Genomic DNA, 40,658 nt, shown 5'->3' on the forward strand with positions numbered 1-40,658 from the left:
CGTGGTGTCGGGCGCAACGCGCACGGGGGGTTGATGGGGGCCGTGATGTCGGGCGCAACGCGGACGGGGGGGTTGATGGGGGGCGTGATGTCGGGCGCAACGCGGACGGGGGGTTGATGGGGGGGCGTGGTGTCGGGCGCAACGCGCACGGGGGGTTGATGGGGGGGCGTCCCGCCCCCCCATCCTTCAAATGAAAGTCATCCCGCTGGGCGCCGACTCGCTGGGCGTGCGCTCGATGGCGACCTTCGTGGAAGTCGGGCGCACCGGGATCCTGCTGGATCCCGGGGCGACGCTGGCCCCGGCCCGGTTCGGCCTTCCCCCCACCGACGAGGAATGGGACGCGCTCCGCCGCGTGAACGACCGGATCTCCGCCTACGCGACGCGGGCCCAGCTCGTCTTCGTGAGCCACTACCACGAGGACCACTTTCGCTCGGACCCGGCGTCCTACCGGGGCCGCCTGGTGATGGCCAAGGACCCGCGCCGGCTCATGCAGGCCCAACAGGCGCGACGCGGCATCGAGCTCTGGCGCGCCCTTGACGGTCACGCGCGGGTGGAGGCGGCGGACGCCGCCGTCCGCCGGGAGGCCGACCTGACGCTGGAGGTGTCGCCACCGCTGGCCCACGGAGTGGAGGGCACTGCGCTCGGCTACGTGGTGGCCCTCACCGTCGTCGATCACGCTGAGCGCGAGCGGTTCGTGTTCGCCTCGGACGTCCAGGGCCCGCTCTCTCCGGTGGCCGCGGCGTATCTGGCCCGCCAGCGGCCGACCCTCCTCTACCTGTCGGGTCCCCCGTCGTACCTCGAGCACGCGCTCGGGGCGGCGGTCATCGATCGCGCCGTCGAGCACCTGCTCCGCATCATGGAGGCGACCGGCTGCCGCGTCATCCTCGATCACCATGCGGTGCGGGAGGCCCGCTGGCGCCAGCGGCTCGGACGCCTGCTGGAGACGGGCAGGGTCACCACCGCCGCCGGGCACGTCGGCGTGGCCGAGACGCTGCTGGAGGCCGGTCGTCGCGAGCGCTGGAGCGTTCTGCGCCGACCCCCGGCGAGGGTTCCCGGCGAGCGTGCTATGATCACTCGACGCGGCGTCAACCGCCGCACGGCGAAGGGAGGAAGGCCAGAGTGAGCACTGCCAGTGAGACAGCGCTCAAGGTGGGCGATCCGGCTCCCGAGTTCACGGTCAAGTCCGTCGGCCTCAAGGACATCAGCCTGCGCGACTACCGCGGCAAGCACGTCGTGCTGCTCTTCTATCCCTTGGACTGGACGCCGGGGTGAAGCACCTGCATGCCCGCCTTCGATAAGCGCGTGCGCGACTTCGAGGCGGCGAATGCTCAGGTGCTGGGCATGAGCACGGACAGCCCCTTCAGCCACGACGCCTGGGCCAAGGCGGTCGGCATCAGCCACTACCCGCTCCTGTCCGACGTCCACCGGAGCGTGGCCCGGGCCTACGGCGTGTACTGGCCCGACTGGAACGCCAACGTTCGGGCCACCTTCATCATCGATCGACAGGGCGTGGTGCGCTTCACCGAGCGCTACGGTAAGGGCCAGTTGCCCGACCCCGACAAGATCCTGGCCGAGGTGAAGAAGCTCGGCTGACCATACCCTCGAATCGCGTGTCTGGTTGGGTCGGCCGCGCGCCGAGGTGTTCAGCTTCTTCGCCGACCCGGCGAACCTGGCGCGCCTGACGCCATCCTGGCTCGGCTTCCGGCTCCTGGGCCCGGCGCCCCCGATGGCCGCGTTCGCCGTGTTCGACTACCGCATTCGCTGGCTCGGACTGCCGCTGCACTGGCGCGCCTTCATACGGGAATACGATCCGCCGGCGCGCTTCGTCGACGTCCAGGTGCGTGGGCCCTATCACAAGTGGGAGCATCGGCACCTGTTCTGGGAGGAGCAGGGGGGCACATGGGTCGAAGACTACGTGCGTTACCAACTGCGTCTGGGACCGCTCGGCCGTGCGGTCCAGGCCCTGGTCGTCGGCCGGCAGCTCGCGGCGATCTGGGCCTACCGCCGCCGCCGCCTGACCGAGCTGGTGGCTCCCGCGCTGGATCGGCCGCCGTGAAGCGTGACGAGCTCGGCGCCCACATGTCGGTCGCCGGGGGGCTCTGGCGGGCGCTGGAGCGCGGGCACGCCCTCGGCTGCGGCGCCGTGCAGATCTTCCTCAAGAACCAGCGGCAGTGGGCAGCGCCGCCGCTCACCGCCGATGACATCCGGGACTTCGCCGCGGCCCGTCGCCGTACCCGCATCCCCGCCGTCTTCGCGCACGCCAGCTATCTCATCAACCTGGCCGCCCCCGCCTCCCCCGAGTGGGCTCGCGCCGTCGACGCGTTTACCGACGAGCTGGAGCGCGGCGAGGCGCTGGGCCTGGCCTGCCTCGTGGTGCATCCCGGCTCCCACTTGGGCCAGGGCCTGGAGGCCGGGCTGGCCCGCGTGGCGGCGGCGCTCGACGAGGCGATCCGCCGAACGTCCGGCTATCGCATCCGGGTCGCCCTCGAGAACACCGCGGGGGGCGGCGGCACCGTGGGTCGGCGCCCGTCCGAGCTGGGGGCCATCCTGGGCCGCATCGCGCGACCCGAGCGCGCCGGCGTGTGCGTCGATACCTGCCACCTGTTCGCCGCCGGCTACGACATCCGCAAGCCAGGCGGCTGGGAGGCCGTCGTGGCCGAATGCGCAGTCGAAGTCGGGCTCGAGCGGGTTTTGGCCTTCCATCTCAACGACGCGAGGGCCGGACTGGGCTCCGGGCTCGATCGCCACGAGCACATCGGCCAGGGGCATCTCGGTCGCCCGGCGTTCCGCCGGCTTCTCCGGGACCCCCGGTTCGCCCGCGTCCCCAAGGTCCTGGAGACACCGAAGGCCCCGGAGCCGGTGGCCGACCGGCGCAACCTCGCCCGGCTGCGCGCGCTGCGGGTCGGGCCGGCGACGGGGGTCCGCCGGCCCGGCTGACGCCGCTCAGCGGGACGAGGTCACCCCGACCCGCCGACACAACGCGCGCACCGGACAGCGCGAGCAGTGCGGGGAGATCGGCGTACAGACGTTCTGCCCGAAGCTGACGAGGAGATCGTTGTACCCGATCCAGTACCGGCGGGGAAGCCGCTGGCGCAGGGCGGCTTCCGTCTTCTCGGGCGTCCGCGTGCGCACGTAGCCCAGCCGGTTCGAGATGCGGTGCACGTGGGTGTCCACGCAGATCCCCGGCTTGCCGTAGCCCATGGTCACCACCAGGTTCGCGGTCTTACGCCCCACCCCGGTGAGGGTCAGCAGCTCGTCGATCGTCTCGGGGACGCGGCCGGCGAACCGCTCGATGAGGGCCCGACAGATCGCGCGAATGGCGCGGGCCTTCGTGCGATAGAAGCCGACCGGGTAGATGGCGCGTTCGATCTGACGGGGCGTGAGCCGGAGCATGGCCGGCGGCCGGTCGGCCAGGGCGAAGAGCCGGGCTGCCGCCGGGCCCGTGGTGGTGTCCTGCGTGCGCAGGGAGAGGATGCAGGCGATCAAGACCCGAAACGGATCGCGCGACTCGGTCGCGACCACGGCGAGCGCGGTGGGGCTCCACGCCGGCCGCGTGCGCTCCAGCCGCCGGATGATCTCCCCGATCTTCAGGGCTTGCCCTTGAGCGAGTCGAGCAGCGCGCGGGCGCGCGGCACGTCTCTGGCAGTCCAGTCGGCGATGCTGGTCGGCGCGCGCTCGTTGATCACCCGGGTGAGCTCGCGCCGGGCCTCGTCGTGGCGGCCCGCGCTGATCAGGAGCCGGGCGAGGTCGACCCGAACCACCGTGAAGCGCGGGTCGATCTGCAGGGCTTTGCGGTAGTGCTCCTCGGCTTTCTTGCGGTCCCCTCCGAGCAGTTCGGGCACCTCGAACAGGACGTTGCCGGCCAGCGCGTGCCCGCGCGCCGACTTCGGATTCAGCATGAAGATGGTGTCGAGCTCCCGGCGCACGGTTGGCAGGAGAAAGAGCGAGCGCACCACTCCCCGGGCCTGCCCCCAGCGCCCGGTATTGATGGCGTACCACAGGTGCGCCTCCTCGGTGCGGGGCGCCAGCTCGACGGCACGCTGCCCGAGCTCCCGGCCGCGGTCGTAGGCGGCCAGCTTCGCATCCGGCGTGGTCGCCCGCACCTCGCCCAGGAGGAAGTAGACGTGGGACAAGAGAATGAGACTTTCCACGCGACGCTCCCGCGCGATGGCCGCTTCCAGGACATCGCGGGCCCGGTCGAGCCGGGTGAGATCCTCGTGGTAGCGCGCGATCAACCGGCGAGCTTGCTCCTCGGCCGACGAAGCGGCGCCCGCGGTGGGTGTGAGCACGGCCAGGGCGAGCGCGACGGCGACCAGCGCCAGACGGCTCCACATCGGCGGGCACTCTAGCGTCCGCTGCGGCGGAGTGTCAAATCGGAAACGGTTGACATCGGGCTCGCCGTTGCCGATGCTCGCTCGGGGCGGAGCGCCGGTGAGCGAGAGCGGAGCGCGGAGAATCCAGTGGAAGCGCTGAAGGCGCTGGCCCTGGCCGGCATGGCGTGCTGGGCCGGCATCACCGCCTTCTTCTCGTTCGTGGCCGCGCCCGGCCTCTTTCGAGCTCTGGAGCGCCGAGAGGCCGGCGAGCTGGTCGCGACCTTGCTACCGGCCTACTACCAGTGGGGGATCGCGCTGGCTGGAGTCGCCGTCGGCGCGCTGGTCGTGCTCGCCGCACGGGCGAGCGCGGGTCGTCTGCGGCACCTGGTTGGAGCCGCGCTCGGCGCGGTGATGGTGGCCTGCCTGGCCTGGGCGCTCGGCGTGAACCTGCCCGAGGCGAACCGCGCGCGTCGGACGGGTGACGACGCCGGCTTCGCCGTCGCCCATCGCCAGGCGGTGCGGCTGAATGGCCTCGTGCTCCTCTGCGGAGTGGGCGTCGTCGTCCTCGAGGCATTCACTCCCGTGTCCCGGCGCTTGCGCTGACGCGATGCTGCTGGCCCTGGTGCCAGTGGCCGGCGCGGAAGACGTTACCGGGGTCGACGGCCAGCCGATCATGCTCCAAACGCTGCAGCCCGGGACGCGGGTGGTGATTCGCGGGGCGGAGCCTGTCATGCTCCGTGACGGCAGATACGTGGTGATCGCCGAGCCCGGGTCCACGGTCTCCGACCCCGCGGCGCTTCCTCGGGCAACGGTCGTGACGGCCCCAGCGGTGATCAGCGAGCCCATCGTCCGGGGCAGGGTGGTGCGCTTCGATGAGCGTGACGGGCTCGTGGTGCTGGACAACGGTCGCTCCGTGCAGACGCGGGCCGACACGGTCGCGTTGGTCGACGGTCGCCCGGTCGAGGTGTTCGAGCTGCGCCCCGGAATGGATGTCGTGCTCACCGCCATCGATCCGGTGGTGGACCGGAACGGCCGCTACGTGCTCTTGAACGAGGGCCTCGGCGACGACAACGGCTTTCCGCTGGCCCTGGAAGCCGACTTCGAGGGATACGAGGCCGACATCGGCCACGGGGGCACGCAGGTGCAGGCACCCTGACGTCTCTCGGCTGGAGGGGGCGTCACGCCCCCTCCAGCTATTCGTAGCGGAGCGCTTCGATCGGATCGAGCCGCGCGGCCTTGCGCGCGGGATAGAAGCCGAAGAAGATGCCGATGGCCGCGGCGAAGCCGAAGGCCAGCGCGATGGCTTCGGGCGCGACCAGGGTCCGCCACTCCGCCAGATAGCTGATACCCCGGGAGGCGCCCAGGCCGAGGACCACCCCGATCAGGCCGCCGATGAGCGACAGCGTCGTCGCCTCGACCAGGAACTGCAGGAGAATGTCGCGCCCGCGGGCGCCCACGGCCATGCGCAGTCCGATCTCCCGCGTCCGCTCCGTCACCGAGACGAGCATGATGTTCATGATTCCGATACCGCCGACGAGGAGCGACACGGAGGCGATGGCGGCGAGCAGATAGGTCATCACCTTCGAGGATTCCTCCTGGGTCTGGAGGACGTCCGCGATGTTCCGGATCCAGAAATCGTCGTCCTGAAAAGCCTGCAGCCGATGCCGCTGGCGCAGCAGAGCCCGCACCTGCTCCTCGGCCTCGGCCATGTCGTGGCCGGGACGGATCTTGATGGAAATCGTTCCGACGGCGCGGGGGCTGGCCTGGTTCACCCCCTGGATCTTCTTTTCGGTCGTCAGCGGAATCAGGATCACGTCGTCCTGGTCCTGCCCCCAGGAGCTCTGGCCCTTGCGATCGAGCACCCCGACGACGGTGAAGGGGACCTTCTTGATCCGGATGACCTGCTCCAGCGGGTCGCCATCGCCGAAGAGGTTCTGCGCCGTGGTCTGGCCAACGAGGGCGACCTTGGCGGTGCCTTCGAGGTCTTCGAGGCCGAGGGGGCGGCCGGCGGAGACGACCCAATCGCGGGCCTCCAGATAGCCCGGGGTGATGCCCTGAACGCCGGTGGACCAGTTCAAGTTGCCGAAGACGACCTGGGCGTTGGCCCGCCTGGACGGTGCCGCGACCTGAACGGCCGGGATCTCCAGGGCGATGGCCCGGGCGTCGTCCTCGGTGATTCGGGGCAGGGTGCCGTGGCCGAGGCGTAGCCCCCCGGCGCTGACGCTGCCCGGCAGCACGATGATCAGGTTCGAGCCCAGGCTCTGGATCTGCTCGGCGACCCGGACCTGGGCGCCGGCGCCCACGGCCACCATGGCGATGACGGCGCCCACGCCGATGATGATGCCGAGCATGGTCAGCGCGCTGCGCAGCTTGTTGACCCGGAGGGCGCCGAGCGCGATCCGCACCGACTGCAGCAGCGTCACGCCAGCGCCTCCTCGGGCAGCTCGGCCAGGGCCTGGGCCGCGTCGCGGCAGACGCCGGTTCGCTCGTCACGGAGCAGCCGTCCGTCCCGAAAGGCGAGCACCCGCCGCGCGTAGGCCGCGATTTCGGCCTCGTGCGTCACCAGCACGATCGTGAGCCCGGCCTGGTTCAGGCGCTGGAGCAAGGCCATGATCTCCACGCTGGTCCGGGAATCGAGGTTGCCGGTAGGCTCGTCGGCCAGCAACACGACCGGGTCGTTGACCAGCGCACGAGCGATCGCCACGCGTTGCTGCTGACCGCCGGAGAGCTGGCTGGGGTGGTGGGTCTCGCGGTCGGCCAGACCGACGGCGGTCAGACGCTCCCGGGCCCGCTCCCGCCGCGCCCGAACCGGGAGCTCGGCATAGAGCAGCGGCAGCTCGACGTTTTCCAGCGCGCTGGTGCGGGGCAGCAAGTGGAACTGCTGGAAGACGAACCCCACCTTGGCGTTCCGGATGCGGGCCAGGTCGTCTCGCGGCAGCTGGCCCACGTCGACGCCGTCCAGCCAGTAGTGCCCGCCGGTCGGCCTGTCGAGGCAGCCGAGGATGTTCATGAACGTCGATTTGCCGGAACCGGACGGTCCCATCACCGCCACGAACTCGCCCCGCTCGACGCCGACCGTGACACCCCGGAGGGCGTGCACGGTGTGCGGCCCGAGGCGGTAGTCCTTGGTGATCCCTTCCGTCGCGATCAGGACCATGTCAGAGTCTGAGTCGCGGCGCGCCGCCCGGCCGGCCCGGAGCGCCGGCGCCGCCGGACGCCCCGACGACGACGTCCTGGCCCTCCTGCAGATCGCCGCTCACCACCTCGGTGGAGGCCCCGTCGGTGATGCCCAGGCGGATGCTCACCGCCTTCGGCTTGCCGTCGGGACCGAGGATGAACACACGACCGGTCGACGCGCGTCGGGCGGTTCCCAGGGCGTCATAGCGCGCCTGCTGCTCGGGAGTGAGGATTTCGCGGATGCGAGCCCGCGTCGTGGCACGAAGGCGCTGGGTACGCCAGCGCTCCGCCCACGGGCTCCGGATCTCCTTCCGGAGCTCGAGCATTCGCTGACGGCCCTCCTCGAGAATCGGGTCCAGCCGCGCCTGCTGCTCGGCCGAGAGGTCGAGGCCCTTCACCAGGCGCTCCCGGATCTCGGCCACGGACGGCTCACTCCCCGCGGCATCACCGCTGTCGCCGGCGGGCCGGAAGCGAAGCGCGGCGTTGGGCACCTTCAGCGCCTCGGCCTTCTCGGCCACGACCAGCCTGGCGTTCGCCGTCATGCCGGGGAGCAGTCGGCCACGGGGGTTGTCCACGGCCACCACGACGATGTAGGTGACGACGTTCTGGACGACCTGCGGGGCTTTGCGGATCTGTGTCACGCGGCCGGCGAACGTCTCGCCGGGGAAGGCGTCCACCGTGAAGGTCGCCGGTCCGTCGAGCGTCACGCGGCCGATGTCGGCCTCGTCCACGCTGGTGTCGACCTGCATCTTGGTGAGGTCCTGAGCGATGGTGAAGAGCACGGGCGCCTGCAGGCTCGCCGCCACGGTCTGTCCGACGTCGACCTGCCGGGAGACGACCACGCCGTCGACGGGTGCCCGGATGATCGTATGCGCGAGGTCGGCCTGGGCCTGCTGCAACGCCGCCTGCTTTTGCCGGACCTGGGCCTCGGCCGTCTTGAGCTGGGCATCGGCCACGCGCCGCTGGGCCTGGGCCGAGCTGATGGAAGCCAGGCCGGCCTGCTCTTTGGCGTGCGCGGCCTCCAGGGCGGCCTCCGCCGAATCGAAGGTGGCCTGGGCCGTGTCCTGCTCGCTCCTGGCGATGAGCTCGCGCCGGAAGAGCTCGGTCTTGCGCTCGAGGTCCCGGCGGGCGTCGGCCAGGGCCACCTGGGCGCGCGCCGTCTGGGCCCGGGATTCGGCGTGCGCCGCCCGGACGTTCTCGACCTCGGCGCGGGCGCGCTCCACCTGGGCCTGCTGATTGAGGACGGCGGCATGGGCGCCTTCGACCTCGGCCCGGGCCTGGTTGACCTTGGCCTCGAAGGTCACGGGATCCAGGCGGGCGATGATTTGACCCTGTCGGACCACCGAGTTGAAGTCGGCGAGGAGCTCCTTGATCTGCCCGGAGACCTGGCTGCCGACCTGGACCGTCTTCACCGCGTTGAGCGTCCCGGTGGCCGACACGGCGGCGGTGAGGGGCCCGCGCTCCACGCGGCCGAGGCGGTACTGGGGAGCGTTGCCCCCGCTCTGCACATAGAAGTAACCCCAGACACCGGCGGCCACCGCCAGCGTGACTAGACCGAGTGATACATACCGCTTCATCGCCTGTTTAGACGCCCCCGGAGGTCGGTCTCATTTACCCGTACCAGCTTACTGCGGGCAGGCGTTATCGCCTACCGCGCGCGCGATCGAGCCGATAGAGGGCGATCCGGTAGTCGGCCAGCGCCTGGGCCTCGACGTTCTGGGCCTGGGTGAGCGCCAGCTGCGCGTCCGTGAGCTCCAGGATCGTGCCGACGCCGGCGTCGAAACGGCCCTGGGCCAGGCGAAAGTTCTCCTGGGCGGACGCCACCGCGGTCTGAGCGGCCTGCAGCCGCTCCTGAGTCTCTTCGATCGTGATCTGGGCCTGCTCCACCTCTCGCAGCAGATCCAGCTCCAGCGCCCGCACCCGGGAGCGAGCCGCGTCGACGTTGGCCCGCGCCTCGCGGTAGCGGCCGATGCGGCTGCCGCCATCGAATATCGGCCACGTCAGCGAGAGCGTCAGGCTCCACACCTCCTCCAGCTCGTCACGGACGGCGCCGTACGTGCCGCTGCCCGTGATATCGGGGAAGAAGTCGCGGAAGGCCTGGCGCGCCACGGCCTCGGCCGCCTGGACCTGGAGGTTGACCTGCCGGTACTCGGGCCGCTGGCGAAGCGCCTCGGCGCGGATCTGGGCCCGCTCGAGCGCCACGGGCTCGTACACGAGGTTGTCCTGGATCTGGGTCGGCGTGTCGATTCCGATTCCCATCGCCGTATTGAGGGCGACCCGGGCCAGCCGCTCGGCATTGCGGGCGCGGATCAGATCGACGCGGGCGTTGGCCACGTCGACTTCGGCGCGGGCCACGTCCGACCGGGGCCGGGTCCCCACGTCGAAGAATCCCCGGGCGGACTTTAGATTGAGCTCGGCACGCTCCACCGCCTGCTCTTGCACGCGGATCAGCCGCCGGGCGAACAGGGTGTTCGTGTAGGCTTCCTTGACCGCCAGCGCGATGAGCTGCCGCTGCAGCTCCACATCTTCCAGCGCCACTGCCGCCAGCTTCTTGGCCGCCTCGGTCGCCGCCAGGTTCTTGCCGAAATCGAAGAGGAGCTGGGAGAGCGCGACCTGGGCCACCAGCGTGTCCTCGGGGTGGCGCTGCACGATGAACGAGGTGGCGCCGGCCGCCGTAGGCAGGACCGAGCTCTGGCTGCGGCTGGTGCTGATCGAGCTGCTGAACTGGGGCAGGAGCGGGGCCATCGCCTGATCCACGCGGAACCGCGCCGCCGCGTAGTCGTTGAGCCGCGCCTGGATCTGCGGCTGGGTCTCCAGCGCGATGCCCACGGCCTCGTCCATGGAGAGCTGCCGGCCGGCCACCGGGGCCGGCGTGGGCCGCTCGGCCGGCGCCTGAGCTGCCGCCGGCGACGTCGCGGCGGGGAACGTCAGCCAGGCGGCCAGCAACAATGATGTGATTCCTGTTCGTGCGCGCGTCATGCGCGGCTCCTCCGCTCGATTGGCGCCGTGAGGATACCACGACGCTCTGCGCCACGCGGGCGACGCCCGGGCGCGGTGATTGGGGACGGCCGGTGGACGAATAGTGGATGGATGGTGGATAGGTTTTTTCTTGACGACCGCGATATTCTGCGTGCTAGAGTCCCCACGCCACAAGATATAGTGATTTTCAGGGGGGCCGCCCCGGCGGCCGTACCCCCGCGGGCCGGCGGCCAGGCCACCTTGGCGACGGCCTCGTCGAGGCGCTTCAGAGGAGGTCACAGGATGCTATCGGAGAGCCGCCCGGCCAAAGTCGGCAAATGGACCGAACCCGCCCTCCGGGTCTTGCGGGAGCGCTACCTCACGCGCCAGGACGGCAAGGTGGTGGAGACGCCGGAGGAGATGTGCTGGCGGGTGGCGCAGTCCATCGCGGCCGGCGAGGCGCGCTACGGGCGCAGCGCGGCCGCCGTGCGCGAGGTGGCCGAAGCGTTCTACGACATGATGGTGGGCAGCTACTTCCTGCCCAACTCCCCGACCCTCATGAACGCCGGCAAGCGCAACGGGCTGCAATACTCGGCCTGCTACGTCCTGCCCGTGGGCGACTCCATGGAGGAGATCTTCGATTCGGTGAAAGCGGCGGCGATAATCCACAAGAGCGGGGGCGGAACGGGTTTTGCATTCTCGCGCCTTCGTCCCAAGGACGATCTGGTCGCCTCGACCGGCGGGCGCGCCTCGGGTCCCGTATCGTTTCTCCGCGTCTTCAACAGCGCCACGGAGGCCGTGAAACAGGGGGGATGCGTTACTCCGGACACCCGAGTTTCAACGAGCCGCGGCATCGTCGAGATTCGCGCGCTCGGTCCCGCCGAGGCTCCCGCGGATACCTGGCATCGCCACGCCGATCGGCTGCTGGTTGCGACCGACGAGGGTGCCAAGGAATCCGACGAGTTCTACAACCATGGTGTTGCGCTGATCCGTCGCGTTCGGACGCGGCATGGCTACACGGTCGCCGGTACGCTCGAGCATCGCCTGCGCGTGATCGACGAGGAAGGGCGGTACGTCTGGAAAGCGCTCGAAGACCTCAAGGTGGGCGACTGGGTCGCCCTGCAGAAGGGCGGCTACCTTCCGATCGAGGGGTTCCGGTTCCCCGCCTTCACCGCGAGGCAACACCCCAACGCGACGGCGATTCGCATTCCCCAAGCGCCGACGAGAGCCTTGGGAGAGTTCATCGGATACTGCCTGGGAGATGGAGCCATCTCGGTCAACGCCCGGGGCACTGGCCGGTTGATTCTGACTGTCGGCCAGACCGAACCCGATGTCGCGACCTGGCTCCTGCAGATTGCCGACCAGCTGTTTGGTCTTCATCCGATCCGGCAGAGCAAGCCCGATGACGCCTCCGACAACTATTTCTTCAACTCGACGACCCTGGTGAGTTGGCTCAAGGTCATGGGGGTCGAGAAGCCCTCGGCGAGCGAGGTGCGGTTGCCAGAGATTGCCTTCACCGCCGGCCCGGAGTTTGCCCGTGGCGTATTGCGTGGCCTCTTCACAGCCGATGGCACGATCTCGATTGACGGTTATTCCTCGTTGAGCAGCACTTCGCAGGCGCTCGTCGAGGATGTCCAGCAACTCCTCCTCGCCCTGGGCATTCCGTCCAGCGTCTCGGTCGTGGAGCGCCGGGCTGGCGCCTTCGGTGGCAAGCCCCTGCATCGGCTCCGGATCATCACTTGCGACGGTCTTCAGCGATTCGCCGACACGGTCGGCTTCTTTTCGGCCAAGAAGACGGAGCGGCTCGCGCGAGGCTTGAAGAAGGCTTGGGAGCGTAACGATGTCCTTCCCTTCCAGGGAGCGCTGCTCCGCTCGCTCTATGGGGGGCCGGGACGAGGCAGCGGCCCCGGGCGGGGATCGCGGGGGGCCGATCCTCGGCTCTATCGCGCGCTGCAACACTACTTGCCAGGCGTGAGCGCGCCCCGTCATCTGACTCGGTCTCGCTTGGAAAGACTCGCCGAGAAGTATGCTGCCCTTCGTGAGCATCCCACCGTCACTTGGCTCCTCACGAACAATCAGTTCTACGATCAGGTGACCAAGATCGAGGAGGGTGAGTCCCTCACGCTGGATCTCTCCGTGCCTGCCAACAACACCTACGTCGCCAACGGCTTCGTGAGCCACAACACGCGTCGCGGCGCCAACATGGGGATCCTCAAGGTGGATCACCCCGACATCCTGGAGTTCATCGAATGCAAGCTGGACGGGGGGATCACCAACTTCAACATCTCCGTGGCCGCCACCGACGTGTTCATGGACGCGCTGGAGAAGGGCGAGGACTACGACCTGATCAACCCGCACACGGGCAAGGTGGTGGGACGCCTGTCGGCCCAGGAGGTGTTCAGCCGCATCGTGCGCGCGGCCTGGCGTACGGGCGATCCGGGAATGGTGTTCATCGATCGGATCAACGCCAGCCCGGCCAACCCCACCCCCGAGATCGGGCAGATCGAGGCGACAAACCCCTGTGGAGAGCAACCGTTGTTGCCCAACGAGGCCTGTAACCTGGGATCGCTCAACGTCTCCAAGTTCGCCCGGCGCAGCCCGGCCGGCGAGTGGACGATCGACTGGGAGGAGATGGAGCGGGTCATCCGCCTGGCCGTGCGCTTCCTCGACGATGTGATCGAGATGAACCCGTACCCGTTGCCGGAGATCGACGCCACCGTGAAGGCCAACCGGCGGATCGGCCTGGGCATCATGGGGTGGGCGGACCTGCTGTTCCTGCTGGGCATTCCCTACGACAGCCAGGAGGCCATCGAGCTGGCCGAGCGGCTGATGGCCTTCGTCAAGGACGCGGCGCACGATCAGGCGGCGAAGCTCGCCGAGGAGCGGGGGCCGTTCCCGAACTGGAGCCGCTCCATCTACCGGCACGGCCGACCCATGCGCAACTCCACCGTCACCACCATCGCGCCCACCGGCACCATCTCGATGATCGCCGGCTGCTCGTCCGGAATCGAGCCCATCTTCGCGCTGGCCTTCGAGCACCGGGTCAAGCAGCCGGACGGCGAGCGCGTGCTCACCTTCGTCAACGAGACCTTCGAGGCGATCGCCCGCGAGCAGGGGTGGTTCTCCGACGCGCTGATGCAGGAGATCGCCCGCCGCGGCTCGCTACACGGCATCCCCGGCATGCCGGACGCGGCCCAGCGGGTGTTCAAGACCTCGCACGAGATCGGGTACGAGTGGCACGTCCAGCACCAGGCCGCGTTCCAGCGGTCGACGGACAACGGCGTGTCCAAGACGATCAACCTGCCCAACGCCGCCGGCGAAGAGGACGTCGCCAGCGCATATCGTCTCGCCTGGCAGCTGGGCTGCCTGGGCATCACGGTGTTCCGCGATGGCTGCAAGGGCGAACAGGTCCTCAATGTGGGCATCGGCGCCCCCAAGAAGGACGCGCTGGCCGCGGCTCCGGCGGCCACGGGGCCGGTGACGATCAAGCCCCGACCGCACAGCCTCCAGGGCACGACGTACCGGATGGAGACCCCGATCGGGACGGCCTTCATCACGGTCAACGAGACGCAGGACAAGGAGCCGTTCGAGGTCTTCGTCCAGGTCGGCAAGGGCGGCTCCGACACCATGGCGGTGGCGGAGGCGCTGGGGCGCCTGATTTCGCTCATCCTCAGGCTGCCTTCACCGTTCTCGGCGCAGCGCCGACTCGAAGAGGTCATCAGCCAGCTGAGCCGGATCGGTGGAGGCCAGCCGACGGGCTTCGGGCCGGCCAAGATCCTCTCGCTGCCCGACGCCGTCGCGCGGACCCTGGCCGAGCACATCGGGGAGCTGAAGCCCGCCCAGCTAACGGCGGTCTTCGCCAGCAGCAAGAAGAACATCGGGGACCTCTGCAAAGAGTGCGGCCAGGCGACCTTCATCTACGAGGAAGGCTGCAAGAAGTGCCTGAGCTGCGGGTACAACGAGTGCTGATTTCGTCGGAGGGGGCCATTCACAGGCGCGCCCTTTGGGGGGCGACGGCTCCCTCCGAAGCCTCCTCCGAAGCCTCCCCCAAGAGGCTTCGCGGGCAAAGCCCGCGCTCGAACAGCAGAACGTCCGCGAGCCGGTGCTACAATTCCGACGGCATGTCGTTCTCCGGTGGCTCGTACGAGGAGGTCGCGCGGTGGCTCAAGAACTTCCTCATCTCGCACGCCAAACGTGATGATCCGCGCGTAGAAATCGTGTTCGATTCCGGCGACGGACGCGAGGGCCGCTCGTACGGAGCACGTCTGCGACTGGGCGAGCGGCTCTCGGCGCCGTGGGAGCTGGACTACAAGGACGTCGCCGACAATCGCGGGAGCCTGGCCTGGTGCCGCGGCCTGGCCGAGCAGGTCCGGGCGGGGGCCCGGGCCCTCGTCCAGGCGAGGGAACCGGGGGCACGGTAGCGACGACCGCCACGTCCGCTCCCCCCACCCCCGCCGCTGCCCGTCCCGGCCGATGGATCGGCAGCGGCGACCTCAACGGCCTGCTGGGTCTCGCGCTCGACAACACCACCAACCTCGTCATCCTGGCCAGCCTGCTGATCGGCGTCTTCGGGTTTCCATCCGAGCTCGTGCTCACGCGGATGGTGCCGGGCACCGCGCTCGGCGTGCTGATCGGCGATCTCTCCTACACGTGGCTGGCGCTCCGGCTCATGCGACGGACGGGCCGCGACGACGTCACGGCGATGCCGTTCGGAATCGATACGCCGACGCTGTTTGCGATGGTATTCGGCGTCCTGGGGCCAGTGAAGCTCGCGACGGGGGATCCGGACCTGGCCTGGAAGGTCGGCATGGCGATGACGATCGCGATCGGACTGGTCAAGACGGGCCTGGCCTTCACTGGAGAGTGGACCCGGCGTGCCGTGCCACGGGCCGCGCTGCTCGGCTCCATCGCCGGCGTGGGGATCCTCATGATCGCCTTCCTGCCCGCGCTCAAGGTGTTCCGCGATCCCGTCGTGGGCCTGGTGGCGCTGGCCGTGCTGTGCCTGGCGCTCTTCGGGGGCGTTCGCATGCCGTTCGGCATGCCCGGAGCCCTGGCCGCCGTCACGGCGGGCGCAGGGATCTTTTGGCTACGCGCGGGTCTCGGCGGGCCCCCGCCGGCCCATGCGCTGCCCGTGGCGGGACTGGGCCTGGCGCTGCCGTGGCCGTCGCTGGCCTGGATGGCCGCGCTGCCGGCCGCGCTGCCGTACCTGTCGATCGCGCTGCCCTTCGCGCTGGTGACCGTGATCGGCGGGATCGACAACACCGAGTCGGCGGCGGCGGCCGGCGACGAGTACCGCACCCGCGACATCCTCATGACCGAAGCGCTGGCTACCATCGCCGCCGGCGTGGCCGGCGGTGTGGTGCAGAACACGCCCTACATAGGGCATCCGGCCTACAAGGCCATGGGCGCCCGGGCCGGGTACACGCTGGCGACCGGCCTGGTGATCGGCGTGGGCGCGGCGCTGGGCGCGCTGTCGGCGCTGATGACGGTCCTGCCGGAGGCCGCCGTGGCCCCGATCCTGATCTTCATCGGGCTCGAGATCACCGCCCAGGCCTTCCAGGCCTCGCCGGCCCGGCACGGTCCGGCCGTGGCCCTGGCGTTCCTGCCCGTCGCCGCGGCTGTCGTGCTCATCGTCGGCGGGAGCCTGCTCGGCGCTCTCGGCAAGACGCCGGCCGATCTGTCTGGCGACGCCGGCGCCACCTGGGCCGCGCTGGTCGTGCTGGGGAACGGCTTCATTGTCACCGCGGTGCTATGGGCGTGGGCCCTGGTCGCCATGCTCGAGCGCCAGGCGGGGATCGCGTGCGCCGTCCTGGCCGCCGCTAGCCTGGCCACGCTCTGCGGCGTCATCCACTCGCCGCTGCCGAACGGGGCGCTGTTCTGGCCCTGGGCAGCGCCCGACCCCGTCAGCGCCCACATCGCCGGCGCCTACGGCATGGCTGCCACGCTTTGTTGGCTGGCAGTCGGGCGGCGCGCCCGATAAGATGAAGGTATTCCGCGCACCCATCGTGAAGACTCTGCACACGCTCTCGAAGCAGCGGCGCGCGAGCGCAGCGTGACGGCACGCCCGGGAACCCCGGAGCGTCCGCTCCGCGTCGCGATCGTCGGCGCCGGGCCGGCCGGCTACTATGCGGCCGACGCCCTCCTGCGCCAGGATGGGGTCGTCGTCGACGTGGACATGTTCGACCGTCTGCCCACGCCGTACGGGCTGGTCCGCCTCGGGGTGGCGCCGGACCATCAGAAGATCAAAAACGTCACCACCACCTTCGACAAGATCGCCGCCCATCCCCGATTCCGTTTCTTCGGCTGCGTCGAGCTGGGCCGCGACATCAGCGTGGACGATCTCCGGCGGCACTACCACCAGATCGTCTACTGCACGGGAGCTCAGACGGACCGGCGGATGGGCATTCCCGGCGAGGATTTCAAGAACAGTCACCCGGCCACCGAGTTCGTCGCCTGGTACAACGGGCACCCCGACTACCGCGACTGCCAGTTCGATCTGACGCAGGAACGCGTGGCCATCGTCGGCGTGGGCAACGTGGCCGTCGACGTGGCGCGGATCCTCTGTCGTTCGACGGAGGAGCTGGCGCGCACCGACATCGCCGAGGATGCCCTGGAGGCGCTCGCCCAGAGCCAGGTCAAGGAGGTCTACCTGCTGGGGCGTCGGGGACCGGCCCAGGCGGCCTTCACCAATCCGGAGATCAAGGAGCTCGGCGAGCTGCCCAACGCCGACCTGGTGGTCCGGGCCGACGAAGTCGAGCTCGATCCTGTCAGCCGGGCGGCCCTCGAGCGCGATCCGGACCGCGCGACCCGCAAGAAGATGGAGATCCTGCAAGAGTTCGCCCGCCGGCCGGCCACGGGGAAGCCCCGCCGGCTGATCGTGCGCTTTCTCGTGTCGCCGGTGGCCCTGCTCGGCGACGAGGTCGGGAGCGTCAGGGCGATCCGGCTGGTGAAGAACCGGCTGTATGCAACGGACACGGGGAGCCTGGTGGCCAAGCCCACCGACGAGTTCGAGGACCTGCCGGCCGGCCTGGTCTTCCGCTCGGTCGGTTACCGGGGCCTGCCGCTCGCGGACGTGCCGTTCCAGGACGCGACCGGCGTCGTCCCCAACGTGCGAGGCCGCGTCGTGGACCCGACCACGCGCCAGCCCCGGGTCGGGGAATACGTCGCCGGTTGGATCAAGCGCGGCCCCACCGGCGTGATCGGCACTAACAAACCGGACGCCGTGGAGACGGTCGCCTGCATGATGGAGGACCTCGGCCTGGGCCGGGTCCAGGCGCCCGCGGCGCCAGGCGCCGAGGCAGTGGAGCAGCTGGTGCGGGAACGGCAGATCGAGTGCGTGTCGTACGGCGACTGGCGACGGCTCGACGGGCTCGAGATCGCGCGGGGTCGGCCGCTCAGGCGCCCGCGCGTGAAGTTCACGCGCATCAAAGACATGCTCGCCGCGCTGGGCCGCTGAATAGCGCCTTGACCGCTTCCGTCCTAGGTGGTAAATGGGCTCGACGTTGTGAACGCCGTCACGAACTCGAGAGGAGGCAGCATGACGAGGCTCGGAAGGGTGTTGGCCATGGTGGCGGCGGTCACCGTGGTGACCGGCGCGGGCGTCGGCGGCGCCTTGGCCCAGGGCGAGTGGAAGGCCCCGGCATCGGCGAAGGCCATGAAGAACCCGGTCAAGGGTGTAGGAAGCGCCAAGAAGAACATCGACACGAACTGTGTGCCCTGTCACGGGCCAGGCGGCAAGGGCAACGGCCCGGCCGCGGCCGCGTTGCCGCCCCCCAAGCCCGCGGACTGGACGTCGCAGAAGGTCCAGAGCGAGGCCGACGGTGAGCTCTTCTGGAAGATCTCCAATGGCCGCGGAGCCATGCCGCCCTGGAAGCACCTGCCCGAGAAAGACCGCTGGGAGATCGTCAACTACATCCGGACGCTCAAGGGTAAGTAACCCACCGGCTCCGGCTGTCTGCCGCGCCCCGGGGCTGCCATCCTCACGGTCTGGCGGTTCCGGGGCGTTCGTTTGTCGGTGAGCGGTGACGGTTGCGGGGTGGCGGCTGGCCAGTATCGACCTCGGCACGAACACCGTGCGCCTGCTCGTCGTGGAAGCCGAACGGGCGGGAGCCTGGCGGGTGCTCGACCAGGACCAGACGGTCACCCGGCTCGGCGAGGGGCTGGCGAGCCGCGGATGCCTGGGCGGGGAGCCGATGGCGCGGACGCGCGCGGTGGTCTCCGCGTACCTGGCGCGCGCCCGACGCGCGGGCGCCGGAGACGTTCGCATCGTGGCGACCAGCGCCGTTCGCGAGGCGGCCAACGGGCCGGACTTCTGTGCCGCGCTCGAGGCGATCGGCGCGGCGGTCCAGGTCGTGAGCGGCGAGGATGAAGCACGGCTCACCCTGCTCGGAATCGTGCGGGGCCTCGGTTGGCCGGGCGGGCCGCTGCTGGCCTTCGACATCGGGGGCGGGAGCACCGAGTTCGTGCTGGCCGCCGACGGCCGCGTCGTGGCGTCGGCCAGCCTCCGGCTCGGCGTGGTCGGGCTGGCCGAGCAATACCAGTTTCCCCGCGCCGTGGACTGGCCACGCTACCGCGAGTTGGAGCAGCTCGTCCGTGGGCGCCTGGTCGCGGAGCTGCCGCCGGCCATCCGCCGGGCCGGGGCGCGCGAGCTCGTCGGTACCGCCGGGACCGTGACGGCGCTGGCCGCGCTCGACCTCGACCTCACTCGATACGATGCCGGCCGTGTTCACGGCCACCGGCTCCCGCGCGCCGTCGTGGAGCGGCTGCGGGACCGCCTGGGCGCCCTCACCGTCGAGGAGCGAGCCGCCTTGCCGTGCCTGGAGCCGGGGCGGGCCGACCTCATCGTCCCCGGGGTCGCCATCACGCTGACCGCGCTCGACGTGATCGGGGCCGACGCCGTCGTGGTCAGCGACTGGGGACTGCGGGAAGGCATTCTGGCCGAGGCCCTGGAGGGCCACCGATGAGCCTGCGCACGCTCTTGCTGGCGCTGGCGACCCGGCCGCGGATCGGCGACTGGATGGATCGACTGCCCGCCACGCGGCGCTTCGTCCGCCGCTTCGTCGCGGGCACGACGGCCGAAGAGGCGCTGGCCGTCGTGGCCGATCTGAACCGCCGCGGCCTGTGGGGCGCCGTCACCTGTCTGGGCGAGAACGTGCGGGCCACCGCCGACGCCGAGCATGCGGCGACCCGGTACGTAGACCTGCTGGCCGAAATCAAGCGTCGGGAGCTGGTCGCGCTGCCCTCGCTGAAGCTGACCCATCTCGGGCTCGACCTTGGCGAGGCGGTCTGTGTGGCGAACCTCACCCGCGTGCTGGAGCAGGGGCGAGCGACCGGCACTCGCGTGTGGATCGACATGGAGTCGTCGTCCTACACCGACCGTACGCTCGCCCTCTACGCCCGATTGCGCCCGCGATACGAAAACGCGGCCTGCGTCGTCCAGGCGTACCTGCGTCGCACGCCGAACGACGTCGAGCGTTTGATTCCGCTGGGCTCCACCATCCGGCTGTGCAAGGGCGCCTACCGCGAGCCGGCGGCGATCGCGTTTCCCGACCGGCGGGACGTCGACCGTGCCTTCGCGCACCTGACCGACCGCCTGCTCGCCCCCGACGCCCTGGCCCAGGGCGTGTACACGGGGTTCGCCACCCACGACGAGCGGCTCATCGCTCATGCCGAGGGCCTCGCCGGCGAGCGTGGCGTCGGCGCCGATCGCTTCGAGATCCAGATGCTGTACGGCATCCGTCCCGAGCTGGCCGGCGCCTTGCGCGCTCGCGGGCTGTCCGTGCGGGTGCTGGTGCCGTTCGGAGAGGACTGGTACGGGTACTTCATGCGGCGCCTGGCCGAGCGTCCCGCTAACCTCGTGTTTCTCCTGCGTAATCTCTGGCGCCGCTGACGGGCTGATTTGACACCACCGGCAGCCCCGAATATGCTGAGAGCCACTGTGATGGACGATGTCGCGGTCCTGGTGCTGAACACCACCTTCGAGCCGCTGCATTTCACGAACGCCCGCCGCGCGATCACGCTCTTGCTGGCCGGCAAGGCCGAAGCCGTGGAGGCGTCTCCCCGCGTCGTGCGCTCACCGTCCGTCATCTTCGCGCTGCCCGCCGTGATCCGGCTCGCCATCTACATCCGCAAGCCGTTCGTCGATCGGGTGGCCTTCAACAAGAAGAACATCCTGCGCCGCGATGGCTACACCTGCCAGTACTGCAACCGACGCGGCGAGCGCCTGACCGTGGACCACGTCCTGCCCCGCTCGCGAGGCGGCGAGACGTCGTGGACCAACGTGGTGGCGGCCTGCCTGCGCTGCAACCTCAAGAAGGGCAACCGCCTGCTGGAGGACGCCGGGATGCGGCTCCTGCGCGAGCCGGTGCATCCGAAGTTCGTGTTCTCCACCCACATGCTGAAGCACCCTCACGCGACTTCGCTGCTCGACTCCTGGCGCAAGTACCTGGTGGCCGTCTCGGCGCCGCTCTGAACAGGGCCCGGGCAGGGCTGTCGCCACGCCCGTGCCCCGCCGGAATCACCCGTGGCTACCGCTCGTTCGCGTGAGGAGAGTCGTGAACCCGGCCCCCTCTTCCGGCTGACCTCGGACTTTCCCCCGCGGGGGGACCAGCCCCAGGCCATCGCCCGGCTGACCGACTACCTGCGCGAAGGCCGCCGCCACGTCGCCCTGCGCGGGGTCACCGGCTCGGGGAAGACGTACACCATGGCCAACGTCATCGCCCGGATGGGCCGGCCCACGCTGGTGCTCTCGCCCAACAAGACGCTGGCCGCCCAGCTCTTCAGCGAGTTCAAGGCCTTTTTCCCCCACAATGCGGTGGAGTACTTCGTCTCCTATTACGACTACTATCAGCCGGAAGCCTACATTCCCCAGTCCGACACGTACATCGAGAAGGACGCGCTCATCAATGACGAGATCGACCGCATGCGCCACTCGGCCACGCGCTCGCTGATGGAACGCCGCGACGTGGTGGTGGTGGCCTCGGTGTCGTGCATCTACGGCATCGGCGCGCCCGAGACCTACCAGGAGATGCACGTGGGCCTGCGGACCGGCGAGCGGATGGACCGGGACGAGATCATCCGCCGCCTCATCGCCGTGCAGTACGAGCGCAACGACTATGATTTCCACCGGGGAACGTTCCGGGTGCGCGGCGACGTCGTCGAGATCTTCCCGGCCAACGAGGAGAGCCTGGCCTTGCGGGTCGAGCTGTTCGGCGACGTGGTGGACGCCATCCGCCAGATCGATCCCCTCCGGGGCGCCGTCACCCAGGAGCTCGACAGCGTCCGGATCTATCCGGCCAGCCACTACGTCACCCCGGCCGCCCAGCTGGAGCGGGCGCTCCAGACGATTCACGAAGAGCTGCAGGAGCGTCTGGGGTTTCTGCGGTCGCGTAACCGGCTGCTGGAGGCCCAGCGGCTGGAGCAGCGGACGCTCTTCGACATGGAGATGTTGCGGGAGCTCGGCTACTGCCACGGCATCGAGAACTATTCCCGGCACCTCACCGGGCGCCGGCCGGGGGAGCCGCCGCCGGTGCTCATCGAGTACCTGCCCACCGACGCGCTGGTCATCATCGACGAGAGCCACGTGGCCGTGCCCCAGCTGCGCGGGATGTACTACGGCGATCGGTCCCGCAAGGAAGCCCTCGTGGAGTACGGCTTCCGCCTGCCCTCGGCCTTCGACAACCGACCCCTCACGTTCGAGGAGTTCACCCGACTCACCGGTCAGACGGTCTACGTGTCGGCGACGCCCGGCCCTTACGAGCTCGAGATGGCCGGGGGGGCCGTGGGGGAGCAGGTGATCCGGCCCACCGGCCTGATGGATCCCGGGATCACCGTGCGACCGGCAACCTCCCAGGTGGACGATCTCCTTCACGAGGTCCGGGTCCGGGCCGAACGGGAGGAACGGGTCCTGGTGACCACGCTGACCAAGCGCATGGCCGAGGACCTCACCGAGTACTACCAGCAGGCCGGGTTGCGTGTTCGTTACCTGCACTCCGACATCGACACGCTCGACCGCGTGGCCGTCATCCGCGACCTCCGCCTGGGCAAGTTCGACTGCCTCATCGGAATCAACCTGCTGCGCGAAGGCCTCGACATCCCCGAAGTCTCGCTGGTGGCCATTCTCGACGCCGACAAGGAAGGGTATCTGCGCTCGGGCACCTCGCTGATCCAGACGGCCGGCCGGGCCGCCCGGAACGTCAACGGCGAGGTCATCATGTACGCCGACCACATCACCGAGTCGATGGCGGCCACCATCCAGGAGACCGAGCGGCGGCGGGCCTTGCAGGCCGAGTACAACGCCGCCCACGGCATCACCCCCGAGTCGATCCGGAGCTCCATCCGGGAGCTCCTGCAGACGGTCTACGAGCGCGACTACTACACCGTCGAGGTCGCGGCGCCCGCCGAGGAGCGTTTCGCCACGCCGGCCGAGCTGGCCCAGCGCATCGCCGAGATGGAGACCCGGATGCGCGAAGCCGCCCGCCGGCTGGACTTCGAGCAGGCCGCCGAGCTGCGCGACCGTGTCCGCGCCCTGAAGAAGCTGCAGACTGCTTGAACAGGGCACGGGCACCCGGGCTATCGCCCGCCCGTGCCCCGCCGGAATCACCGCTGGCGGACGATCACCGGCGTGATGAGAGTTGCTGACATCGGTGCCGCTCTACCCTCGCCGGGGCCCCTTCCAGTACATACCGCCCGTGCCCGGTACAATAGCCCTGTGGCGCTCGAGGAGAAGCTGGCCGGGCTGCCCGATCGGCCCGGGGTTTACTTGTACCGGGACGTCAAGGGACAGGTGCTCTACGTCGGCAAGGCGGCCTCGCTGCGGAGCCGCGTCCGTTCGTACTTCCACGAAGCCCGGCCTCGCGACGCCAAGACCGACGCCCTGGTGCGTCACATCCACGACCTCGAGTACATCGTCACCGACAACGAGCTGGAAGCGCTGATGCTCGAGGCCAATCTGGTGCGCAAGCACCGGCCCCGCTACAACATCATCCTGCGGGACGACAAGCACTATCCGTTCCTCAAGCTGACCACCAACGAGGAGTTCCCCCGGCTCGTGGTCGCTCGTCGCGTCGCCAACGACGGCGCCCAGTACTACGGCCCCTTCTATCCGGCGACCGCGATGCGGGAGACCCTGCGGCTGGTCCGCCAGCTCTTCCCCCTGCGCACCTGCGCGATCAAGATCGACGGGCGGCTGGAACGGCCCTGCGTGCAGTACTATATCCAGCGCTGCAACGCGCCCTGCACCGGCTGGGAGACGCGGGAAGGGTACGCGCGCACGGTGCGCGCCGTACAGGACTTCCTCGAGGGCAAGGAGGATGACTTGGCCGTCCGCCTGACCCGGGAGATGGAGGCGGCGGCCGTCGAGGAGAAGTTCGAGCGTGCCGGCGTGCTCCGCGACCAGATCCAGGCGCTCAACAAGGTTCGGGAGCGCCAGAAGATCATCTCGACCGAGCCGGTGGACCAGGATGTGATCGGGGTGGTCCGGCAAGGCCAGGATGCCTGCCTCGAGGTGTTCTTCGTGCGCAAGGGACGCCTGATGGGCCAGGAGGCGTTCTTCGTCGACCGGGTGGCGGGGTGGAGCGACGGCGAGATCCTCTCGGCGTTCCTGCGGCAGTTCTACGGCAAGCAGGTGACGCCGGCGCCCGAGCTCCTGCTCTCGGAGGCGGTGCCCGAGCCCGATCTGCTCGGGCAGTGGCTGAGCGGGTTGGCCCGCCGTCGCGTGCAGCTGGTGGTGCCCCAGCGCGGGGCCCGGCGCGAGTTCGTGGCCATGGCCGAGGCCAACGCGGCCATCGCGCTGCAGAACCATCTGCTCTCGAGAGAGAACCGGCAGCAGCTCGTGCTCGAGGAGCTGCAGCGGGCCCTGAATCTTCCGGGGCTGCCCAACCGGATCGAGGGCTACGACATCTCCTCCATCCACGGCGCCGAGCAGGTGGGGGCGATGGTGGTGTGGGAGAACGGGGGGCTGAAGAAGGACGACTACAAGCGCTTCCGGATCAAGACGGTGGCGGGCGCCGACGACTTCGCCTCGCTCGCCGAGATGCTGCGGCGGCGGTACGCGCGCTCCCTGGAGCAGGGCGATCCCCTGCCAGACCTCGTGCTGATCGACGGCGGCCGCGGCCAGCTCAACGTCGGGCTGGCGGTCCTGCAGGAGCTCGGGCTGGACTGGATTCCCGTGGTGGCGCTGGCCAAGCAGCGGGAGGAGGTGTACCGTAACGAGGCGCTCGAGCCCCTGGTCCTGGACCCGACCTCTCCGGCGCTGCACACGCTGCAGAAGATCCGCGACGAGGCGCATCGGTTCGCAGTGACGTATCACAAGACGCTCCGGACCAGACGAACCATTCAATCGGTGTTGGATGCCATTCCCGGGGTGGGCCCCACCATCCGGACGAGCCTCCTCAAGACGCTCGGCTCGGCGCGGCGGGTGCGCGAAGCGAGCGTGGCCGAGCTGGCCGCGGTGCCCAAAGTGACGCCGAAACTGGCCCAGCGCATCTACGACCACTTCCACGGCGTGGCCGCCTCCGCCGGAGTGGCCGGGGAACCGGGGAAGCTCCGTCAGGATTACACCGTCGAGCGCCAGCCTGGCTCGAGGGGAGGTGAGGACGAATGAAGAAGATGCTGGCAGTGTTCGCCGTCGTGGTGGCCAGCGCGTTCCTGGGGGGCACCGTGGCCGAGGCCAATCAGTGCCCAACTCTGATCAAGCAGCTCAGAGACGCGGCGGCCAAGGAGAAGGACCCGAAGAAGAAGGCCACGATCCAGAAGCTGACCGCGGAGGCCCAGAAGCTGCACGACACCGGCAAGCATGCCGACTCGGTGAAGAAGGCCGACGAGGCCGCCAAGGCGGCGGGAATCATGCTGCAAAAGAAGATGTAGGTCCTTCCGACCTACCGGCCCCTCCGCCCGGTGTGCGGAGGGGCCGTTTCTTGCCTCTGCTCCCCCAGTCTGGTAGAACACAAGCCTGATCATGCCGACCGAGCGGTATCCCCACCAGGAGATCGAGGCCAAGTGGCAGCGTATCTGGGAGGAGCGGAAGCAGTTCCGCGTCACCGAGGATCCCAGCCGACCGAAGTTCTACTGCCTGGAGATGTTCCCGTACCCCTCGGGACGCATCCACATGGGCCACGTCCGCAACTACGCCATCGGCGATCTCCTGGCCCGCTACAAGTGGCTGCGCGGCTACAACGTCCTCCACCCGATGGGCTGGGACGCCTTCGGCCTGCCCGCCGAGAACGCCGCCATCGAGCACGGGGTGCACCCGGCGATCTGGACCTACGAGAACATCGACTATATGCGCCGGCAGCTCCAGACGCTCGGGATCGCCTATGATTGGGACCGCGAAGTCACCACGTGTGATCCCGCGTACTACCGGTGGGAACAGCTCATCTTCATCAAGATGTTCGAGCGCGGCCTGGCCTATCGCCGCCGCTCGACCGTCAACTGGTGTCCCTCCTGCGCCACCGTCCTGGCCAACGAGCAGGTGGAGGACGGGCGCTGCTGGCGCTGCGATTCCCCGGTCACCCCCCGGGAGATCGAGGGCTGGTTCTTCAAGATCACCGACTACGCCGACGAGCTGCTCGCCTGGTGCGACCGCCTGCCGGGCTGGCCCGAGCGCGTGATGACGATGCAGCGGAACTGGATCGGGCGCAGCGAGGGCGTGGAGTTCGATCTGCCGGTGGCCGGCCGGCCCGGGGTGACGGTCCGTGTCTTCACCACGCGTCCCGACACCGTCTTCGGTATGACCTACGCGGTGCTGGCCCCCGAGCATCCCCTGGTCGACGTCCTCATCGCCTCCGAGACCGAGCGAGCGGCCGTGGAGGCGTTTCGCCGCGACGTGGCCCGGCAGAGCGAGATCGAGCGGCTGGCCACCGACCGCCCCAAGCGCGGGCTCCGCCTGACCGCCCGTGTCGTCAACCCGTTCACCGAAGCCGAGATCCCGCTGTTCATCGCGGACTACGTCCTGATGGGATACGGCACCGGGGCCATCATGGCCGTTCCCGGCGAGGACCAGCGGGACTGGGATTTCGCCCGGCAGCACGGCCTGCCCATCGTCGAGACGGTTCGCCGACCTGCGGGCTGGGTCGGCGAGGCCTACAGCGGGGACGGCATCAAGATCAACTCCGGGTTCCTGGACGGGCTGTCGGTGGCCGAGGCCAAGCGCAGGGTCATCGACTGGCTCGTGACGCGGGGGCTGGGCGAGGCCAAGATCAACTATCGCCTCCGCGACTGGGGGATCAGCCGCCAGCGCTACTGGGGAGCCCCGATCCCGGTGCTCTACTGCGACGGCTGTGGCACCGTCCCCGAGAAGGAGGAGAACCTGCCGGTCGTCCTGCCCCGCGACGTCCAGATCCGCGGCAAGGGGGGCTCACCGCTCGCCGACGTCGCCTCCTTCGTGAACGCCCGGTGTCCGCGCTGCGGGGGCCCGGCCCGCCGCGAAACCGACACGATGGACACCTTCGTGGAGTCGTCGTGGTATTTCCTCCGCTACTGCTCCCCGCACTACGACCGCGGCATGGTCGACGCCGCGGCGGCCGCGTACTGGATGCCGGTGGACCAGTACATCGGCGGTATCGAGCATGCCGTCCTGCACCTGCTCTACGCCCGCTTCTACACCAAGGTGCTCCGCGATCTCGGCCTGGTGAAGGTCGACGAACCGTTCATGGCGCTGCTGAGCCAGGGCATGGTCATCAAGGATGGCGCCAAAATGTCCAAGTCCAAGGGCAACGTCGTCGATCCCGACGAGCTGATCCGCAAGTACGGCGCGGACACCGCGCGGCTGTTCTCGCTGTTCGCCGCCCCGCCCGAGAAGGATCTGGACTGGAACGACCACGGCGTGGAGGGCGCGTTCCGGTTCTTGAACCGGGTGTGGCGGTTCGTCACCGAGCGGGTGGAGGCGATTCGTGATGCGATCGTTGATGTCGGGGGGGGCGAGACGCCACCCCCGACTGCCCCCCCGGTTCGCGCGAGGGCAACGGCCCGCTCCGGAGAGGCGGCGGCGGTTCTTACGGGCGAGGGGCGGGCGTTGCGGCGGACGATCCACGAGACGATCGCGCGGGTCACCGAGGATATCGAGCGCGACATGCATTTCAACACGGCGGTGAGCGCCATCATGGAGCTGGTCAACGCGCTCCACGCCTACGAGGCCGCCGGCCCGGAGCCGGGCGCTCGGGAGGAGCGCCGAGCGCTGCTGCGCGAAGCGGTGGACACGCTGCTGATCCTGCTCGCTCCGTTCTGCCCTCACATCGCCGAGGAGTTGTGGTCGCAACTCGGCCACCGGGAGAGCGTGTTCCGCGCGGGATGGCCGCGCGTCGACCCGGCCGCGCTGCAGCGCGACGAGGTGACGGTCGTGGTGCAGGTCGATGGCAAAGTGCGCAGTCGTCTCACCGTCGGCGCCGGCGCCGCCGATGCCGATGTGGAGCGTCAGGCCCTCGCCGACGCTCGGGTCCGCCCGTGGCTGACCTCGCGGCAGGTCGAGCGGGTCGTGGTCGTCCCCAACCGACTGGTCAACATCGTGACCCGCTCGTGAGGCTGGGCCGTGGCCCCATCGGCGCCGGCGTGGTGATCGCCGCCGTCGTCCTCACCGCGGCCGGCTGCGGATACTCGTTCCGGGGGACGCTGCCCACCCATATCCAGACCATCGCGGTGCCCATCTTCACGAATCACACCAGCGAGCCGGCCGTCGAAAACGTCATCACCCGGGCCGTGGTCGAGGCGTTCTCGACGAACGGCCGCCTCCGCGTGGTCGGTCGTGAGCGGGCCGATTCTCTCCTGGAGGGCGAGATCACGGGCTACGAGCTGGTGTCGCTGGCCTTCGATCCCTCGGCCGCCGTACGGCGCTATCGGCTCGTCGTCACCATGAACCTGCGCTACCGGGACCTCCGGGAGCGGACGCTCCTGTTCGACCAGAGCGGGTTCCAGGAGCGTGCCGACTTCCAGGTGGGGGCCGCCGTCTCTCAGACCCTGGTCCAGGAAGACGCCGCGTTGCGCGCGGCCGCCGTGGAGATCGCGCGGGCTGTGGTCGCGCTCACGCTCGACCGGTTCTAGCCTCTCGCCCCGTGGATTACGTCGCCTTCCTGCGGAGCGCCGAGCGGGGTCAGCTGCCGCCGGTCGCCCTGCTGCACGGGGGTGACGCCCAGCTCCTCGACGACGCCTTGCGGGCGGCGACCCGGGCCATGGCGGTGGAGCCTTCCCTGGCGGTGTTCGACCGCGACGTCTTCGACGGGCGCGAAGTCGACGTCGACGCCATGGTCAACGCTGCGCTCACCGTGCCCGTGCAGGCCGCCTTCCGGCTGGTGGTGGTGCGGCGGTCCCAGGCGCTGGCTGCCCGGGGCGCAGAGGCGCTCAAGCGGTACGTGGCCAAGCCGAACCCGGCAGCCTGTCTCCTGCTGCTGGCCGATGAGCCGCTCGGCGCCTCGCGCGATCGCAAGCATCCCCATTGGCTGCTGGATGCCGTGCCGGCCGCCGCGGTGGTCGAACTGCTGGCGCGCCGGGGCCGGGCCCTCGAGGAATGGCTGCGGCAGCGCGCGGCCGCCGAGGGCCTCACGGTCAGCGAAGAGGCGGCGCGGCTCCTGGTGCAGTGGGTGGGCGACGACAGCGCCACGCTGCTCGGCGAGGTCCGCAAAGCCGCGCTGGCCGGCGGTTCGAGCAATGCCACTGTCGGGGTGAACGAGGTCACGGCGGTGGTGGGCGAGCATCGCCTGAGCGGCATCTTCGACCTCACCCGGGCCATCGAGCGCCGTGAGCTCGGCCTGGCCCTGCGCACGCTGGAGCGGCTTCTGGCGGTGGAAGACGCGATGCTCGTGCTGGCCACGCTCGGCCGTGAGGTCCGAACGGCCCTGCTGGTTCAGGAGTGGCGCTCGCGCGGCCAGTCGGTCGAGCAGATCGCGCGCGTGCTCCGGCGCCCGCCGGGCGCCGTCGAGGCGGTCGTCGCGGCGACCACGGGACGCTCCGTCCAGAGCCTCACGGAGCGGCTGGAGCGGTGCTGGCGAGCCGAGTGGCGGCTGAAGTCGGGGGGAGAGCCCAGGGCGGAGCTGGCCGCGCTGGTCACGGAGCTGGCGAGCGCTCCGTGACCCTAGCTGGGGAGACTGGCCAGCCTGCGGGCGAGCGCCGACTTCTTGCGGGCCGCGGTATTGCGGTGGACCACGCCCTTGCTCACGGCCTTGTCCAGGGCCCGGATGGCGGCCAGGGCGGTGGCGCGCGCGTCGGCGCTGCCCTCGCTGACCGCGGTCCGGGCCGTCTTCACCGCGGTCCGCACCCGCGAGCGTTCCGTCCGGTTACGCGCCCGCAGCTTCTCGTTCTGGCGGATCCGTTTCAGCGCCGATTTCGTGTTGGCCAACGACCTCTGCCTCCTTGGATGATCGCTGCTGGATTCTCCCGCAACCACCCGCCGATTGCCAGCGGATTGTCGCGTCGTGCCACACCGCCCCACGGCGCGGGGACGAGGTCATGAGCGTCGAGCGGCAAGTGGTGCGGGCGCTGGGAAGCATCAGCGCCGCCACGCTGGCCAGCCGGGTCCTGGGCTTTGTCCGCGACATGGTCGTGGCCCTGGCGTTCGGCGCGGGTCCCGTCACCGACGCTTTCTTCGTCGCCTTCCGCATTCCGAACATGCTGCGCCGGTTGCTGGGCGAAGGGGCCCTGTCCACGGCGCTGGTTCCCGTCTTTACGGAGTATGCGACCACCCGCGCCCGTCAGGATTTCCTGCAGATGTTGCGCGCCGTGCTGGGCGCCTCGCTGGCGGCCTTGACCGTGACCACGCTGCTGGGCATCGCCGCCGCCCCGTGGATTCTGCGGGTGATCGCCCCGGGGTTCGCCCAGGATCCAGGCCAGATGACCCTGGCGGTGCTGCTCACGCGCGTGATGTTCCCCTATCTGTTCCTCGTCGGCCTGGCCGCCCTCGCCATGGGCGCCCTGCACGCCCATGGCCGATTCTTCGCGGCGGCGCTGGGGCCGGCCGTGCTGAACGTGGCGATCATCGTGGCGGTCCTGTTCCTGGCGTCCCGGATGGAGCCGCCGATTCTGTCCCTGGCCGTGGGCGTGCTGGCCGGCGGCGCTGGACAGCTGCTGGTGCAGGTCCCCAGCCTGCGCCGGGCGGGGCTGCTGGTGGGGCCCTCGACCGAGCGCCATCCCGCGCTCACCCGCGTCGGGCGCTTGTTGATTCCCGCCGTCTTCGGGCTGGCCGCGGTGCAGGTGACCGTGCTCGTCAACACCCTGCTGGCCTCGCTGCTGCGGGGCGGCAGCATCTCGTTCCTGTACTACGCCGACCGGGTGATGGAATTCCCCCTCGGGATGTTCGGCATCGCGCTGGCCTCCGCCTCGCTGCCGGCCATGTCCCGGCAAGCGGCCGTGGGCGACCGGCAGGGCCTGGCCGAGACGCTGAACTTCACGCTGCGCCTGGCCTTGTACGTGGCCCTGCCGGCCACGGCAGGCCTGGTGGCGTTGCGGCTGCCGATCACGCGCGTGCTGTTCGAGCGCGGCCGCTTCGGCCCGGAGGACACCGTAGCCACTGCCCAGGCCCTGGCCTGGTACGCCGTGGGTCTCGTCGGCTTCTCCATGGCGCGCATCCTGGCCCAGGCCTTCTACGCCCTCGGCGAGCCGGGCACCGCGGTGAAGCTCGGACTGCTCTCGGTGGCAGCGAACGTCGTCGCCGCGGTGGCGCTCATGGAGCCGCTGGGGCACGGCGGGCTGGCCCTGGCCTCGTCGCTGGGCGGATACGTCAACGTGGTCCTGCTTCTATGGGTGGCCCGCCGGCGGCTGGGCCGGCTCGGTGGTCGCCAGCTGGCGGTGAGCCTGGGCCGGACGCTGGTGGCGTGTGCGCCTCTCGTGGCCTGGTGCGCGCTGTGCCTCTGGGCGTGGCCGTCCGCCAACACACGCTGGCTCGAGGCCGGATGGCTGGCGCTGGCGATCGCGGGCGGGGCCGCCGCCTTCTGGAGCACCAGCCGGCTATTGGCGGCCCCGGAGTCGACGGCGCTCCGCGCCGTCTTGCCGGTGGGAGAACGACGTTGATATAATCGCGCGTGCCCACTCCGCTCAGGCCCGAGTCGCGGCCGCGCGGGCGCTGCGGGCCCGCCGGCCCACGCCGCCTTCCGATCGGTAGTGATCCCGTCGCTGATTTCCTCGCCGCTCTCGGAGCCGAGCGTGGCGTCTCGGCCCACACGCTGGCCGCCTACCGCGCCGACATCCGACATTTCACGGCCTTCCTCGCTGCGATCGGCAGCAGCCTTGAGCGCGTTCGTCCGGAGCAGATCCTGGCCTACCTCGAGCGGCTCCAGCGTGATGGAATGAAGCCGGCCAGCATCGCGCGCCGACTGTCGGCGCTGCGGGGGCTGAGCCGGTACCTCGTGCGCGAGGGCCGCCTCGCCCATGACCCGACCCAGCACCTGGAGCGTCCACGAGGCTCGCGCGCCTTGCCCCGCACCTTGCCGGCCAGGACGGCGGCGGCGGTGGTCGAGAGCCCCGACCCCACGACCGCACGCGGCCTGCGTGATCGCGCGCTGCTGGAACTGTTGTACGCGACCGGCATGCGCGCGTCCGAGTGCCTGGGCCTCTCGTTGGAGGACGTCAACCTCGCCGCCGGCTACGTCATCTGTACGGGCAAGGGGCGCAAGCAGCGGCTGGTGCCCCTGGGCCAGGAGGCGGCGGCGTGGGTCAAACGCTATGTGACCGAGGCGCGCCCCGCAGCGACGCGGCGGCGAGATTCGGGCCGACTGTTCGTGAACTGGCGCGGCGGCCCTCTCTCGCGCCAGTCGCTGTGGTCGGTGGTGGCCCGGGCCGGCCGGGCCGCCGGCGTGCGGCGGCGCGTGTCCCCGCACGTCCTGCGTCACTCGTTCGCCAGCCACTTGCTGGAGAACGGCGCCGACCTGCGGTCGGTGCAGGCGATGCTGGGCCACAGCGACATCGCCACCACGCAGATCTACACGCATCTGCCGTCGGCGACGCTGCGTCGGATGTACGACGAATTCCATCCCCGGGCCAGGGCGTGATGGCCAAACGGGCCCATGTCTATCCGCAGGCCGCGCCGGCCGCGAGTGACCTGGTGAATGCCAGGGTGGTGCGCGTACCGGCCCGCGCGCGGGTCGCCGAGGCACTGGCCCGGGCCCGGCGGCGGGACGCCGCGCTGGTCGCGACGGCCGCCGGGGATGTCGCATTGCGACAGGATCTGAGCCGCGCGGTGGGCCTCGGCCTCGAGGGGCTCGCTGCCGAGGAGCTGGTCCGGTCGCTGCCCGTAGTGTCCGTGAGCGAGTCCGAGGTGAGGGTGCGTCGCCTTCTCGCCGCTGGCGCTCCGGCGGTCGTCGTTCGCGATCGCCGCGAGATCCTCGGAGCGGTGATGCCGGGACCGGGACGCCTGACGATCGGTACGCCGGTGGGTCGGTGGTTCCGCGACCGGCTGCCGCAGGCGGCGGGGCCCGCGCTGGACACCCTGGCCGGCCTCGCCGCCGAAGCGGGAGTCCGCGTCTTCCTGGTCGGTGGCACCGTGCGGGACGCCTTGCTGGGACGAAGCGGAGCCGGCGATCTGGACATCGTCGTCGAGGGCGACGCGCTCGCCCTGGCGCGCGCCTTCGCAGCCGCGCACGGCGTGCCGTCGGCGGCCACCGTCGAACACCTGCGCTTTCTGACCGCCTCGGTGCCAGTGAGCGCCCTCGGCAGGGTGGACTTCGCCACGGCGCGCTCGGAGCGCTACGAGCGCCCGGGGGCCTTGCCTCGCGTGATGCCCGCGACGATCAGCCAGGACCTCGGTCGCCGAGACTTCACCGTGAACGCGCTGGCAGTCGAGCTCGACGCGGATGGGTGGGAGCTCCTGGATCCGTTCGGAGGCCGGCGGGACCTGGCCGCCGGACACCTGTGCGTGCTGCATCCGCTGTCGTTCGTCGAGGATCCCACCCGCATCTTCCGGGCGGCCCGCTACGCCGCCCGGTTGGGTCTGGCGCTCGATGCCTGGACGGCGCGCGCCCAGGCCCGGGCCCTGCGCCTGGGCCCGTATCCCGCGCTCTCGGGCCAGCGGCTGACGGCGGAGATCGAGCACATGCTCGGTGAGCGGCGGCCTTCCGAGGCCCTCTGCCGGCTCGGTCGTAGCGGCGCCTTCCGGCTGCTCGACGCCCGCTATCGCTTTTCCAGACGGTCGGCAGCGTACGTCAATGCGCTGAGTGAGGCGCTCGAGTGGTCCCACCAGCGGGGGCTGGCCATCGAACCCCTGGAGCTGACCGTGCTGGCACTCGTCGCCGACCAGCCGCGCGACGTAGCCGACGCCGTCCTGGCCCGCCTGGGCTTCAGCGGCGAGCCCCTGACGCGGCTCGGCCGCGCGCTGGAGGCCGCGCGCGACCTCCCCGGTCGGCTGACCGGCGCGGGTCCGGCCAGCCAGCGGGCGCGTCCGCTGTGGAACCGTTCGCCCGTCGAGCTGGCCGGCCTGTGGCTGGCCGGCGGAGCCCGGGCCCGGGATACGGTGGACTGGTTCCTCAGCCGCGCGGCGGGAGCCCGGCCCGTACTGACCGGCGATGCCGTCGTCGCGCTCGGCGTCCCCCGGAGCGCCGAGGTGGCGCGGGTTTTGCGCGATCTGCGCGACGCTCGGCTGGACGGCATCGTGACCGACCGCGACAGCGAGGTGGCGTATGTGGAACACTGGGCTAAGCAGCATGGCCATGGCGTGAGCGCCCGGGACTCGGTGTAGGCGCTCCGAGGCGCCGACAAAGGAGGGGAGGGCTTGGCTCCCAAGTTCATTTTCGTGACGGGCGGCGTCGTCTCCTCGCTGGGCAAGGGGCTGGCGGCGGCCTCCATCGGCTCGCTTCTGGAAGCGCGTGGCTTCCGCGTGACGCTCCAGAAGATGGATCCCTACATCAACGTCGACGCGGGGACGATGAGCCCCTATCAGCACGGCGAGGTGTTCGTGACCGACGATGGCGGTGAAGCCGACCTCGATCTCGGCCACTATGAGCGGTTCACGTCTGTGCGCGTTACGCGGGATCACAACGTCACCACCGGCAAGGTGTACTTCTCGGTGATCCAGAAAGAGCGGCGGGGCGACTATCTGGGGCGGACGGTGCAGGTGATCCCGCACATCACCGATGAGATCAAGGCCAGCATCCACCGGGTGGTCGGGACCGTGGACGTCGTCATCGTGGAGGTGGGGGGAACCGTCGGCGACATCGAGAGCCTGCCCTTCCTGGAGGCCATCCGTCAGTTCAAGAAGGACGTCGGGCGGGACAACGTCCTCTACATCCACCTCACGCTGGTACCGTTCATGCAGGCCGCCCAGGAGCTCAAGACCAAGGCCACCCAGCACTCGGTGAAGGAGCTCCGGGCGATCGGGATCCAGCCCGACATCCTGCTCTGCCGCACCGACCGCTTCCTGCCGCCAGGCATCAAGTCGAAGATCGCGCTCTTCTGCGATGTCGAGGAGGAGGCGGTGATCACGGCCAAGGACGTGGACTCCGTCTACGAGGTGCCGCTGGTGTTCCATCGGGAGGGGCTGGACGAGATCATCGTCAAGCAGCTGGGCCTGGAACCCCGGCCCGGTGACCTGAGCCGGTGGGAGCAGGTCGTGAAGCGGGTGAAGTCTCCGCGCCGGGCGACCCGCATCGCCGTGGTGGGCAAGTACATCGATCTCAAGGACTCGTACAAGAGCCTGGTCGAGGCCCTGGCCCACGGCGGCATCGCCAACGAGGCGCGCGTCGACCTCACCTGGGTCGATGCCGAGCACATCGAGCGCGACGGCCCCACGGCCCACTTCGGCGACGTCCACGGCATCCTGGTCCCCGGCGGCTTCGGGGACCGCGGCATCGAAGGCAAGATTTCGGCGATCCGTTTCGCGCGTGAGCACGGCGTGCCATACTTCGGCATCTGCCTGGGCATGCAGTGCGCGGTCATCGAGTTCGCCCGTCACGTGTGCGGGTTGGCCGGGGCCAACTCCACCGAGTTCGCCCCCGCCACCCGCCACCCCGTCATCGATCTGCTGCCCGAGCAGCGAGCCGTCGCCGGTAAAGGCGGCACGATGCGGCTCGGACTGTATCCGGTGCTGCTCACCGAAGGCAGCCTGGCCGCTCGCCTCTACGGGCAGTCGATCATTCACGAGCGGCATCGCCACCGCTACGAGGTGAACAACGAGTTCCTGCACCGGCTGGAGAAGGAAGGCCTGCGGGTGTCGGGGGTGTGGGCCGACAAGGACGTCGTGGAGATGATCGAGCTGCCCGACCACCCGTACTTCGTGGCCGGCCAGTTCCATCCCGAGTTCCGCTCCCGCCCGTGGGATCCGCATCCGCTCTTTGCGGGCTTCGTGCGCGCGGCGCTGGCGCACCAGGGACCGGTATGAGCCTCGCCACCCGACCGGTGCGAGTGGGCTCGATCACGATCGGCGGCGGGCATCCGCTCGTCCTGATCGGGGGGCCCTGCGCCATCGAGAGCGAGAAACACGCGCTGATGACCGCGGAGCGGCTCGCCGGCATCGCCGCCGACCGGCGCGTGCCCTTCATCTACAAGTCGTCGTACGACAAGGCCAACCGATCGTCGGTGGAGGGCTATCGGGGCCCCGGGCTCATTGAGGGCTTGCGCATCTTGCGCCGCGTGCGGGAGACCGTGGGCGTGCCCGTCCTGTCCGACGTGCACCAGGTGGAAGAGGTGGCGCCGGCCGCCGACGTCCTGGATATCTTACAGATCCCCGCCTTCCTCTGCCGGCAGACCGATCTCATTCTGGCCGTGGCCCGGACGGGAAAGCCCGTCAACATCAAGAAGGGGCAGTTCCTCGCGCCGCCGGACATGAAGAACGTGGTGGACAAGGTCCGCTCGACCGGCAACGAGGCCGTCCTGCTGACCGAGCGGGGCACGAGCTTCGGGTACCACAACCTGGTGGTCGATATGCGGGGACTCGTGCAGCTCCGCGCGCTGGGCGTGCCGGTGGTCTTCGACGCCACGCACTCGGTGCAGCTGCCCGGGGCCGCGGGCACCCGCTCCGGCGGCGAGCGACGCTACGTGCCGGCCCTGGCCCGCGCCGCCGTGGCCGTCGGCGTCGATGCGCTGTTCATGGAGATGCACGAAGACCCCGACCGTACGCTGCCGGATGGCCGGCCCCTGTCCGACGGTCCCAACATGCTGCGGATCGACGATCTGCCCGCGCTCCTGGACGTGCTCAGCGCGATTCGCGCGGCCACCGGCGCATGAGCGGCTGGCGCGACCTGGCCGAGCGTGTCTTGCGGCTGGAGGCCGAGGCCATCACCGCCCTCATCCCGCGGCTGGACGAGGGCTTCGACCGGGCCGTCGAGCTGCTGTTCCGCTGTCGAGGGCGCGTCATCGTCACCGGGATGGGGAAGTCCGGCCTGATCGGCCGCAAGATCGCCGCCACGCTGGCGTCGACCGGCACGCCCTCCTATTTCCTGCATCCCGCGGAGGGGGTGCACGGCGACCTGGGCATGGTGGCCCGCGGCGACGTGGTCCTGGCCCTCTCGAACTCCGGCGAGACCGACGAGCTTCTGGCGATTGTCCCCGTCCTCAAGCGGCTGGGGATTCCTATCGTGCTCCTCACGGGCAGCCCCACCTCGACTTTGGCCCGGCAGGCCGAGGTCGTCGTCGACGTGGGGGTCGCCGAAGAAGCGTGCCCGATGAATCTGGCCCCGACCTGCAGCACCACCGCGGCGCTCGCCATGGGCGATGCCCTGGCCATGGCCCTGCTCGAGCTGCGCGGGCTCCGCGCGGAAGACTTCGTCGCCCTGCATCCCCGCGGCACCCTCGGGTGGCGGACCCTCGTCCGCGTGGCCGATCTGATGCACCAGGGCGACGAGGTTCCCATCGTGGCGGCCGATGTCCTCATGAAAGACGCGATCGTCGAGATGACCCGAAAGCGCCTGGGCATTACCACGGTGGTGGACGAGTTGGGGCGGCTGACCGGCGTGATCAGCGACGGTGACTTGCGCCGGGCGCACCTCCGGCCGGAGCCGATCGTGGACCTCAGAGCCGGCGAGCTGGCCAGCCGCAGCCCCAAGACCGTGGACGCCGGGGAGCTCGCCGTCAAGGCGCTGGAGATCATGGAGACGTTCGCGATCACCAGCCTTATCATTGTCGATGATGCGCGTCGGCCGGTCGGCGTCATTCACCTGCACGATATCTTGAGGGCGAAGATCGACCTGTAATACCCCGCCGAGCAATTCCCTTTTCCGCGTGGGAGGCGTGTGATAGGCTGGTATCAAAATTGCAGGGTGTCATAGTGGACCGTCTATCACGACGCATTCTCGCGATCGTCATCCTGTTCGTTCTCGTCGTGGCGGGCGTCCTGGTCGTGCGCACGCAGGCGGTGCGGATGGAGCCGGTCGGTCCCCAACCGTCCAGCGCGGATCTGAGCATCAAGGACGTCGACCTGCAAGAGCAGTACGGCGGGACGTCATGGCAGCTCACCGCTGATCAGGGGGCGGTCTTTGAGCGCGAGCGCCGGACGACGCTCCGGAACATCCGGGTGCGGGTGGAGCATCGCGACCAGACGTGGACGATCGTGGGTCAGGAGGGGGACTATTTTCAGGACACGCGCGACGTGGAGCTCCGCGGTAACGTCGTCCTGACCTCCGCCGACGGCCTGCGCCTGGAGACGAGCGTGCTGCGCTGGAAGGGCGCCGAGCGTCGCTTGTGGACGGACGCGCCGGTGCGTTTGTATCAGGATGGCACCGTGGTCGACGGCAGCGGCCTGGACGTCCGAATGGCCGAAGAGGCAACCACGATCCAGGGGCGCGTGCGGGCGACCTTCGCCGACGAGTCCGGACGGTGAGGGGGCGAGCCGTGCTTGCGCTCGGCGTGCTCGTCACCACGCTGGCCGGCGCGCAGGGCGCCGAGGCCCAGCTCACGCCGAGTCTGGGCAAGGGCCGCGAGGGTGGTCAACAACCGGTCACCGTGGACGCCGATCGCATGGAGCGCCTGGGCAAGGAGAGCCTCATCATCTTCCTCGGCAATGTTGTGGCGCGCCAGAACGGCTCCGTGCAGTACGCTGATCGGGTGGAGCTCTATCTCGACGAGAAGGGCGACCGGATCCTCCGGACGGTGTCCACCGGGAACGTGCGCATCGTCACCAGCGACTGCAAGATGGGGACGGCCCGGCGCGTCGAGTACTTCGATCTCGACCAGCGCGTGGTGCTCATCGGCGACGCCCGGGTATGGGAGGGCGACAACGTCATCACCGGTGACACCATCACCATCTTCCTGGCCCAGGACCGCAGCGTGGTCCAGGGGGGCAAGCAGGAGCGGGTGAAGGCGGTGTTCCACCCCAAGGACGACCGGCAGGCGTCCGCCGCGGCGGCGGGGCCGCGTGCGGCCTGCGGGCCCTGAGGCGATGGAAGGTCTAATCGCCCAGGACCTCAGCAAGTGGTTCAAGCACCGCCAGGTGGTCGACCGGGTGTCGCTCGAGATCCAGCGGGGCGAGGTGGTGGGCCTCCTGGGGCCCAACGGCGCCGGCAAGACGACGTCCTTCTACATGATCGTGGGGCTCCTCGCCGCCGACGGGGGGCGGATTTTCCTCGAGGGGACGGAGATCACGGCCCTGCCCATGTACCGGCGCTGCCGGATGGGCGTGGGGTACCTGCCCCAGGAGTCGTCGGTGTTCCGCAAGCTCACTGTCGAGGAGAACCTGCTGGCCATTCTTGAATCGCTCGATCTCACCGCCGCCGAGCGGCGGGAGCGCGCCCGCGGGCTGCTGGCCGAGCTCGATCTCACCGGGCTGGCCCAGTATCCGGCCTACACCCTGTCGGGCGGCGAGCGCCGGCGGCTGGAGATCACCCGGGCCCTCGTCACGTCGCCCCGGTATCTGCTCCTGGACGAGCCCTTCACGGGGATCGATCCCATCGCCATCGGCGACATCCAGGAGATCCTCGGCCGCCTCCGCGACCGCGGTATCGGCATCCTCATCACTGACCACAACGTCCGCGAGACCCTGGCCATCACCGACCGCGCCTACATCCTCTACGACGGCAAAGTGCTGGTGTCGGGCACGGCCAGCGAAATCGCCAACAATCCCGTCGCCCGGGAGATCTACCTGGGCGAGCGGTTTTCCCTCTAGAGGTCCCCGGCACCGCCATGGCGATGGAAACGCGACTTTCCTTACGGCAGAGCCAGCGGGTGGTCATGACGCCGCTGCTCCAGCAGGCCATCCAGCTGCTGCAGCTGTCCACCCTCGAGCTCCAGGAAGTCGTCCAGCAGGAGCTGCTCGAGAACCCGCTCCTGGAGGAGGTGGCCCCGGAGGCGGAGGCGGCAGAGACGCCCGCACCCGACGCGCCCCCCGCGCCGGCCACGGAGCCGGTGTCGGCGGAGTCACCTGCCGCCACCGAGCGGCAGACGGACGACCTGCCCTTCGACCTCAACGCCGTGATGTTCGACGACCACGAGGAACGCTCGCTCGTCGCCCAGGAGGACCGCGAGGATCTCCCGTTCGAGAACATGGTCCGGTCGGTGTCGTCGCTCACCGACCACCTCGACGAACAGCTACGCTTCGCGACCGAGGACCCCGTCACCCGGCGCATCGGCACGGAGATCATCGGCAACCTGGACGAGGACGGATATCTGAGAGCGGAGCCCGAGGAGATCGCCCAGCGCTGCGGCGTCTCGGTGGCCGAGGTGGAGAAGGTGCTGACCCTGGTGCAGGGGTTCGACCCGCCCGGGGTGGCCGCGCGGTCGATCCAGGAGTGCCTGCTCATCCAGCTCAAGACCGACCCCAATCCGGACCCGGTCTCGGTGGAGATCGTGGAGGCGCACTTCGACGATCTCACCCGCCGGCGCTACCCCGACATCGCGCGGGCCCTCAAGCTCCCGCTCGACCGCATCATGGAGTCGGTCGAGGAGATCATGGGGCTCGAGCCCAAGCCAGGGCGGCGTTTCGGCGGCGGCGATTCGCGGTACATCGTGCCCGACGTGGTCGTGCACAAGATGGGTGGCGAGTACGTCGTCGTCCTCAACGAGGACGGCATCCCGCGGCTGCGCGTCAACTCGCTCTACCGATCGCTGCTGCGCAACTCCGGCGACGAGGCGCGTCAGTACGTGGAGCAGAAGCTGCGCTCGGCGGTGTGGCTCATCAAGTCGGTGGACCAGCGGCAGCGCACGCTGCGCAAGGTGACGCAGTCGATCGTCAAGTTCCAGCGCGAGTTCCTCGACAAGGGCCTGCCCTACCTGCGGCCGCTCTCGCTGCGCGACGTCGGCGAGGACATCAGCATGCACGAGTCGACCATCAGCCGGGTCACCACCAACAAGTACGTGGAGACGCCGCAGGGC

At 69.8% G+C, this 40,658-nt stretch carries 37 protein-coding genes; 30 read left to right on the top strand and 7 right to left on the bottom strand.

Annotation, left to right across the window (positions count from 1 at the left end):
- Positions 1 to 190 precede the first annotated feature (190 nt).
- The 4 genes from VFR64_17640 to VFR64_17655 are packed head-to-tail and all read left to right on the top strand — an operon-like array spanning position 191 to position 2,937.
- Positions 191 to 1,123 carry a hypothetical protein gene (locus tag VFR64_17640; protein HET9491564.1) on the top strand — a complete coding sequence of 311 codons (933 nt, stop codon included), beginning with the start codon at positions 191 to 193 and terminating at the stop codon, positions 1,121 to 1,123.
- A gap of 26 nt (positions 1,124 to 1,149) precedes the next feature.
- A complete protein-coding gene (locus VFR64_17645; protein ID HET9491565.1) occupies positions 1,150 to 1,593 on the top strand; it encodes a redoxin domain-containing protein in 444 nt (147 codons plus the stop codon).
- A 25-nt stretch (positions 1,594 to 1,618) separates the two neighbouring features.
- Complete coding sequence (locus VFR64_17650; GenBank protein ID HET9491566.1) at positions 1,619 to 2,056, top strand: SRPBCC family protein; 438 nt, start codon at positions 1,619 to 1,621, stop codon at positions 2,054 to 2,056.
- Positions 2,053 to 2,937: a deoxyribonuclease IV gene (locus tag VFR64_17655; protein ID HET9491567.1), complete on the top strand. Its 885-nt coding sequence runs from the start codon at positions 2,053 to 2,055 to the stop codon at positions 2,935 to 2,937. Before VFR64_17650 ends, VFR64_17655 begins: the two co-directional genes overlap by 4 nt.
- A 6-nt stretch (positions 2,938 to 2,943) precedes the next feature.
- On the opposite strand, the gene nth is transcribed toward VFR64_17655, so the two are convergent.
- Entirely contained in the window at positions 2,944 to 3,564 is a 621-nt protein-coding gene (gene nth, locus VFR64_17660) for an endonuclease III (protein HET9491568.1), read from the bottom strand.
- A gap of 23 nt (positions 3,565 to 3,587) precedes the next feature.
- Complete coding sequence (locus VFR64_17665) at positions 3,588 to 4,334, bottom strand: tetratricopeptide repeat protein (GenBank protein ID HET9491569.1); 747 nt, start codon at positions 4,332 to 4,334, stop codon at positions 3,588 to 3,590.
- A 126-nt stretch (positions 4,335 to 4,460) separates the two neighbouring features.
- On the opposite strand from VFR64_17665, the gene VFR64_17670 reads away from it, so the two are divergent.
- Together VFR64_17670 and VFR64_17675 are read left to right on the top strand one after the other, a co-directional pair.
- A complete protein-coding gene (locus VFR64_17670) occupies positions 4,461 to 4,916 on the top strand; it encodes a DUF4149 domain-containing protein (GenBank protein ID HET9491570.1) in 456 nt (151 codons plus the stop codon).
- A 4-nt stretch (positions 4,917 to 4,920) separates the two neighbouring features.
- Entirely contained in the window at positions 4,921 to 5,469 is a 549-nt protein-coding gene (locus VFR64_17675) for a hypothetical protein (protein HET9491571.1), read from the top strand.
- Between the two features lie 37 nt (positions 5,470 to 5,506).
- Here VFR64_17675 and VFR64_17680 read toward each other — a convergent pair whose 3' ends face one another.
- The 4 genes from VFR64_17680 to VFR64_17695 form a co-directional block, all read right to left on the bottom strand.
- Positions 5,507 to 6,736: an ABC transporter permease gene (locus tag VFR64_17680; GenBank protein ID HET9491572.1), complete on the bottom strand. Its 1,230-nt coding sequence runs from the start codon at positions 6,734 to 6,736 to the stop codon at positions 5,507 to 5,509.
- The gene (locus tag VFR64_17685; protein ID HET9491573.1) at positions 6,733 to 7,470 is read right to left on the bottom strand and encodes an ABC transporter ATP-binding protein; all 738 of its coding nucleotides are present in this window, start codon (positions 7,468 to 7,470) and stop codon (positions 6,733 to 6,735) included. Before VFR64_17685 ends, VFR64_17680 begins: the two co-directional genes overlap by 4 nt.
- Position 7,471: 1 nt before the next feature.
- Positions 7,472 to 9,067: an efflux RND transporter periplasmic adaptor subunit gene (locus VFR64_17690; protein ID HET9491574.1), complete on the bottom strand. Its 1,596-nt coding sequence runs from the start codon at positions 9,065 to 9,067 to the stop codon at positions 7,472 to 7,474.
- Between the two features lie 64 nt (positions 9,068 to 9,131).
- The gene (locus VFR64_17695; GenBank protein ID HET9491575.1) at positions 9,132 to 10,469 is read right to left on the bottom strand and encodes a TolC family protein; all 1,338 of its coding nucleotides are present in this window, start codon (positions 10,467 to 10,469) and stop codon (positions 9,132 to 9,134) included.
- Between the two features lie 282 nt (positions 10,470 to 10,751).
- Between VFR64_17695 and VFR64_17700 the strand changes: the two genes are divergently transcribed.
- The 14 genes from VFR64_17700 to holA all read left to right on the top strand — a co-directional run bounded on the left by VFR64_17700 (position 10,752) and on the right by holA (position 29,506).
- Complete coding sequence (locus VFR64_17700; GenBank protein ID HET9491576.1) at positions 10,752 to 14,417, top strand: adenosylcobalamin-dependent ribonucleoside-diphosphate reductase; 3,666 nt, start codon at positions 10,752 to 10,754, stop codon at positions 14,415 to 14,417.
- 152 nt (positions 14,418 to 14,569) lie between these two features.
- Positions 14,570 to 14,869, top strand: coding sequence for a hypothetical protein (locus VFR64_17705; protein HET9491577.1), 300 nt, complete (start codon positions 14,570 to 14,572; stop codon positions 14,867 to 14,869).
- The gene (locus VFR64_17710) at positions 14,794 to 16,428 is read left to right on the top strand and encodes an MFS transporter (protein HET9491578.1); all 1,635 of its coding nucleotides are present in this window, start codon (positions 14,794 to 14,796) and stop codon (positions 16,426 to 16,428) included. The genes VFR64_17705 and VFR64_17710 overlap by 76 nt, the downstream gene beginning before the upstream one ends.
- A gap of 72 nt (positions 16,429 to 16,500) precedes the next feature.
- Entirely contained in the window at positions 16,501 to 17,904 is a 1,404-nt protein-coding gene (locus VFR64_17715) for an FAD-dependent oxidoreductase (GenBank protein ID HET9491579.1), read from the top strand.
- 81 nt (positions 17,905 to 17,985) lie between these two features.
- Positions 17,986 to 18,384 (top strand): cytochrome c, encoded by a 399-nt coding sequence (locus VFR64_17720; protein ID HET9491580.1) that lies wholly within the window; start codon positions 17,986 to 17,988, stop codon positions 18,382 to 18,384.
- Positions 18,385 to 18,469: 85 nt separating this feature from the next.
- Complete coding sequence (locus tag VFR64_17725; GenBank protein ID HET9491581.1) at positions 18,470 to 19,411, top strand: Ppx/GppA phosphatase family protein; 942 nt, start codon at positions 18,470 to 18,472, stop codon at positions 19,409 to 19,411.
- Positions 19,408 to 20,337, top strand: a complete 930-nt coding sequence (locus VFR64_17730; protein HET9491582.1) for a proline dehydrogenase family protein — start codon at positions 19,408 to 19,410, stop codon at positions 20,335 to 20,337. Before VFR64_17725 ends, VFR64_17730 begins: the two co-directional genes overlap by 4 nt.
- 33 nt (positions 20,338 to 20,370) lie before the next feature.
- Complete coding sequence (locus VFR64_17735; protein HET9491583.1) at positions 20,371 to 20,919, top strand: HNH endonuclease; 549 nt, start codon at positions 20,371 to 20,373, stop codon at positions 20,917 to 20,919.
- A gap of 51 nt (positions 20,920 to 20,970) precedes the next feature.
- Positions 20,971 to 22,998: an excinuclease ABC subunit UvrB gene (gene uvrB, locus VFR64_17740; protein HET9491584.1), complete on the top strand. Its 2,028-nt coding sequence runs from the start codon at positions 20,971 to 20,973 to the stop codon at positions 22,996 to 22,998.
- A gap of 159 nt (positions 22,999 to 23,157) precedes the next feature.
- Positions 23,158 to 25,050 (top strand): excinuclease ABC subunit UvrC, encoded by a 1,893-nt coding sequence (gene uvrC, locus VFR64_17745; GenBank protein ID HET9491585.1) that lies wholly within the window; start codon positions 23,158 to 23,160, stop codon positions 25,048 to 25,050.
- On the top strand, positions 25,047 to 25,313 hold the full coding sequence (locus VFR64_17750; GenBank protein HET9491586.1) for a hypothetical protein: 267 nt from the start codon (positions 25,047 to 25,049) through the stop codon (positions 25,311 to 25,313). The genes uvrC and VFR64_17750 overlap by 4 nt, the downstream gene beginning before the upstream one ends.
- 91 nt (positions 25,314 to 25,404) lie before the next feature.
- Positions 25,405 to 27,963: a leucine--tRNA ligase gene (gene leuS, locus VFR64_17755; GenBank protein HET9491587.1), complete on the top strand. Its 2,559-nt coding sequence runs from the start codon at positions 25,405 to 25,407 to the stop codon at positions 27,961 to 27,963.
- Positions 27,960 to 28,481 (top strand): LptE family protein, encoded by a 522-nt coding sequence (locus tag VFR64_17760; protein HET9491588.1) that lies wholly within the window; start codon positions 27,960 to 27,962, stop codon positions 28,479 to 28,481. Before leuS ends, VFR64_17760 begins: the two co-directional genes overlap by 4 nt.
- 11 nt (positions 28,482 to 28,492) lie before the next feature.
- Positions 28,493 to 29,506, top strand: coding sequence for a DNA polymerase III subunit delta (gene holA, locus VFR64_17765; GenBank protein ID HET9491589.1), 1,014 nt, complete (start codon positions 28,493 to 28,495; stop codon positions 29,504 to 29,506).
- Positions 29,507 to 29,508: 2 nt separating this feature from the next.
- Here the strand turns inward: holA and rpsT are convergent, their stop codons facing one another.
- Complete coding sequence (gene rpsT / locus VFR64_17770; protein ID HET9491590.1) at positions 29,509 to 29,772, bottom strand: 30S ribosomal protein S20; 264 nt, start codon at positions 29,770 to 29,772, stop codon at positions 29,509 to 29,511.
- 110 nt (positions 29,773 to 29,882) lie between these two features.
- On the opposite strand from rpsT, the gene murJ reads away from it, so the two are divergent.
- From murJ to rpoN, 10 genes are all read left to right on the top strand, one after another.
- Entirely contained in the window at positions 29,883 to 31,439 is a 1,557-nt protein-coding gene (murJ, locus tag VFR64_17775) for a murein biosynthesis integral membrane protein MurJ (GenBank protein HET9491591.1), read from the top strand.
- An 11-nt stretch (positions 31,440 to 31,450) separates the two neighbouring features.
- The gene (gene xerD / locus VFR64_17780) at positions 31,451 to 32,416 is read left to right on the top strand and encodes a site-specific tyrosine recombinase XerD (protein ID HET9491592.1); all 966 of its coding nucleotides are present in this window, start codon (positions 31,451 to 31,453) and stop codon (positions 32,414 to 32,416) included.
- Complete coding sequence (locus VFR64_17785; GenBank protein HET9491593.1) at positions 32,416 to 34,098, top strand: hypothetical protein; 1,683 nt, start codon at positions 32,416 to 32,418, stop codon at positions 34,096 to 34,098. Before xerD ends, VFR64_17785 begins: the two co-directional genes overlap by 1 nt.
- Positions 34,099 to 34,131: 33 nt before the next feature.
- Positions 34,132 to 35,736, top strand: coding sequence for a CTP synthase (locus tag VFR64_17790; GenBank protein ID HET9491594.1), 1,605 nt, complete (start codon positions 34,132 to 34,134; stop codon positions 35,734 to 35,736).
- Positions 35,733 to 36,581: a 3-deoxy-8-phosphooctulonate synthase gene (gene kdsA / locus VFR64_17795; GenBank protein ID HET9491595.1), complete on the top strand. Its 849-nt coding sequence runs from the start codon at positions 35,733 to 35,735 to the stop codon at positions 36,579 to 36,581. Before VFR64_17790 ends, kdsA begins: the two co-directional genes overlap by 4 nt.
- Positions 36,578 to 37,546: a KpsF/GutQ family sugar-phosphate isomerase gene (locus tag VFR64_17800; GenBank protein HET9491596.1), complete on the top strand. Its 969-nt coding sequence runs from the start codon at positions 36,578 to 36,580 to the stop codon at positions 37,544 to 37,546. The genes kdsA and VFR64_17800 overlap by 4 nt, the downstream gene beginning before the upstream one ends.
- A 74-nt stretch (positions 37,547 to 37,620) precedes the next feature.
- Entirely contained in the window at positions 37,621 to 38,172 is a 552-nt protein-coding gene (gene lptC, locus VFR64_17805) for an LPS export ABC transporter periplasmic protein LptC (GenBank protein ID HET9491597.1), read from the top strand.
- Positions 38,173 to 38,183: 11 nt separating this feature from the next.
- Complete coding sequence (gene lptA / locus VFR64_17810) at positions 38,184 to 38,726, top strand: lipopolysaccharide transport periplasmic protein LptA (GenBank protein ID HET9491598.1); 543 nt, start codon at positions 38,184 to 38,186, stop codon at positions 38,724 to 38,726.
- A gap of 4 nt (positions 38,727 to 38,730) precedes the next feature.
- Complete coding sequence (gene lptB, locus VFR64_17815; protein HET9491599.1) at positions 38,731 to 39,453, top strand: LPS export ABC transporter ATP-binding protein; 723 nt, start codon at positions 38,731 to 38,733, stop codon at positions 39,451 to 39,453.
- Between the two features lie 23 nt (positions 39,454 to 39,476).
- On the top strand, positions 39,477 to 40,658 hold a 1,182-nt coding region (gene rpoN / locus VFR64_17820), incomplete at its 3' end, for an RNA polymerase factor sigma-54 (GenBank protein HET9491600.1).

This window comes from Candidatus Methylomirabilota bacterium, from assembly GCA_035709005.1.
Classification (GTDB): Bacteria; Methylomirabilota; Methylomirabilia; order Rokubacteriales; family CSP1-6; genus 40CM-4-69-5.

Excerpts from the sequence above, each read along its gene's own strand:
- VFR64_17640 (HET9491564.1), top strand. The coding sequence starts at position 191 with ATGAAAGTCATCCCGCTGGGCGCCGACTCGCTGGGCGTGCGCTCGATG.
- VFR64_17665 (HET9491569.1), bottom strand. The coding sequence starts at position 4,334 with ATGTGGAGCCGTCTGGCGCTGGTCGCCGTCGCGCTCGCCCTGGCCGTG.
- VFR64_17675 (HET9491571.1), top strand. The coding sequence starts at position 4,921 with ATGCTGCTGGCCCTGGTGCCAGTGGCCGGCGCGGAAGACGTTACCGGG.
- VFR64_17685 (HET9491573.1), bottom strand. The coding sequence starts at position 7,470 with ATGGTCCTGATCGCGACGGAAGGGATCACCAAGGACTACCGCCTCGGG.
- VFR64_17690 (HET9491574.1), bottom strand. The coding sequence starts at position 9,067 with ATGAAGCGGTATGTATCACTCGGTCTAGTCACGCTGGCGGTGGCCGCC.
- VFR64_17695 (HET9491575.1), bottom strand. The coding sequence starts at position 10,469 with ATGACGCGCGCACGAACAGGAATCACATCATTGTTGCTGGCCGCCTGG.
- VFR64_17700 (HET9491576.1), top strand. The coding sequence starts at position 10,752 with ATGCTATCGGAGAGCCGCCCGGCCAAAGTCGGCAAATGGACCGAACCC.
- VFR64_17705 (HET9491577.1), top strand. The coding sequence starts at position 14,570 with ATGTCGTTCTCCGGTGGCTCGTACGAGGAGGTCGCGCGGTGGCTCAAG.
- VFR64_17720 (HET9491580.1), top strand. The coding sequence starts at position 17,986 with ATGACGAGGCTCGGAAGGGTGTTGGCCATGGTGGCGGCGGTCACCGTG.
- VFR64_17730 (HET9491582.1), top strand. The coding sequence starts at position 19,408 with ATGAGCCTGCGCACGCTCTTGCTGGCGCTGGCGACCCGGCCGCGGATC.
- VFR64_17735 (HET9491583.1), top strand. The coding sequence starts at position 20,371 with ATGCTGAGAGCCACTGTGATGGACGATGTCGCGGTCCTGGTGCTGAAC.
- VFR64_17750 (HET9491586.1), top strand. The coding sequence starts at position 25,047 with ATGAAGAAGATGCTGGCAGTGTTCGCCGTCGTGGTGGCCAGCGCGTTC.
- leuS (HET9491587.1), top strand. The coding sequence starts at position 25,405 with ATGCCGACCGAGCGGTATCCCCACCAGGAGATCGAGGCCAAGTGGCAG.
- murJ (HET9491591.1), top strand. The coding sequence starts at position 29,883 with ATGAGCGTCGAGCGGCAAGTGGTGCGGGCGCTGGGAAGCATCAGCGCC.
- VFR64_17785 (HET9491593.1), top strand. The coding sequence starts at position 32,416 with ATGGCCAAACGGGCCCATGTCTATCCGCAGGCCGCGCCGGCCGCGAGT.
- kdsA (HET9491595.1), top strand. The coding sequence starts at position 35,733 with ATGAGCCTCGCCACCCGACCGGTGCGAGTGGGCTCGATCACGATCGGC.
- VFR64_17800 (HET9491596.1), top strand. The coding sequence starts at position 36,578 with ATGAGCGGCTGGCGCGACCTGGCCGAGCGTGTCTTGCGGCTGGAGGCC.
- lptB (HET9491599.1), top strand. The coding sequence starts at position 38,731 with ATGGAAGGTCTAATCGCCCAGGACCTCAGCAAGTGGTTCAAGCACCGC.